57 protein-coding genes, 2 pseudogenes and 1 riboswitch (1 of these 60 only partly in view) are annotated in these 57,671 nt (G+C 36.1%); of the genes and pseudogenes, 16 read left to right on the forward strand and 43 right to left on the reverse strand.

The window, feature by feature from the left end:
* Nucleotides 1–577: the final stretch of an RNA polymerase recycling motor HelD gene (gene helD, locus EUC40_RS20605; protein ID WP_156576421.1), read on the forward strand. Its footprint begins 1,754 nt before the window's first position; the window shows 577 of its 2,331 coding nt (coding positions 1,755–2,331); the start codon falls outside the window, past its left edge; it ends in the stop codon at nucleotides 575–577.
* Nucleotides 578–713: 136 nt separating this feature from the next.
* Here the strand turns inward: helD and EUC40_RS20610 are convergent, their stop codons facing one another.
* From EUC40_RS20610 to EUC40_RS20620, 3 genes are all read right to left on the reverse strand, one after another.
* On the reverse strand, nucleotides 714–2,162 hold the full coding sequence (locus EUC40_RS20610; RefSeq protein ID WP_156576422.1) for an MDR family MFS transporter: 1,449 nt from the start codon (nucleotides 2,160–2,162) through the stop codon (nucleotides 714–716).
* Between the two features lie 21 nt (nucleotides 2,163–2,183).
* A complete protein-coding gene (locus tag EUC40_RS20615) occupies nucleotides 2,184–3,575 on the reverse strand; it encodes an MFS transporter (protein ID WP_156576423.1) in 1,392 nt (463 codons plus the stop codon).
* Between the two features lie 161 nt (nucleotides 3,576–3,736).
* On the reverse strand, nucleotides 3,737–4,102 hold the full coding sequence (locus EUC40_RS20620) for a DoxX family protein (protein ID WP_156576424.1): 366 nt from the start codon (nucleotides 4,100–4,102) through the stop codon (nucleotides 3,737–3,739).
* Nucleotides 4,103–4,385: 283 nt separating this feature from the next.
* On the opposite strand from EUC40_RS20620, the gene EUC40_RS20625 reads away from it, so the two are divergent.
* Nucleotides 4,386–4,871: a MarR family winged helix-turn-helix transcriptional regulator gene (locus tag EUC40_RS20625; protein ID WP_071711176.1), complete on the forward strand. Its 486-nt coding sequence runs from the start codon at nucleotides 4,386–4,388 to the stop codon at nucleotides 4,869–4,871.
* 212 nt (nucleotides 4,872–5,083) lie between these two features.
* Here the strand turns inward: EUC40_RS20625 and EUC40_RS20630 are convergent, their stop codons facing one another.
* The 21 genes and pseudogenes from EUC40_RS20630 to EUC40_RS20725 all read right to left on the reverse strand — a co-directional run bounded on the left by EUC40_RS20630 (nucleotide 5,084) and on the right by EUC40_RS20725 (nucleotide 24,055).
* On the reverse strand, nucleotides 5,084–6,349 hold the full coding sequence (locus EUC40_RS20630; RefSeq protein WP_156576425.1) for an FtsW/RodA/SpoVE family cell cycle protein: 1,266 nt from the start codon (nucleotides 6,347–6,349) through the stop codon (nucleotides 5,084–5,086).
* 7 nt (nucleotides 6,350–6,356) lie between these two features.
* A complete protein-coding gene (locus tag EUC40_RS20635) occupies nucleotides 6,357–6,764 on the reverse strand; it encodes a PadR family transcriptional regulator (protein ID WP_098914765.1) in 408 nt (135 codons plus the stop codon).
* Nucleotides 6,765–6,768: 4 nt separating this feature from the next.
* Complete coding sequence (locus EUC40_RS20640; RefSeq protein ID WP_156576426.1) at nucleotides 6,769–7,302, reverse strand: sigma-70 family RNA polymerase sigma factor; 534 nt, start codon at nucleotides 7,300–7,302, stop codon at nucleotides 6,769–6,771.
* Between the two features lie 282 nt (nucleotides 7,303–7,584).
* Nucleotides 7,585–7,689: pseudogene (locus EUC40_RS27640) on the reverse strand (DUF2283 domain-containing protein); the annotation flags it as partial.
* A 225-nt stretch (nucleotides 7,690–7,914) separates the two neighbouring features.
* Nucleotides 7,915–8,688, reverse strand: a complete 774-nt coding sequence (locus EUC40_RS20645; protein WP_156576427.1) for a VanZ family protein — start codon at nucleotides 8,686–8,688, stop codon at nucleotides 7,915–7,917.
* Nucleotides 8,681–9,013: a PadR family transcriptional regulator gene (locus EUC40_RS20650; protein WP_156576428.1), complete on the reverse strand. Its 333-nt coding sequence runs from the start codon at nucleotides 9,011–9,013 to the stop codon at nucleotides 8,681–8,683. Before EUC40_RS20650 ends, EUC40_RS20645 begins: the two co-directional genes overlap by 8 nt.
* 113 nt (nucleotides 9,014–9,126) lie before the next feature.
* Nucleotides 9,127–10,809 (reverse strand): aerobic glycerol-3-phosphate dehydrogenase, encoded by a 1,683-nt coding sequence (gene glpD, locus EUC40_RS20655; RefSeq protein ID WP_156576429.1) that lies wholly within the window; start codon nucleotides 10,807–10,809, stop codon nucleotides 9,127–9,129.
* 133 nt (nucleotides 10,810–10,942) lie between these two features.
* Nucleotides 10,943–12,433 carry a glycerol kinase GlpK gene (glpK, locus tag EUC40_RS20660; protein WP_071711182.1) on the reverse strand — a complete coding sequence of 497 codons (1,491 nt, stop codon included), beginning with the start codon at nucleotides 12,431–12,433 and terminating at the stop codon, nucleotides 10,943–10,945.
* Between the two features lie 13 nt (nucleotides 12,434–12,446).
* Nucleotides 12,447–13,268 carry a glycerol uptake facilitator protein GlpF gene (gene glpF / locus EUC40_RS20665; RefSeq protein ID WP_071711183.1) on the reverse strand — a complete coding sequence of 274 codons (822 nt, stop codon included), beginning with the start codon at nucleotides 13,266–13,268 and terminating at the stop codon, nucleotides 12,447–12,449.
* Nucleotides 13,269–13,495: 227 nt separating this feature from the next.
* The gene (gene glpP, locus EUC40_RS20670; RefSeq protein WP_000394290.1) at nucleotides 13,496–14,056 is read right to left on the reverse strand and encodes a glycerol uptake operon antiterminator GlpP; all 561 of its coding nucleotides are present in this window, start codon (nucleotides 14,054–14,056) and stop codon (nucleotides 13,496–13,498) included.
* Nucleotides 14,057–14,143: 87 nt separating this feature from the next.
* Nucleotides 14,144–14,593, reverse strand: coding sequence for a helix-turn-helix domain-containing protein (locus EUC40_RS20675; RefSeq protein WP_156576430.1), 450 nt, complete (start codon nucleotides 14,591–14,593; stop codon nucleotides 14,144–14,146).
* A gap of 367 nt (nucleotides 14,594–14,960) precedes the next feature.
* Nucleotides 14,961–16,034, reverse strand: coding sequence for a DUF3994 domain-containing protein (locus EUC40_RS20680; RefSeq protein ID WP_156576431.1), 1,074 nt, complete (start codon nucleotides 16,032–16,034; stop codon nucleotides 14,961–14,963).
* Nucleotides 16,035–16,062: 28 nt separating this feature from the next.
* The gene (locus tag EUC40_RS20685; protein WP_156576432.1) at nucleotides 16,063–16,707 is read right to left on the reverse strand and encodes a DUF7018 domain-containing (lipo)protein; all 645 of its coding nucleotides are present in this window, start codon (nucleotides 16,705–16,707) and stop codon (nucleotides 16,063–16,065) included.
* 287 nt (nucleotides 16,708–16,994) lie between these two features.
* A complete protein-coding gene (locus EUC40_RS20690; RefSeq protein ID WP_156576433.1) occupies nucleotides 16,995–17,846 on the reverse strand; it encodes a DUF2935 domain-containing protein in 852 nt (283 codons plus the stop codon).
* A gap of 173 nt (nucleotides 17,847–18,019) precedes the next feature.
* Entirely contained in the window at nucleotides 18,020–18,220 is a 201-nt protein-coding gene (locus tag EUC40_RS20695) for a sporulation YhaL family protein (RefSeq protein WP_000449226.1), read from the reverse strand.
* 126 nt (nucleotides 18,221–18,346) lie between these two features.
* Nucleotides 18,347–19,222, reverse strand: coding sequence for an alpha/beta fold hydrolase (locus EUC40_RS20700; protein WP_208814619.1), 876 nt, complete (start codon nucleotides 19,220–19,222; stop codon nucleotides 18,347–18,349).
* Nucleotides 19,223–19,595: 373 nt separating this feature from the next.
* Complete coding sequence (locus EUC40_RS20705; RefSeq protein WP_156576434.1) at nucleotides 19,596–20,774, reverse strand: DUF4179 domain-containing protein; 1,179 nt, start codon at nucleotides 20,772–20,774, stop codon at nucleotides 19,596–19,598.
* Nucleotides 20,771–21,313, reverse strand: a complete 543-nt coding sequence (locus tag EUC40_RS20710) for an RNA polymerase sigma factor (protein WP_156576435.1) — start codon at nucleotides 21,311–21,313, stop codon at nucleotides 20,771–20,773. The genes EUC40_RS20705 and EUC40_RS20710 overlap by 4 nt, the downstream gene beginning before the upstream one ends.
* 126 nt (nucleotides 21,314–21,439) lie before the next feature.
* Entirely contained in the window at nucleotides 21,440–21,967 is a 528-nt protein-coding gene (locus tag EUC40_RS20715; protein ID WP_156576436.1) for a DUF2199 domain-containing protein, read from the reverse strand.
* Nucleotides 21,968–22,088: 121 nt separating this feature from the next.
* Entirely contained in the window at nucleotides 22,089–23,066 is a 978-nt protein-coding gene (locus EUC40_RS20720; protein WP_156576437.1) for a ring-cleaving dioxygenase, read from the reverse strand.
* A gap of 44 nt (nucleotides 23,067–23,110) precedes the next feature.
* Complete coding sequence (locus EUC40_RS20725) at nucleotides 23,111–24,055, reverse strand: ring-cleaving dioxygenase (RefSeq protein ID WP_156576438.1); 945 nt, start codon at nucleotides 24,053–24,055, stop codon at nucleotides 23,111–23,113.
* Between the two features lie 969 nt (nucleotides 24,056–25,024).
* On the opposite strand from EUC40_RS20725, the gene EUC40_RS20730 reads away from it, so the two are divergent.
* Complete coding sequence (locus EUC40_RS20730) at nucleotides 25,025–25,921, forward strand: helix-turn-helix domain-containing protein (RefSeq protein ID WP_156576439.1); 897 nt, start codon at nucleotides 25,025–25,027, stop codon at nucleotides 25,919–25,921.
* A 38-nt stretch (nucleotides 25,922–25,959) separates the two neighbouring features.
* Here EUC40_RS20730 and yhaM read toward each other — a convergent pair whose 3' ends face one another.
* From yhaM to EUC40_RS20745, 3 genes are read right to left on the reverse strand one after another with little or no spacing between them, the layout of a single operon-like run.
* The gene (yhaM, locus tag EUC40_RS20735) at nucleotides 25,960–26,904 is read right to left on the reverse strand and encodes a 3'-5' exoribonuclease YhaM (protein WP_071711193.1); all 945 of its coding nucleotides are present in this window, start codon (nucleotides 26,902–26,904) and stop codon (nucleotides 25,960–25,962) included.
* Nucleotides 26,905–26,945: 41 nt separating this feature from the next.
* The gene (locus EUC40_RS20740; protein ID WP_156576440.1) at nucleotides 26,946–29,870 is read right to left on the reverse strand and encodes an ATP-binding protein; all 2,925 of its coding nucleotides are present in this window, start codon (nucleotides 29,868–29,870) and stop codon (nucleotides 26,946–26,948) included.
* Entirely contained in the window at nucleotides 29,867–31,108 is a 1,242-nt protein-coding gene (locus EUC40_RS20745; protein ID WP_156576441.1) for a metallophosphoesterase family protein, read from the reverse strand. Before EUC40_RS20745 ends, EUC40_RS20740 begins: the two co-directional genes overlap by 4 nt.
* Before the next feature lie 208 nt (nucleotides 31,109–31,316).
* On the opposite strand from EUC40_RS20745, the gene EUC40_RS20750 reads away from it, so the two are divergent.
* Nucleotides 31,317–31,502, forward strand: coding sequence for a YhzD family protein (locus tag EUC40_RS20750; protein WP_098126490.1), 186 nt, complete (start codon nucleotides 31,317–31,319; stop codon nucleotides 31,500–31,502).
* 27 nt (nucleotides 31,503–31,529) lie between these two features.
* Here EUC40_RS20750 and EUC40_RS20755 read toward each other — a convergent pair whose 3' ends face one another.
* The gene (locus EUC40_RS20755) at nucleotides 31,530–31,892 is read right to left on the reverse strand and encodes a hypothetical protein (protein WP_151626559.1); all 363 of its coding nucleotides are present in this window, start codon (nucleotides 31,890–31,892) and stop codon (nucleotides 31,530–31,532) included.
* A gap of 154 nt (nucleotides 31,893–32,046) precedes the next feature.
* On the opposite strand from EUC40_RS20755, the gene EUC40_RS20760 reads away from it, so the two are divergent.
* Nucleotides 32,047–32,187 (forward strand): YflJ family protein, encoded by a 141-nt coding sequence (locus tag EUC40_RS20760; RefSeq protein WP_000273535.1) that lies wholly within the window; start codon nucleotides 32,047–32,049, stop codon nucleotides 32,185–32,187.
* 59 nt (nucleotides 32,188–32,246) lie between these two features.
* On the opposite strand, the gene bsh is transcribed toward EUC40_RS20760, so the two are convergent.
* Entirely contained in the window at nucleotides 32,247–33,233 is a 987-nt protein-coding gene (gene bsh / locus EUC40_RS20765) for a choloylglycine hydrolase (RefSeq protein WP_156576442.1), read from the reverse strand.
* A gap of 174 nt (nucleotides 33,234–33,407) precedes the next feature.
* On the opposite strand from bsh, the gene EUC40_RS20770 reads away from it, so the two are divergent.
* Nucleotides 33,408–34,400 (forward strand): zinc-dependent alcohol dehydrogenase family protein, encoded by a 993-nt coding sequence (locus tag EUC40_RS20770; protein ID WP_156576443.1) that lies wholly within the window; start codon nucleotides 33,408–33,410, stop codon nucleotides 34,398–34,400.
* Between the two features lie 648 nt (nucleotides 34,401–35,048).
* Nucleotides 35,049–36,404 carry an RNA-guided endonuclease TnpB family protein gene (locus EUC40_RS20775; RefSeq protein ID WP_156576444.1) on the forward strand — a complete coding sequence of 452 codons (1,356 nt, stop codon included), beginning with the start codon at nucleotides 35,049–35,051 and terminating at the stop codon, nucleotides 36,402–36,404.
* Between the two features lie 292 nt (nucleotides 36,405–36,696).
* On the opposite strand, the gene EUC40_RS20780 is transcribed toward EUC40_RS20775, so the two are convergent.
* Complete coding sequence (locus EUC40_RS20780; protein ID WP_000637510.1) at nucleotides 36,697–37,008, reverse strand: YbjQ family protein; 312 nt, start codon at nucleotides 37,006–37,008, stop codon at nucleotides 36,697–36,699.
* 202 nt (nucleotides 37,009–37,210) lie between these two features.
* Here EUC40_RS20780 and EUC40_RS20785 point away from each other — a divergent pair, with 202 nt between their 5' ends.
* Both EUC40_RS20785 and EUC40_RS20790 read left to right on the forward strand, forming a co-directional pair.
* A complete protein-coding gene (locus EUC40_RS20785) occupies nucleotides 37,211–37,672 on the forward strand; it encodes a hypothetical protein (protein ID WP_156576445.1) in 462 nt (153 codons plus the stop codon).
* A gap of 243 nt (nucleotides 37,673–37,915) precedes the next feature.
* Nucleotides 37,916–38,155: a DUF2798 domain-containing protein gene (locus EUC40_RS20790; RefSeq protein WP_156576446.1), complete on the forward strand. Its 240-nt coding sequence runs from the start codon at nucleotides 37,916–37,918 to the stop codon at nucleotides 38,153–38,155.
* 250 nt (nucleotides 38,156–38,405) lie between these two features.
* Here EUC40_RS20790 and EUC40_RS20795 read toward each other — a convergent pair whose 3' ends face one another.
* The 4 genes from EUC40_RS20795 to EUC40_RS20810 form a co-directional block, all read right to left on the reverse strand.
* A complete protein-coding gene (locus EUC40_RS20795; protein WP_156576447.1) occupies nucleotides 38,406–39,314 on the reverse strand; it encodes an alpha/beta fold hydrolase in 909 nt (302 codons plus the stop codon).
* A 440-nt stretch (nucleotides 39,315–39,754) separates the two neighbouring features.
* Nucleotides 39,755–40,393, reverse strand: a complete 639-nt coding sequence (locus EUC40_RS20800; RefSeq protein ID WP_156576448.1) for a hypothetical protein — start codon at nucleotides 40,391–40,393, stop codon at nucleotides 39,755–39,757.
* 123 nt (nucleotides 40,394–40,516) lie between these two features.
* On the reverse strand, nucleotides 40,517–42,256 hold the full coding sequence (locus EUC40_RS20805) for an S-layer homology domain-containing protein (protein WP_156576449.1): 1,740 nt from the start codon (nucleotides 42,254–42,256) through the stop codon (nucleotides 40,517–40,519).
* 246 nt (nucleotides 42,257–42,502) lie between these two features.
* Nucleotides 42,503–43,399 (reverse strand): DMT family transporter, encoded by an 897-nt coding sequence (locus tag EUC40_RS20810; RefSeq protein WP_156576450.1) that lies wholly within the window; start codon nucleotides 43,397–43,399, stop codon nucleotides 42,503–42,505.
* A gap of 119 nt (nucleotides 43,400–43,518) precedes the next feature.
* On the opposite strand from EUC40_RS20810, the gene EUC40_RS20815 reads away from it, so the two are divergent.
* The gene (locus EUC40_RS20815) at nucleotides 43,519–44,391 is read left to right on the forward strand and encodes a LysR family transcriptional regulator (protein ID WP_156576451.1); all 873 of its coding nucleotides are present in this window, start codon (nucleotides 43,519–43,521) and stop codon (nucleotides 44,389–44,391) included.
* Nucleotides 44,392–44,648: 257 nt separating this feature from the next.
* Here the strand turns inward: EUC40_RS20815 and EUC40_RS20820 are convergent, their stop codons facing one another.
* Together EUC40_RS20820 and EUC40_RS20825 are read right to left on the reverse strand one after the other, a co-directional pair.
* A complete protein-coding gene (locus tag EUC40_RS20820; protein WP_156576452.1) occupies nucleotides 44,649–45,605 on the reverse strand; it encodes an ATP-grasp domain-containing protein in 957 nt (318 codons plus the stop codon).
* Complete coding sequence (locus tag EUC40_RS20825; RefSeq protein ID WP_156576453.1) at nucleotides 45,598–46,656, reverse strand: LLM class flavin-dependent oxidoreductase; 1,059 nt, start codon at nucleotides 46,654–46,656, stop codon at nucleotides 45,598–45,600. Before EUC40_RS20825 ends, EUC40_RS20820 begins: the two co-directional genes overlap by 8 nt.
* Nucleotides 46,657–46,738: 82 nt before the next feature.
* Nucleotides 46,739–46,845: riboswitch (SAM riboswitch) on the reverse strand.
* 256 nt (nucleotides 46,846–47,101) lie between these two features.
* Here EUC40_RS20825 and EUC40_RS20830 point away from each other — a divergent pair.
* The gene (locus EUC40_RS20830; protein WP_156576454.1) at nucleotides 47,102–47,308 is read left to right on the forward strand and encodes a hypothetical protein; all 207 of its coding nucleotides are present in this window, start codon (nucleotides 47,102–47,104) and stop codon (nucleotides 47,306–47,308) included.
* A 198-nt stretch (nucleotides 47,309–47,506) separates the two neighbouring features.
* Here the strand turns inward: EUC40_RS20830 and EUC40_RS20835 are convergent, their stop codons facing one another.
* The gene (locus EUC40_RS20835; protein ID WP_156576455.1) at nucleotides 47,507–48,877 is read right to left on the reverse strand and encodes a sensor histidine kinase; all 1,371 of its coding nucleotides are present in this window, start codon (nucleotides 48,875–48,877) and stop codon (nucleotides 47,507–47,509) included.
* On the reverse strand, nucleotides 48,874–49,548 hold the full coding sequence (locus EUC40_RS20840; protein ID WP_001264509.1) for a response regulator transcription factor: 675 nt from the start codon (nucleotides 49,546–49,548) through the stop codon (nucleotides 48,874–48,876). Before EUC40_RS20840 ends, EUC40_RS20835 begins: the two co-directional genes overlap by 4 nt.
* Before the next feature lie 174 nt (nucleotides 49,549–49,722).
* Here EUC40_RS20840 and EUC40_RS20845 point away from each other — a divergent pair, with 174 nt between their 5' ends.
* From EUC40_RS20845 to EUC40_RS20855, 3 genes are all read left to right on the forward strand, one after another.
* The gene (locus EUC40_RS20845; protein WP_156576456.1) at nucleotides 49,723–50,193 is read left to right on the forward strand and encodes a SadB/YajI family lipoprotein; all 471 of its coding nucleotides are present in this window, start codon (nucleotides 49,723–49,725) and stop codon (nucleotides 50,191–50,193) included.
* Nucleotides 50,194–50,213: 20 nt separating this feature from the next.
* The gene (locus tag EUC40_RS20850; RefSeq protein ID WP_156576457.1) at nucleotides 50,214–50,537 is read left to right on the forward strand and encodes a PepSY domain-containing protein; all 324 of its coding nucleotides are present in this window, start codon (nucleotides 50,214–50,216) and stop codon (nucleotides 50,535–50,537) included.
* A 441-nt stretch (nucleotides 50,538–50,978) separates the two neighbouring features.
* Nucleotides 50,979–51,437 (forward strand): hypothetical protein, encoded by a 459-nt coding sequence (locus EUC40_RS20855; protein ID WP_156576458.1) that lies wholly within the window; start codon nucleotides 50,979–50,981, stop codon nucleotides 51,435–51,437.
* A 50-nt stretch (nucleotides 51,438–51,487) separates the two neighbouring features.
* Here EUC40_RS20855 and EUC40_RS20860 read toward each other — a convergent pair whose 3' ends face one another.
* Both EUC40_RS20860 and EUC40_RS20865 read right to left on the reverse strand, forming a co-directional pair.
* Nucleotides 51,488–52,957, reverse strand: a complete 1,470-nt coding sequence (locus EUC40_RS20860) for an RNA-guided endonuclease InsQ/TnpB family protein (RefSeq protein ID WP_156576459.1) — start codon at nucleotides 52,955–52,957, stop codon at nucleotides 51,488–51,490.
* 270 nt (nucleotides 52,958–53,227) lie between these two features.
* Nucleotides 53,228–54,115 (reverse strand): LysR family transcriptional regulator, encoded by an 888-nt coding sequence (locus tag EUC40_RS20865; RefSeq protein WP_156576460.1) that lies wholly within the window; start codon nucleotides 54,113–54,115, stop codon nucleotides 53,228–53,230.
* A 117-nt stretch (nucleotides 54,116–54,232) separates the two neighbouring features.
* Between EUC40_RS20865 and EUC40_RS20870 the strand changes: the two genes are divergently transcribed.
* Nucleotides 54,233–55,111: a DMT family transporter gene (locus tag EUC40_RS20870; RefSeq protein ID WP_156576461.1), complete on the forward strand. Its 879-nt coding sequence runs from the start codon at nucleotides 54,233–54,235 to the stop codon at nucleotides 55,109–55,111.
* Nucleotides 55,108–55,821 (forward strand): NAD(P)H-dependent oxidoreductase, encoded by a 714-nt coding sequence (locus tag EUC40_RS20875; RefSeq protein ID WP_156576462.1) that lies wholly within the window; start codon nucleotides 55,108–55,110, stop codon nucleotides 55,819–55,821. The genes EUC40_RS20870 and EUC40_RS20875 overlap by 4 nt, the downstream gene beginning before the upstream one ends.
* Before the next feature lie 268 nt (nucleotides 55,822–56,089).
* On the opposite strand, the pseudogene EUC40_RS27540 reads toward EUC40_RS20875, so the two are convergent.
* The 3 genes and pseudogenes from EUC40_RS27540 to EUC40_RS20885 form a co-directional block, all read right to left on the reverse strand.
* A pseudogene (locus EUC40_RS27540) lies at nucleotides 56,090–56,255 on the reverse strand (dihydroxyacetone kinase); the annotation flags it as partial.
* Nucleotides 56,254–56,643 carry a hypothetical protein gene (locus tag EUC40_RS20880; protein WP_071710693.1) on the reverse strand — a complete coding sequence of 130 codons (390 nt, stop codon included), beginning with the start codon at nucleotides 56,641–56,643 and terminating at the stop codon, nucleotides 56,254–56,256. The gene EUC40_RS20880 and the pseudogene EUC40_RS27540, both read right to left, overlap by 2 nt.
* A gap of 172 nt (nucleotides 56,644–56,815) precedes the next feature.
* Complete coding sequence (locus EUC40_RS20885) at nucleotides 56,816–57,328, reverse strand: RrF2 family transcriptional regulator (RefSeq protein ID WP_071710691.1); 513 nt, start codon at nucleotides 57,326–57,328, stop codon at nucleotides 56,816–56,818.
* Nucleotides 57,329–57,671: the final 343 nt, after the last annotated feature.

The raw sequence follows: 57,671 nt of genomic DNA on the forward strand, positions 1-57,671 counted from the left end.
TTTCGATACACTTACGAATTTATACGGGCCAGACGAAACGAACGGCATTAACTTAACTCGTAGCTATCGCTCAACAAAACCGATTATTGAATTCACACGAAATCTCGTACCAGAAGGAAAGAAAATTAACGCATTTGAACGTGACGGTGAGAAACCTACAGTAACGAAAGTAGCTGATTACAGCGAACTTCATGAGCATATTACTGCTAAAGTTGCTGAACTACAAACAGAGCAGCACAATACGATCGCAATTATATGTAAATCTGCAGCCGAAAGTGCCGCTGCTTACGAGGCGCTCGGTAGCATTGAAGATATTAAACTTGTGAAGAGTACCTCCGCTGAGTATGAGCAAGGCGTCGTTATCATCCCTGCTTATTTAGCAAAGGGTATCGAATTTGATGCTGTTATTATTTACGATGCTTCTAAAAATGTGTACAGTGATGAGAGTGTTCGTAGATTATTCTACACTGCTTGTACACGTGCAATGCATGAGTTACAGATTTATAGCGTTGGCGAGGTTAGTCCTTTTGTACTTGGGGCTGATTCAGAGAGTTTTGAGCTTATTACAACACCTTGATATGAATCAAGGTGTTTCTTTTTTGTGTAGGATTTATACCTTGAAGACGCAAAAAAGAACCAGTCCTTAACAGACTGGTTCACACCTCTAGAATTACGCTATTCATTTTTTAAAATAAAGAAAGTAATCTCGTACCTTAATCTCCCGAGGTCTGCGAACGTTTTATAAACAAAGCTACAACGACCGCAAGTAGTGCCAGACCAAATCCAATCGTAAAAGCATTATGCACGCCTGAAACCATTGCTTCAGTCAATTGAGCCGGGTCAGTTGGATTTGAAGATGCATCTAAATATTTCTTTTGTCCGGAAGTCATAACGCTAATAAAGAAAGCAACTCCTACCGCACCCGCTACTTGTGATAGAGTATTCAAAATAGCTGTTCCGTGAGGATAAAATCGCTTCGGAAGTTGGTTCAAACCGTTCGTTTGCGCTGGCATCATAATCATTGAAATGGATACCATCATAGTGACATGTAATAGGATGAAAGTTATTTTAGACGTATCTGCCGTTACTTGTGTAAAGAACCACATCACACCTGCTAATAATATCGTACCAGGAATAATAAGCGCTCTTGGGCCAAATTTATCAAAGAGCTTCCCTGAAACTGGGGAAAGCAGACCATTCAATAGACTACCTGGAAGCATGATAAGACCAGTTGCATAGACCGTTAAGCCTAAAGCACCTTGGAATAGAAATGGTAGTAACGTCATTGTCGAGAACATCGTCATCATCATGATCGTCAATAAAATTGTCGTTAGTGTAAACATTGGATATTTAAATGCACTAAGATCTAGTAATGGCTCTTTCAATTTCAATTGACGCAATACGAAGAATAGAATTGCTACAAGACCAATTAAGATTATGCCATACACCCGGAAACTATCCCAACCTTCACCTGAGCTACTAAATCCATAAACAATCCCGCCAAATCCAATTGTAGATAAAAGAATAGATAACACATCTACCTTTGGTTTAGTAGGCTCTGAGACATTTTTTAAATAAATAAACGCGAAAACGATAGAAAAAATTGCGAATGGAAGAACGATATAAAATAGCCATCTCCAATTCCATGTTTCCAAAATGATACCTGAAAGTGTCGGTCCAATAGCAGGAGCGAACATGATCACAAGCCCAATACTCCCCATTGCCGCTCCTCTCTTTTCAGGAGGATATAGAAGAAGAATCGTATTCATTAATACGGGCATCATTAATCCCGTACCTGCCGCTTGTAACAAGCGACCCACCAATAGTATAGAAAATCCAGGTGCAATCGCACTTACAAATGTACCGAAAGTAAAGACTATCATAGCACCTATGAATACTTGTCTTGTTGTAAACCATTGTACTAATAAAGCAGAAGCTGGAATTAGCACAGCAACTACAAGCATGTACCCTGTTGAAAGCCATTGAAGAGTCGATGGTGTTACATTCAACTCAATCATCAATTGTGGAAAAGCAACGTTCAATAATGTTTCATTCAAAATGGTAAAAAACGCCCCAATGATCATCGATATTAAAATTGGGAGTCTTTTCACATTGTCAAATTCCTTTGACTGCGAAGAAACAGACGCAGTTTGAGCATTCATACATAAACCTCCTCGTATTCTTTATAAATTCTTACTACCTTTGTTAGTCATATTTAACGTAGAAGCACCCATGCCAAATTGAAGGCGATACAGCACAACTACAAGTAAGATCACCAATGACATCACGCCGAAGATATTACTATACATATTTGCAGCTTGATTTGCAATAAAAGGGTTTAGCTTTAGCGGAGTAGAACCATTATCCAGCAATTTCCCTACTACACTCATAGCCATCGCGCCAGATATGAAATTAATCATCGACAGTAAGCCCATTCCAACACCAGTCTCCTCCTTTGACAGTGTTTGTGAAATCGTATTAGACATCGAAATTTGCATAAAGGTCTGTCCTACATTTCCAAAAATTAAAATCAATGCAATGATAAAAGCTGATACCCCAATAAAAGTGGATAATAATGAGAAAGCAAGGAATATGAATACTGAGGCAATAAAAACGAGTGCAAAGTTGCCCCGAGTATCAGCTAACCTTCCTCCCTTTCTTCCCATAATTGCCGAGGCAATTGCGGCTGGAACTAAAACAAAACCAATATTTGAAGGAGTCAATCCATTTACTGCCGATAGAAATTGCGGCGTCATGAATGTCATGCTAAAGCTCATCGCTGTCGTCATAAAAGCAAGGAGTAACCCAATCGAAAAGTTCTTATTTTTAAACAAAGTCGGTTTAATAAAAGGTTCTTTAGCTTTTTTAATCCGCAGAATGAAGAATGCTAACATAACAAATCCTCCAAGGAATAACAGCACTTGCATCTGCGTAATGGCAAGCAAGAAGAACGCGACTGATATAGCTAATAGCCCTCCGCCAAGAACATCGATACTACCCGCCTTCCCTTTTGCATTGTCTAAATACTTCCTAAAGAAAGGAAGTGTCAGAAGCGGTAGTAAAGAAAGAACAAACATAAGTCTCCAATTTCCAAAGCTTGTGATTAATCCTGCCGCAACGGGTCCTAACGCATTACCAAGTGCTAAACCAACTGCTGAAGTTCCAAGGGCACGGCCTCTTTTCTCTGGCGCAAAGTACCTGACGGGAATAATCATCGCTGTCGCTGGAAGAACCGAAGCCCCCGCCGCTTGAATGACACGCCCCAAAATGATAACCCAATACTCAGTAGCAAGTAAGCCAAGCAAGGAACCTAAAGCGAAAATAAGTAATCCATACGTTAACAAATCCTTTAGCCGATATTTATCCGCTAGTTTTCCCATTACGATAGAACCGACGGCGTAAACGACCATATAACTAGTCATAATCCAGCTAACCTCTGAAGGAACAAGGTTAAATTCTTTCCCTATCTCAGGAAGAGCTACATTAAACATCGTACCGTTCATAACCGAAAATATTAGCGTAACGACTAAAACTCCTAGCAACTTATCCGCATTTTGTGATGAATTATCTACCATCGTGTAGACCTCCTTTTCTCTTTCCCATAATCTATACAAATTTAAATGAGTATCAACATAATGAATATCCTCACTATTTTATTATAATGAGGATATCATTTTTACTGTACGCGCTCAGTTTCTACCTCTATTCAATCGAATCTACTAAACTACAATTTATTTTACAGCAGTTCTGTTACTGCTGTAAAATGAACGACCGCAAGAATTAGCGCTAAAATCATAAGTACGGCTGCTGGCATTATTTTTCCGATTGGATCTTTAACACGAATATGCGACAATACAGCTCCTAACATAATACAAGCAATCCATAATGCTGCTAAAACTAATACGATCTCATTCCAGAAACCAAAAATCAGTCCAGCCACCCCCGCTAAAGCGATCCAACCGGTCGCAATTCTGAACCATTGAGGTAAACCTAAATGAGTGAAAGCCTCTACTTGCATCTTTGCTCCCGCAATTTTACTCACACTTGAAAAGAAAAATGCAAAAATTAATAAACATTGAAGTACTAGTGCTACAATAGTCATGTACAATCCTCCGTTACATATGTTTTTTTAGGGTATTGCTATTGAATACTGAAACGATTTGAAATTCCTTACATCAATACACCTCGCTCTATTATCATTTTCTATAGACCCCTGCATCAGTTATAATAGTAATTATCCCGCTATTACACATTATGAGCATGCGATATAATGAGGTTACTCACTAATTGTTTGTAATATAGAGAGGATACTCACTAATAATATACAATATATTTATGAAACGTGCAAAAATGAACTACAAAATAATGAGGAGGTCATCCCATTCATGAAATCAAATTATCCAGCTGCAATAGATATCATCCATATCTTAATGCAATCGACCAACTATGTTCAAAGAGAATTTCAATCTCAATTGTCAGCTCTTGACACACCTTATCATCTAACAGGGCCAAGGCTACGTGTTCTATCTACCGTTTCTGAAAATGGCCCCATTCGAATGAATGCATTAGCTGCTAAATTAGGTGTCAAAGCACGTACAGTTACCGATTTTGTCGATGCACTCGAACAAGACAAGCTCCTAATTCGTATACCCGATCCAACTGATCGCCGAGCTACATTAATTCAACTTACTGAACGCGCGCAATCCAATATGGAGCAGGCGCTCGCATTCCAAGACAAAGTCGCAAACGATATTTTGCAAAATCTCACATTAGAGCAGCGTGAGCAGTTTTTTGAACTTCTATTACAATTAATAAAAGATAAGCAAATTCCTGATTCATGCGGAGAAGTTGACAACGAAAAAACTTGTTAAGTGTGCAAATAAAGTGAAGGCTAATAATCAATGGGGGTTTTCTTCATCCCCCATTGATTATTAGCCTTCACCAATCGGACTTTTATGGGCAGCCCGACCCCCACCTAACTTCTTTGCTTTCGCTGCATTTTGAGGTGGGGGTCTTACTGCCCATTAAAGCGGGATAAAACCACCTATGCCCTAAATAATATAGGAAATGGGTGGTTTGTTTTTTAAGCTGACTTTCTCGTTGGAATATCTTTACGCCTGTATACACTTAGTACGATTCCCATTAAAAGTGCATGAAATACAGTTGGTGTTAATCCATAACTAATAAAAGGTAAGGATATAGCAGTAATCGGTAATAAACCTAAAATCATACCAACGTTATAAAGGAATTGAACTACGAAAAGAGTCATTCCTCCAATGAGAAGCAATTTACCATACCGGTCATTTATTGTATAAGATATGAACATTAACCGCGCTACAAAAAGAGAAAGAATTAAGACAAGGACCAGTGCTAGCACATATCCATAATAATAAGTCAAACTTGCAAATACAAAATCAGTATCTGGATTAGGGATGCGCCTTACATCTCCATATGTACCAAACCAACCCGCTGACGACATTACCTCTTTTAAACGTATATACATAAAGCCTGCGCCCTGTGTATCATTCTCTGGATTCAAATACCCTAAAAATCTATCCAAATGATATCCTTTTACTGTGGGCCAGGAAAAAGACGCCCTTATAATCAATAAACAGATTGGTACAATTGTAATAATTAATGCCGTTTTCTTTCCTAACTTACTCCACCAAAGCATAACGAATACCATCGTGATATAAATAAAAATCACTGAAAAAGCTGCACCAATTAAGAATAAATACAAAGAAAATAAATAAAACACTACAAGATACCTAACTTTCAATCTATTGTTATTGAAAAAAGAAGCCCAAGCTAGAAAAAAGAACGGCACTGCCATTAAACGGTCAATTGCAATAGGACCAACTTTTATTATCGGTTCTCCAAGCATCCCAGCATTCGGAAAGCCGTATAGTATTAACAAAATAAGTACCCCAATTGTATAAAACAACCACCCAAATCTCTCTAACTTCCGATAATCAATCAGCATCATCCCTAATGCTGTTGCAATACCAAGAACAACAGATATCACCTTATCCATTAGTAAATCATTCATATATCCAAAGGCTATAACCGGCAAAAACCCTAATCCCATCGCAGCCACTAATAAACCAATTAAGAACCAATCAACCTTTGGTTTATGTAGTTTGTTAAGCTCTTGCCCAAGTTTGATCGGACTTCCCATTTGTTCAACAGCCTTATCTTCAGCAATTTCCTCGCTTAACCCTTTATCCATCCACATATTCTTCGTCTGTTTTAAGTGAAAGTCTAGTTCAGTTGCCACCAAGTCCTTCGCTTCTTTTGATTTAATATGGTTCGTAACTTCCTTTAAAAAACGCTCCCCTTTTTTGTTCAATTTTTTCTCACTCCTGTACTAATCCTTTTAATATAAATCGTGCCTTCGTAGCATTCTTCTCTGCCTTTCGTAGCATCTTGTTTCCTTTATCATTTAATTGATAATATTTAGCTCCCTCATGATCCCAGCTAGATTGGATAAAGCGATTCTGTTCTAGACGATGTAGTAAAGTGTATAGAGACCCTTCATCACCTTCAAATTTTTGAATCCCTCTCCCACGCAGTAACTGAATCAATTCATAACCTGTTTTTTCATTCATAAGAAGTTGCAACACTGCTAAAAGGATATCTTCTTCCTTTTCGGACGATTGATTGATTTTTTCACGTACCCGCTTCCGGTGCTGATCAGAAAAACTCAAATGTTTAAAAGTTGTGTTCTCCATTGATTTTCGCAAACCTTTTAATCGATCTTCCATTTGATTATCCCTCCAATCCTTTCTTCAAAAGTTCCTTCGTTTTTTTCAGTCTCGTTTTTATCGTGTTTTCCTTCACTTCTATTACAATCGCAATCTCTTTAATTGATAGCTCTTCATAATAAAATAGATAAATGACTTCTCGATATTTTATCGGTAAACTCATGACTGCAGAAGCCAGTTCACGATCCTCCGCATTTTGAATGACAGTTTGTTCCACACTTTCTTTTTGACTCTCCATATACGTAAAGTCATCCTCTGTAACGATAACTTTTTTGTTATACCAACTTTTTAAATAGTCCTTACAATGATTAATCGCAATTCTCCATAACCACGTTTTCACATTCGAATTCCCTTTATATGTATGAAGAGATTTATAGCATTTCACAAATATATCTTGCGTTAAATCCTCCGCAACCTCTTTATTATTCACATATGAATACACAAGCTGTAGGACTTCTTGTCCATACTTGTTCATGATTTCGTCGATAAGGTCCTCCTTATCTTCTATTTCAAACGCATCTATCGTTAATTCATCCACATCATTTCCTCCTTCCCATATATTAGACGACGCACTGTATGGAAAAGTTTTATAAATACATAAAAAAATACGTTCGGCAATAACTTTTTTTATAAAACACTTCCTCAGCAAATTACATATAATAAACCGAATAGTCATTACGATACATTCACCTAAAGAGCGCCTTTCTCCCAGGGCGCTTTTTAAGTTTGCAATAAAGGTTGTGTCTTAGTTTTCTATCGCCAAGGTTCCCCTCATCGCTAAATTAAAAAGAGAACCGATTTAATTGATTCCTCTTTCATCCTAACACTCACTTAAAGAGTCTAATATGTCATAACCATACAAAGATGGCTTGATAATATCAAAACCAATAAGTTCTTCACACTTCTTATCCGATAAATAACATACAAAAACCACCTAAAGGCTCTCCTTCAGGTGGTTCTCTATTTTATGCTAACGCAGCTGCTTGCTCTTGTTGATCTACAGGAATTACAGCATCTGTTAATGCTTTTTCTAATTCAGCTGTGTATTTCATTTCGACCCTAATAAAGATGGATTATGCAGCAGTTTCATAACAGTATGAATAAACACCTATTATGAGTAAAAAAAATCAGCGCACTACATGATAGCAAGTTAATTTTCAAATATCTTCTTGCGCATAATATTAATTTTATTATCTATTTGTATCATACTTACAAATAGAAGATATCCCACTGATGCGCCGAACATATTTATAGCAATCCGCCACACATCAAAAACATCAGACAAGGTTAGTAAATGTAATATCTCCCAAGCAAGAAAGGTTATAGCATACCACTTACAAGCTTTCTTATAGTTCGTCACTTTATTAATCAACACTGGAACAAAAAATCCAAATGGAACTAACAATATTATATGTTGTAAAACGATTAACCAATAAGTTGAGTTCCCCCACAGACCCGGATGCGCAATAAAATCTTTAATTTGCCAAAGTGTTATTCCAAAAAGTTGTAATAACGTTTCTAAGTCAGATATATGTAAAAATTGCTGCCAAAATTCAATCGGATGATAGACAGTTCCACCTGTCAAACTACGAATAGAGTCAAATGTAGAAGTTGAAATAACTGTTCCTAAAAAGACGATAAAACAAATCATTATATAAGGAATGCATAAAATTTTCGATAATACCTTTAATGGCCTTGGAACTTCGTATACCGATTGATTAATCCCTAAACCAATAACTTTTGATTCTCCAAAACTTTGAATCGCTTTATACACCGCTTCTTTTTCATTCATACCTTGTTCCATATATTCTTCTTTCAAGCTGTTCAAGTGATCATATATTTCTAGAAATAACTCATCCTGTTCAATATTACTAAGTTCTGAATAAGCTAAAATGGACTTAATATACTCATCAAATTCACTCATAAATAACTCCTTTCTGACAAGCTTGAATTAATGATGTCACACGCTCCCAAGAGTTCACTTTCTCCTGCAATTCTTTTTTCCCTTTGCTTGTAATCGTATAAAATTTCCTTTTCATTCCATTCTCAGATTGATTCCAATAAGATTCAAGAAATTCCTTTTTTTCTAATCGCTTTAAAGCTGGATACAAAGTTCCCTGCCCCATACTATACAAATCTTCACTTGCATCCTTTAAACTTTGAGCTATTTCATATCCATATGTATCACGTTTTGCAATGATAGAAAGTAATAAAATATCTATACTTCCCTTCAAGATTTCTTTGTCCAACAATACCACCACCTTACTTACATCGTATAACAACATATGTCGTTATGCAACATAGTTAGAAAAATAAACCACAAAAAACCACCTAAAGGCTCCCCTTCAGGTGGTTTTCTATTTTACGCTAACGCAGCTGCCTGCTCTTGTTGATCGATAGGAATGACAGCGTCTGTTAATGCTTTTTCTAGTTCAGCTGTGTAGTTCATTTGCTCTTCTTTGCTCCAGCCTAGTTTCGTAGCCATGTAGTTGATTACTGCTTCTTTCCACTCGTATACCCAGTAGATGTTGAAGAATACAGCGCCTCTGCGGCGTACGAAGAAGTCAACTGGTTTTGCTGTCATTTCGTAATCCATTGCGTATACAAGCGGGATTAGAACGTCAAGCGGCATGTTGTATTCTTTCGCTTCGTCTTTATGTTTTTTCGCTAAGTCGAATAGTACGTCTACGTTAGAGCCGTAGAATTTCGCGAATTCTTCTGCTTGTGCTGTCGTTAAACCGTATTTCGTACCTTCGCCTGCTTTTTTCGCAACGAATGCTGGGAATCCGTGTGAACCACTTACATGTCCACCAGAGATTGGCATATGTTTCGTGTCGCTCTTCGGATATGCACTATGACCTTCTTTTTGTAATAAATTCGTTACGTAGTCTACTACCATTTCAGCCATTTTGCGGTATCCTGTTAATTTACCACCTGCAATTGTAATTAAGCCAGATTCAGAAGTCCAAATTTCGTCTTTACGAGAAATTTCAGATGCATTTTTACCTTCTTCGTAAATTAACGGACGTACACCAGCCCAGCTTGATTCAACGTCTTTCTCCGTAATTTTCACGCTTGGGAACATGTAGTTAATCGCATTAATGATGTATGTGCGATCTTCTGTTGTCATGTGCGGTACAGCTGCGTCTTTATCATAGAACGTATCTGTTGTACCTACGTATGTTTTCCCGCCGCGTGGAATCGCGAACACCATACGTTTATCTGGTGTATCGAAGTAAATCGCTTGGCCTAATGGGAAACGTTTTTGGTCAATTACTAAGTGAACACCTTTTGATAATTGAAGTACTTTTCCTTTTTTCGAATTATCTTTTTCACGAAGTGTATCTACCCAAGGACCAGCTGCGTTTACAATTTTTTTACCGTAAACTTCATATACTTCTCCGTCTAGTAAATCGATTACACGTACACCACATACTTTTCCATCTTTATATAAGAAACTGTCTACTTTTGCGTAGTTAACAGCTTTTGCGCCATGCTCAATTGCTTCTTTCATTACTTCAATTGTAAGACGCGCATCGTCTGTACGATATTCTACGTAGTAACCGCCGCCTTTTAATCCATCTTGTTTTACAAGAGGCTCTTTGTTTAACGTTTCTTCACGGTTAAACATTTTTCTGCGCTCGCTTCGTTTTACGCCTGCTAAGAAGTCGTATACACGAAGACCAATTGATGTACTGAATGATCCGAACGTACCGCCTGTATGGAACGGAAGTAACATCCACTCTGGTGTTGTTACATGGGGACCGTTCTCATATACGATCGCACGCTCTTTCCCCACCTCTGCTACCATTTTCACTTCAAGCTGTTTTAAATAACGTAGACCACCGTGTACAAGCTTCGTTGAACGACTTGATGTACCTGCTGCAAAGTCCTGCATTTCAAACACAATTGTAGATAATCCGCGTGTTGCCCCATCTAATGCAATACCAGAACCAGTAATACCTCCACCAATTACGATCACATCTAACTCTTGTTTATTTACTCCGTTTAATACGTCTTTACGTTGTTTACTTGAAAATTTCATGGTAATTCCTCCCTTTGATAACGAAAAAAGAGACCACAAACTCCGCTATAGATTTCGCCTCTATAGCGCGTTGTGGTCTCTCCAAATCTCCTACCGAATTATTAACTTGTCACCATTATAACACTGTTTATGATTATTTGAAAGCTTTTGTTGCTTCAATTGCTTTTTTCCATCCAGCATATAGCTCTTCGCTTGTTGCCGCTTCCATCGTTGGTTCAAAGCGTTTGTCCATATGCCACTGCTCTTTAATTTCATCTTGGTTTTTCCAATATCCAACCGCAAGACCAGCTAAGTATGCTGCACCTAAAGCCGTCGTTTCATTGATCACTGGACGCTCTACAGGAACGTCTAAAATATCACTTTGGAACTTCATTAAGAAGTTATTTTTAACTGCTCCGCCGTCGACGCGTAATGTGTTTAATTCAATACCTGAATCTGCTTCCATTGCGCATAATACGTCTTTCGTTTGGTAAGCTAAAGATTCTAGTGTTGCACGAATGAAGTGCTCTTTCGTCGTACCGCGCGTTACACCAAACATCGCGCCGCGTACTTCACTATCCCAGTAAGGTGTACCTAATCCAACGAATGCTGGTACAACGTATACACCTTCAGTTGATGCAACGCGTGAAGCATATACTTCACTCTCACTCGCATCTTTAAACATGCGCATTCCGTCACGTAACCACTGAATTGCAGAACCTGCTACGAAAATACTTCCTTCTAATGCATAGTTTACTTTACCATCTATTCCCCATGCAATTGTTGTTAATAGGCCATGCTCAGAAGCAACTGCTTTTTCACCTGTGTTCATTAACATGAAGCAACCAGTTCCGTAAGTGTTCTTCGCCATACCTTCACCGAAACAAGCTTGTCCAAATAATGCCGCTTGTTGGTCACCAGCTACACCAGCAATCGGTACATTTTGACCGAAGAAGTGATAATCAATTGTTTCCCCATATATTTCAGATGATGGGCGTACTTCTGGAAGCATGCTCTTTGGTACTGTTAACATGTCTAGAAGCTCATCATCCCACTGTAAGTCGTGAATGTTAAACATTAATGTACGTGATGCATTTGAGTAATCTGTTACGTGCGCTTTACCACCAGATAGTTTCCATACAAGCCACGTATCAATTGTTCCGAATAATAACTCGCCGTTTTCTGCTTTTTCTCTTGCACCTTCAACGTTATCTAAAATCCATTTTACTTTCGTACCAGAGAAGTATGCATCAATTAAAAGACCTGTTTTTTCGCGAACCGTTTCGCTATAACCTTTTTCTTTTAACTCATCACAAATTTCAACTGTTTGGCGAGATTGCCATACGATTGCGTTGTAAATTGGTTTGCCAGTCTCTTTATCCCATACAACCGCTGTTTCACGTTGGTTCGTAATACCGATACCAGCGATTTGTTCTGGTTTTACATCTGCTTCGCTTAAGCAAGTTGCGATAACTGCTAAAATAGATCCCCAAATTTCTTGTGCGTTATGCTCTACCCAACCTGGCTTTGGAAAATGTTGCGTAAACTCTTTTTGAGCTGAATGAACAATTTCACCTTTTTTATTGAAAAGAATTGCGCGTGAGCTTGTTGTTCCTTGGTCTAATGAAAGAATATATTTTTTCATATCGGTTTCCCCCTTATGCTACTTTTCTACTATTTGTAGTGTTTCCGCTTTTTTTACTTGTCATATAAGAGATTGCTAGTACAATCACAGTTGCAATAATCACATAAATAAGTGCTGAATTTTGTTTTCCTTCAAATACAACTTGATGGAATAAACCTGCAAGTGATCCACCTAAAATCGGACCTACTACTGGAATCCATGCATACTTCCAGTTTGAACCGCCTTTTCCTGCAATCGGAAGGAAGAAGTGTGCAATACGCGGACCTAAATCACGAGCCGGGTTAATTGCATATCCTGTCGTTCCACCTAATGATAAACCAATACTTACAATTAAGAAACCTACGATAAATGGATTTAATCCATCTGCAAATTTATTTGCACCAATTGCTAATATACCAAATACTAAAACGAATGTTCCAATCATTTCACTTAAAAGGTTTGCAAATGTGTTCGGAATTGCTGGACCTGTTGCAAATACACCTAATTTTGTTCCTGGATCTTCTGTTTCTTTCCAGTGTGGTAAGTAATGTAAATATACAAGAACTGCCCCGATAATTGCCCCAATCATTTGTGCTGCGATGTACATTGGTACGTCACTCCATGGGAACGCTCCCTTAAACGCTAACCCTATTGTTAAAGCTGGATTCAAATGTGCCCCACTAATTGATCCAACTGCGTACGCTGCAACCGCTACTGCTAAGCCCCAGCCCATTGTAATGACAATCCAACCAGAATCTTTCGCAAACGACTTCTTTAAACTTACACCAGCACAAACACCGCCACCAAGTAAGATTAACAATGCAGTCCCTATTAACTCTCCTAAAAATGCTGACATAGTATCCCTCCACAATCAATTTAAACGCTTTCAAAAGTGATAGAGGTAAAATGAATGGCCATTCGTTTTTTTCAAAAGAAAAAGATCCACAGCTTACATGCCTCTATATAAAAATATATAGAAACAATAAAATGTGGATCTCTTCTTTTCTCCGTCACGTTTATTAACTTGTCTATAATGTTAACCTCTCGTGAAAGCGGTGTCAACAGAATTTTTTCACATTTTCGTCACTTTTTTTGGTAATGTTTCCATAGTTCTTTTTTTGATGTCGTAATTGCTGTCGCACCAGCATTTAAAGCTCTTTCCACATCTTCTACAGTACGAATAAAACCACCCGCTAAAATCGGGACACCAGTACGCTCTTTCACTTCAGCAATCACATCTGTTAGCGCACCAGGAAGCACCTCTATATAATCCGGCTTCGTCTTTTCTAGCAAATTACAGCTCTTTTCCATCGCGCTAGAATCAATTAAAAAGATACGTTGAATTGAGACAACACCCTTTTGCTTCGCCTTCATAATTACACTCGCCTTTGTCGATAATAACCCGTACGGTTTATATTCTTGGCATAAAAACTCCGTTGCATGCCCATCACTTTGTAATCCATGGATCAAATCAACATGTAAAAACACCTTTTTACCATGCTGCTTCGCAAGTGACACGACACTCTTTAATTGACCGACATGAATATCTAAAATAACGATATACTCATACGAACTATGTAATAGCTTTTCCAAATCTTTAATTTGCCTCACTGCCGGCAAAATCTTTTGTTCATGAAATTCCATTCTAAATGTCCCCTTCTTTATGTCATCCTATCCTTTATAGTACACAATTTGAGTAGAAAGAACAGCTAGTGCGGGGAATTATTTCCTCTATCTATATATTTTCTTCAACTTATCAGATCCCATACCACCTATAACCATTAATATGAGAGGTAAAAAATTCATTACATATGGCGTATCCGCTACAATTGTAATGCTCGCTCCTGCAAACTTATTTAACATCCATACAACGATTTTTGTAATAAACAAAAATACGCCCAGCATAAATAAACTATCAAAAAACACCTTCCATTTTGGATGCGCTAATTGTTTACTATCTTCAATTACTTTTTGCGTCAACTCTTCATCACTCCTTAGCAGCTCATCAATCGTAATACCGAACAGATCGCTTAAATGAATAATAATTTCAATGCTCGGATAGTTCTTTCCCGTCTCCCATTTCGAAACGGATTGCCGACTCACATGAATTTTTTCAGCCAAATCACTTTGCGACCAATTTCGTTTTTCTCTTTCTTGTTTTAAGCGTTCACTAAAAATCATACTGTGTTTATCACCTCTCTACGTCTAGTATGGGCAAATAACTGATGAAGAGTAAAGCGAGTTGTCGTTGCGTGTCCTGTGCAACTTGTGCGTTACAGCTAATAATGGCGCTATTTCATATGTAGCTTTCCTATACTATGCTCCGATAATAATTTCCCGATCAATAATATAAAGAACGGATACTATTAAAGATAGGATGCGACATAAAAATACACTATTCCTTCTTCGCATTCTCCAGAAAGAAAATCATTTTGTTCATTTCTCACCTTATGCTGGTATGGATAGCGCCTGGGAAGATAATGAAAAAATAAAATTAAAACGAACAAAAACCCCTGTAAAATTTATTACAGGGGTTTTTGCCAATTACTTATTGTTTTGCATACCGAATACGAACGTTATCATCCATATGATAAATTTGTAATGTGTTTCCATCATAGTTTTGTAATTTATACATGATACTATCATTTGTTAGCTTTACTTCTTGACCGTCTTTAACTGCTTTTGTTACTTTTAAAGATAACTGGAACGAGGGAACATCTACCGCATATGTTCCTGTTAAATAGTTATCTTTATTCGGATAAGAACCATTCGCATAGGACTCAAATGTTTTATCACCTTTTAGTACTAACGTAGTTTTTATACCACTACCGTAATCAATACCCCAATTACCAATAATCTCAGTACCATCTTTGATGTTCTTCTCCATGTTTCCATAATTAATTCCTAACTCTTCACTTGTACCAACTGTACCGACAAATACCCCTGTTCTAGCTTGGCTTTTATCTGTTTGAGCCTGACTACCAGTAGTTGGGTTTGCCTGTGTAGAATCACTTGTTGTACTAGTAGATTTTTCTTTGGCTGTATCACCTTTTATTTCGGATCTTAACTTATCGAATGTAGGTTTCCAAATATGTTTTGCTTCCTCTAGTTTTGTATTTGCTTTATTTAAGATTTCCTTATCAGTCTCTAAGCTGAAGCCTTTATCGTTGAATAACTTCTCTATTTCACTGAATGTTTCTCTTAGTTTACTTGTCGCTCTTTCAATCTCTTTTTGATCTTCTTTATGTTTTGGTGGTGCGTAAATCTTCTCTATCTTATCAAATACTTTATAGATGTCTTTAATACTATCTAATACCTCAGCTTTTGATTTACTTCCATTTCTCAAATCTTTTACAGAAGCATCATAGTAATCAAATCGTCTTAACATATCCTGTTCAATGTCTAATAAATACTGTGCATAATCTTCATCTAAAACTCGAACCTTTTGAACATCTTTACTTTCTTCTTTCGAATTAGTTGATTTTTCTTTCGTTTCAGCAGCCTTAGATTTACTTGTTTCTTCTGTCTTTTCTTCTTTATTTGCCGAATCTTTTACTGTAACACAACCACTTAATAATATGGCAACTGGAACTGCAGCAGCTATTAGTTTCTTCACTTTCATACCTCATACCCCTTTAAGTCATTTATTCTTAGTTGGTTTTACTACCGATACTCTTCGCCGCTTCTTCAAACAGTTTTGAACCTTCTTGTGCTTTACTTAATGATTGATGCATTTTACTCTCGTCTTCTTGGTCTAATGCATCAAAGAGAAGTTGGAAACAATCCGCATACAGTTCCATCGATTGCTTTATCTTCGCCTGTTCTCCCTGTAACTCAGGAGGTGCTTGTAGATTCTTCAGTTTCTTCGTTGTTGCCTTTGCTCCACCTAAACTCAGTTGTACTTCACTTTTCTTTTGTTTGTATGACTTTACATCTGAACCTGCTATTCCTTCAATTAATTTCATTGTATCTTCAATTTGAGTAGCACTGTTTATAATATCTGCCTTGTACCTTTCAACATCTGAGCCAGTTACCTTACCAGTTGAGGAACTAGAAGCAGTTGAATTATTTGAAGAAGAACTTTGTTGACTACTTGATGAACTACTATTTGTACCTTCACCTTTCGCTACAGATAAGCTATCCTCTTTCTTGCTATCAGTTGACTTACTCTCTTTCTCTACCTTTTGCGTTTCTTCTTTCTTTGGTTCAGCTTTCTTACCATCAGTTTCAATCGTAATACAACCACTCAATAACATAACTGGTAACGCTAAACTTACTAATTTCTTTGCTTTCATGATTACTAATACCCCTTTATTTGTAAAATATAGTCCAAACAAGTTAATATACTTAACTAATAAATTCTCCCAAATAATTTATCAGCATCTACTATCCATAGATTTCCTGTATATTCATAATCTTTCCATATATCATTTTACAAAGAATTACATATTTGGTCAAAGGGATTTATGTAGTCTTTACAGGGAAATTTATTAAACGAAAAGAAATTTTAATCACAAAAAAAGAAGCTAACAATAAATTGTTAACTTCTCAACTTAAGTAAAATAGTATCTTTCCTTATCTTCTAATATCTAGGTTGTGATTGAATATTTGTAAGATGAGTATCAAACATATCAATTATTTCAAGAAATCTATCAGCTTCACGGAAAACATGGTCTGCTAATAATGGATGAATGATACTCTTTATTTTACATTGCTCAATTAAATCGCGTGCTGTTTTCTTAAAATCCCTAAGAGATGCAACCGACACACGATTTTGATCTAAAAATTGATCTAAAAGAGGGACTGTTTGGGATTGTGGCTTCATAGATTCTAAGTCAATTGCTTGATACATCAATTCATCAAAATCATTACTAAAATTCCGAGCTGTATCTACAAGCTTTCTTTCCGATGGATCAAGAAGATGACCAATAAATTTAGCATGGTCTGCCATAATCCTTAAAAAGAAAACATTTTCTTTAATAATAGCATCAGGAAGAGCATCTAATTTACCTTCATTTAATTGTATTAAACGTTTTCTAAAATAGTCAGCTTCCCTACTTGTATGGTCAACTAACAGCGGAAAGTTATTTTGTCCTGGCAATTTACATGTGAGAATTAATCCCAAAATTTTTCGTTTAAATCCCCAAATATTAGTTGCAGCTTGTTGTACTTCTGCATTAAATCTTTTTATTTGCTCAGGATCTGTTTCATTTGTATAGGAATGCGCTATTTGTTCAATATGTTCAAACAATCGATAAAATTGATTCGCCTCTTCGATTAGTTGAGTATCCTCGCATCTAAACCCCAAGCGAAGAAAAAAAGAATGCTCCTTCATGATTCTAGACCAAAAACGAATTTCATTTAATGAACGCTCAACAAACATTACAGATGTAACACCCGTATCAGGATGTAATGTAGTTTCATCCCTATGCATTGTTAATCCCCCCTAGTAAATACCACACTAGTTCCATTCTTATGAGGAAAAAAATATATAAATACCATCAATTAAAGTTCGTGATGAATTTCGTATACATGCTCCAAAAAAAAGAAAAAAGGCTACCACCTAGATGTAAACTTCTACTAGATGATAGCCACTCAAAATTTCTATTAAAGCAATACCGAATCCTTATCACTACTCTGATTACGTTTCTCGCGCTCTTCTTCTAAACGCTTCATATATACTTCGCCTTCTTTTTCAATAAACTCATTATCCATATCTTGCTCTTTTTTCGAAGTATATAAAACCATGTATCCACTTAGTACAATCCCAACAATTACAAGATAAACCCACCATGGTAAAGTTTCCAAATCATTTCATTCCTTTCCTTAGACAAGCCTTATTAGTTTCACTGTATGAGGAAAGAAGTGGATTTATGCTTAATTTTTTATCCCGCTTTAATGGGCAGTAAGACCCCCACTGATTAAAGTTTCACTTTATTGTGGATGCTTCGCGAAAAATGCTTGTACATATTCCATAAACTCGATTGGCTCCTGACGAAACGGCGCGTGGTATCCTTTTTCAATAATATGAAATGTACTATTTGCAAATAACTTGTGGTACAACTCACCGTTTTCCCAAGAAACGCTCTTATCGTGTCGTCCCCATATAATTAAAGTCGGCACCTTAATTTTATCTGCTTCCATTGCAATGCGGCGCTCTCTCATTTTCGTAAGCTGATCATAATGCTCTTTATCATCGCGGCTATTTTTCACCGCATCTTTATTATAATCCGTAATCTCTGTTACCGTTTGTAAATCCGTTGATAGCGGCGGCACTGCATTACTTTCTTTTTGTTGGAAAGACTCTATCCCTGTAGAATCCGCTAAAATGAGATGCGTCACCGCGTCTGGATATAAATACGCTAAATTCAGGGACATCTCTCCGCCCATCGAATGACCGAGCACCGCAAACTGATCGTATCCGAGCTTCTTCATTAACTTATAATATAAATTCACTTGCGCAGGAAACGAATACTGAAAATCAACTGGCTTAGATGAACGCCCAAATCCTAAAATATCAACCGCAATAATCGTATGGTCTCGTGCAAGCTCCGGATAAATATCGCTAAATCCATCTGAAGAACCACCAAACCCATGAAGCATAAGTAAAGGCGGCTTCCCCTCACCAATTTGCTTAAAATAAATCGTCTGCCCATCAATTTGCGCCATACTCTCTTTCGTATGTAGCTTCATCATAACAGTATCTTTCACTTCTCCAACCTTCGCAATCGGCTTATCAACGAAGTTACATACTACAAGTAATACGAGCACAATACCGCTAATCATATAAAACTTAAACCGTTTCAACATTCCCGTCTCCTTTCTCAAATTGCTATTTAAAGTTTTTACATTTTTTGGTTATTTTATGATTAATTTTAATTGTAACTAACTTAGTTACAATTATACTAAAAAAATATTACTTACTTCTATTACTGACGGCTGTTTTGTAACTATTATAGTTACACATTTAAAGTAAGTCAATTCTTTTATCTATGTTAATGTGTATCCCAATTAATGTGAGCTAATAATCATTTTGGGATGAATCATCAAATATTGTTTGCTCAGTGCCGTTTAGTGCTGCCTTCCTTTGCATCATTGAATACTTGGTCTCCCTTACTTCTTTTCGTTCATAAAAAAACGCAAACTTCTTTTGATTAGAAGTTTGCGTTTTTGATCGTATACTTTATTTTTTCTCTTCACGAGCTAAATCGATTACAACATCTTTTCCATCAACATCTTTTAATAACAATTTAAAATGATTTACATGATCAAAAGTAGTAACATCAAACGTTTTCACCTTAATTGCTTTCCCATTATCCCCAGCACTTGAGTATCCCTTCAATGTTGACTTATATGTTTTCCCTTTTTCATCCATAAGAATAACACTATCAATTGTTTTTATCTGACGCTTTATTTCTTCAATGTCTCCAAAAGTATCACGTTCAAATGTGATATTCGTCCCTGTTGGTAGTACTTCTGCAGACACTATTTTTACAGACTCAGGTTGTTGTTTAGGAACAAAATGAATCTCTTGATTTCCTTTAAACTTCGAGTCTAATTTTATTCCCCCTTGCCACTTCCCTTGAATTTCCTTATTCAGTTGCAGACCATTTTCATGCCAAGCTTCTATATTTTCTTTTACAGTATTTGATTGAGATTCTGCTTCTGTCCTGTAAGAAACATCTTTATTTTCTAATGGCGCAAACAAAGATATAGAACTAATATTAAAGTTTAGACTATCAATGTTATCAATTGAATTCATAGGATGGAATATTAAATTATAAGTTATTTCTCCCTCTTCTTCCCCCGCCTGAATACTCCATTCGCTACCTGCCAACATCTTACTATTTTCATTTGTTAACCCTTCTGTGTATTCCGCCTTCTCTATATATCGTCCTTTATCATCTGTTAAATCGTACTTCATTCTTAAATCCGTCACTTTACTTATCAAACTTTTATCTTCAAATTTCAATTGTAAAGAAACTGCTATTTTAGATTTATCATACAGTACATTTTTAATTTGGATTGTAACCCCATTATCCTTCATCACATGATTCTCATCTACTTTTTGTACATATCCATTATCTGCCGCCTTTTGAACTCCCTGATCTTTCGCAAAGAAAAATTCCTTTACTACAGCTAATGCTGAATCACCATACACGCCAACTCCGACACTTGCTCCAACAATTGTTAGCCCCGCTATCATTGCTGCAACTATTTTTTTATGAGAGAATGTTTGTTTTTGTTTCTTACTTTTTCTAATTTCTTCAAAAGCAAGTTCTTTTTTCTTCAAAACACTATTAGGAATTGTTACAGCATCATTTAATGCTTCTTCTAATTTATGCTCGAATTGTTCATTCATTTTAAATTCCCCCCATTGTTTACATTCTCCCAGTCTTCTTTTAAATATTGTTCTTTTAACTGTTGCCTTGCTCTATGTAGTCTTGATTTAATCGTTCCTTCTTTTTCATTTAAAATCTCTGCAATTTCTTTTGTTTTAAACTTATTTACATAATAGAGTACGATTACTAAACGATACTCCACACTTAAATAACTAAGCATATTATCAAACTCAAGCTTTTGTTCGATGTTTTCTTTTACGATTTGTTCTCCCTGCACTTTCCCATAATCATCCACATATAAAACCTTATTTTTTCGTACTATATCATTACATTTATTCATTAATATTTTTGTAATCCATGTTTTAAAATAACCTGGTTCTTTTACCTTTTTTAAATTTGTAAAAGCAGACAAAATCGTTTCCTGTATTGCATCACCTATATCTTCTTCATTTTTCAAGCGTGCTTTTGCCACCTTATACATTTGCGGCATTAATATATCAATTATCTCAATAAAGGCTTCCTCATCACCTTTTTGAGCTCGCTTTATGAGCAGCTCCATTTTAAATTCCCCCTTAGAAATCTACCATTTATGTTTTATATAACTATTAGACTGTACATGCTTTAAAATGGTTGCAAGAAATTCCAAATATAGTTGCACATGATAAAAAAGAGCACTGAACAAATATCAGCACTCTTCCTCATCATCCTCGTTATTTACACAAAGTTGTTCCGCTATTTCTTGTACCCGTTCCATCGTTATTCCTTCTCTAAACTCCACTGCTAGAGGATGGTCTGTCGGCTCCAGTTCAATATAAGGACGAATGCCATCCGCTCTCGGATGAACCATCGTTTTTAAACTGACTGTTTCCAACTCATATGGTAAATCCGTCGAAAGCCAACCAAACATTGGCTCTAACAGTTCTTGTTTATCCCAGAATTCATTCACCTTATCAAAATTCGCTTCACTTAATGAAACCCATACACCCCATATGAAATGTTCATCTGTACCAATGATAGGAATTTCAATACTTCCTCGAATGAAGAAATGTTCGCCATCCATCACGCATAAATCATCGTTCATTTCAAATCTATCTTCTCGCTCTTCAGGTTCAGCATCATAATAATAAACAGGAGCTGATGATCCATAGCTCGTTGGTATTTCTTCATGATATGTATCGCAGCATCTACAAGTATACCCACTAATTTTCGTCATTCTATTCCTCCAACAGTTTTACATACATTTTAGCAAAATACTTATAAGACGAAAACAAAAAAAGCAAGCAGTTCCAGCACTCCGCTAAAACTACCTGCTCTCCTACTTACTATCTCTATTTTTACTCTTTAATAAATTCTTTCGTGCTTCTCACTGTATCAATTGGACGAACTAATTTTTCAATTTCTTCACGTTTTGGCTCTAAGAACGGAGGTAACGATAATTTTTCGCCAAGTGTTTCGTATGGCTCATCTCCCATAAATCCTGGGCCATCTGTTGCAAATTCAAATAAGATTTGTGGTGCAACTCGTGCGTATAATGACTCGAAGAAGTGACGGTCTACATAGCCAGATGAAGGAAGTCCTACGCTACCGATTCTTTCAATCCATTCTTCTAATACAGCGCGATTTTCTACGCGGAATGCTGCATGGTGAACTGTACCAAAACCTTGTTGTGCTTCAGGAAGAACCGTATTATGTTCTACGATGACAGATGCACCGTTTCCACCTTCGTTCACTTCAAATAAATAGAATTCTCCTTCTTGCGCAATCTCTTTAAATAATAGAACTTTCTCTAACACTTCTTTAAAGAAGCTAAAGTTCGCAATGCGGATAAATACAGGTCCTAAACCAGTAATTGCATATTCTAATGGAACTGGCCCGTTTTGCCACGGTGTACCTGATTCGATTCCTTTATCAAGCTCATCTGAAATTAATTGATAGTGTTGATCATCAAAGTCAACGAAAGAAAGAGTTTTCTTACCGAATTGCTCTTTAATGCCTGTATGTTCCACTTCAAGACGGTCAAAACGTTTCACCCAATATGCTAATGCTGCATCAGTTGGAACACGGAATGAAGTTTTTGAAATTTCATTTGTACCGTGTACCCCTTTCGGAACGCCTGGGAAATCAAAGAATGTCATATCTGTTCCGGCACTACCTTTATCATCTGCAAAGAATAAATGATACGTTTGAATATCATCTTGGTTTACTGTTTTTTTAACTAAACGCATTCCTAAAACATGAGTGAAAAATTCATAGTTCTTTTCTGCACTACTTGTAATCGCTGTAACGTGGTGAATTCCTTTTAATTGGTTCATTTTATATTCCTCCAATGGTTTCTCAAGTTATATTTTCTCTTCTATTACTTCTCTTCAATAGGTGCTAAATTCGCTTCAATTTCTGCGCGCTGATCTTCTAAGAACGGCGGTAAATCCAGTTTTTCTCCTAAATGTTCTACATCTCCATCAATTGTAAATCCTGGTCCATCTGTCGCAATTTCAAATAGGATTCCGTTTGATTCACGGAAATATAAGCTTTTAAAATAGAAGCGGTCGATGATTCCTGAAGACTGGAAGCCTCTTTGTATCACCTGTTCTTCCCAATAAGCAAGCTCTGCATCATTTTTCACACGAATTGCTAAATGGTGAATGCTACCGCGGCCTGGCTTTTCAGTAGGACCATCTAAATATTTCACAACGATTTCTCCAAAAGCTTCTCCTTTAATAGACTGGAAAATTGCTTCTTCGTCATTTCTGCTAACCTCTGTATACCCAAACATTTCTGTAAGTGTACTCGCCATTTTATCCAGTCTACGAACTGTCATTTCCACAGAACCCATTCCTTGAATTTGATGCTTTGCAGGAACTTCTGATTTCTCCCAAGTTTCCCAGTGCTCTACTTTTTCTCCGTTTGAAACGAGTAATACTAAGCGAAGACCTTCAGCATCCTCAAATTGCAAAGCAGGACGATTTGCATATGTTGTCATCTCACTATGTTTCACATCAAATTTCTCAAACCGTTCTTTCCAGTAATGTAAGCTTTCCTCTGAAGGGACAAGTAATCCAATTCGAGTAATCGCATTTGTACCGCGGTATGTTTTTCCTACTAAAGGAATTTCAAAAAACGATAGCTCTGTACCCGGACTTCCTGTTTTATCTCCGTAAAATAAGTGATACATTGACGGATCATCTTGGTTTACTGTCATTTTCACACGACGTAAACCAAGTACGTTTTTATAAAAATGATTATTTTCGTTTGCATTTTTCGTAACCATTGAAATGTGATGGTGCCCTTTAATTTCATACATTTTTTATTCCTCCGTTTCATTTTACTAGTCAAGTGACAACTAAAAAATAACATTTCCCACAACTAATATGGTTTTTAGCGTTTCAATTTATTCTTAATTATGTTTTTGTAAATTCATCTTAGTTTTTACTGAATAAGTTACTTTGTTTTTTAATCGAAAGCAACTGAGTATATGTTTTTCATACGGCTCAATCGCTTTCGTTACTATCACTTTACACCTCAAGTGATTAAAAAGCAAGAATAAAATCTCGAATTCAAGATATTTTTTTATTACATAACATTTTAGAGTAGTGAATGGTTCTTTTGTAAAACAATTACTTACCTATTAAGGGCTTCTAATTTACTTGTTCAACTAAAGATTTTATAAAGTGAAACTTTAATCAGTGGGGTTTTCTTCATCCCCCACTGATTATTAGCCTTCACCAATCGGACTTTTATGGACAGCCCGACCCCCACCTAACTTCTTTGCTTTCGCTGAATTTTGAGGTGGGGGTCTTACTGCCCATTAAAGCGGGATAAACAAAAAGAATCCTACCTGTATGGAAGGATTCTTTAATTATGTAACTACTGTAAAAGCTTTTTCAGCTTCGATCAATTATTCAAATTCCCCTATAACCTGTAGCACCAATCATTTCAATTTTTTTTAATCCCATTGCATATGTTTGTACCAGGCTTTGTTGATGTGTGTAGACTTCACAGATGATGAAGTTTTAGACTTATCCCTTAGTGTACCAACATTATTAGAACATCCTACAATATTTAAAAGGAATGTAGCCAATAAACACGATATTATTAATTTCTTCAAATAACCACTTCTAACTTTTTTCAGTAACATTTTATTTATAACATAGGCGCATTCAAAATTATTCATATCAAAATAATTAATAATTGCAACCATACTAATTTTACATTACATTAAAGGGTAGAAATTATTCTTATACTCATAAAGTGTTACATATTAGGAGGCAACATGGAGTTTTATAATTTGGGTATCACTATTAAAGAACTTAGAATTAAAAAAAATATATCACAATCCGAATTATGTCATGGAATATGTTCACAAAGTCAAATTAGTAAAATAGAAAAAGGTATTATTTATCCATCTAGCATATTATTGTATCAATTATCTGAAAAGCTTGGTATTGATCCGAATTATATATTTGCACTAACTCAAAATAAGAAATTAAAATACGTAGAAAATGTAAAATATGTAATGAGAGATTGCACAAAACAAAAACAATATAAAGAACTTTATGAAATAGTGGAACAAGAAAAAAACGAGAATAATTTCCAATCAAAAGAGGATAAACAATTTCTCATATGGCATGAAGCAATTGCTAGATTTTATGTAAATAAATCAACAAAAACTGCTTTAAAACTTTTAAACGATGCATTACAACTAACTGTAACTAATTCTGATTTTTTATCAGAAAGAGAAATAGATATGATGCAGACAATGGCTATATTTCATTGGGACAACAAAGAATACGAAAAAAGCATTACTATCTTAAAAAAATGTTTAACTCATTTTAATAAGATAGATTTTCCTAAAGATAAAGAAATTAAATTAAAAATAATTTTTAATTTAGCAAAAATTTTAGGCCATGAACATCAACATGAAGAGGCAATAAAATATAATGATATGGGCATCAAATTTGCTATTAATCTAAATACTTTCTACATGTTGGGTGAACTATACTATGGGAAAGCCTGGAATTTATTGAAACTTAAACACTCCAACGAAGAAGATATTGCTAATAACATGGAAAAGGCGTTATTTATATTTGAACTAACAGAAAACGAAGGCAAGTTAAAAATAATTAAAGAACAATATTTTGAAAAGCGAAATGTAAAAAAGCCTCACTAAGCTTACTAACACTTAATGAGGCCATTTGCTTCACACTATTAATTATGGAACGACGGTTTATAGAACGAACGATTATCAAGCGCAAAGACACGTTCTGTGTATTCGCCTGGTTTTGTGCGTCCTAATGCGCGGTCCATCATGTTCATTTTTGCATCTAAGTTATCGATGTAATGCAGAATTTCTGCTTCTTTTACTAAAGGTGGTTTTGGGCTACCCCACTCTGCTTTTCCGTGGTGAGACAGAACGATGTGTTGAAGAATTAATACTTCTTCTGCATCGATTTGTAGTTCCTCTGCCGCTTTCCCAATTTCGTTCACCATGATCGAAATGTGGCCAAGTAAATTTCCTTCTAACGTATACGTTGTAGAAATTGGGCCAGATAGTTCGAATACTTTACCAAGGTCGTGTAAAATCACGCCTGCATATAGTAAGTCTTTATCTAACGATGGGTATAGAGTTGCAATTGCTTTCGCTAAATCTAACATCGATACTACGTGATAAGCTAGTCCAGACACGAACTCGTGATGATTTTTCGTCGCTGCTGGATATTCTAAAAACTCGTTTTGATGCTTATTTAATAAATGTCTTGTTAGACGTTGAATGTTCGGATTTCTCATTTCAAATATGTATTGCGTAATTTTTTCAACCATATCTTCTTTTTTCACTGGTGCTTTTTCTACGAAGTCCGAGATGTCTGTTACTTCATTTTCATTCGCAACACGGATTTGTTTCACGCGTAATTGAATACGTCCTTTGTAGTTTAGAATATCTCCAGCTACTTTAACGATTGTTTCTGCTACATATTGTTTCTCAACTTCTGGTGATACATCCCATAGCTTCGCTTCAATATCTCCACTTGGATCTTGTAAGATTACTGTCAAAAACGGCTTTCCATTACTCGCAAGACCTTTCGTCGCTGTTTTAATTAACAAGAAAACATCGACTTGTTCACCAACTTCATATTCTGCAATTTTCTTTTTCATTCGAATTCCTCCACCAAATCAGTTACTTTTAGTATAGCACACTACAACTCATTTTCTTTACGCTTACGCGTTAATTTTATAATCTGTTTTTCCGTAAAGAACGATAATAAATGCGCGTGACATGTAAAGAAGATGACTTGTCTATCTTTCGCAATTTCTTTTATTAGTTCAATCGTTCGATTCGTCCTTACCGCATCAAAGTGTACGAAACTATCGTCAATAATAAATGGATAATCATGCTCAAATGTTTTCGCGAGTGCAAATCTCAGCGATAAATATAACTGCTCTGCTGTCGCTTGGCTTAGTTCATGACTGTAAAAACGCATGCCGTCGTTACGTTCCACAATGAAAGGTTCCGCTTCTGACGGTGAAAAGATTTTACTATAACGTCCGCCCGTTAAATAGACGAAATACTCTTCTGATTTTTGTAAAATACGCGGCAAATGTACTTCATGATAATATTGCTTCGTTTTCGTTAACACTGTCTTTGCGGCCGCATAAGCAGCCCACTTCTTCACTTGTTCACGCACTTGCGCTTTTTTCATTTCCCATTCGTGCAGTAAATCACCGTACGTACTGCCTTCTTCTAAATTCGCAATTTCCATACGATGTTTCGCAATACGCTCTGTCAGTTCTTTCTCCCCTGTAAGACAGTTTTGTACGATTGTCATTTCTCGCTTTAATTTCTCTTCATAACCGTCAGCCTCATAATGTTCAGCTAATGATAAACTCGTTAAACGTTGTTCTAACAGATCAATTTGCGGTAATAAACGCCCTACTTGTTTCTCAGCATCTTCACGTTTTTCTGCCAGTTTACCTGCTTCTAAAAACATTTCTTCATCTGTAGCCTCTGCAATATGCCATAAACTATCTCGTTCTACTAGCAGTTGTTTCAATTGGTCTTGCGTGAACTCATATTCTTCTTGCCATTCCGCTAGCTTCTCTTTCAGCTGCTTACAAGTTTGGCGCTTCTCTTTCTCAATTTGCATACGACTTTGCGCCTCATGCAGTTTACTATATTCCGTGCTACCGATAACAGTTTCTAGTTTATGTTCAAATTGCGAAATCATTTCATATAATGAAGATTTTCGCGCGCTTTGCTTCTCTAATTCACGATATAATTGCTGCATTTTTTCAATACGCTCAAACGCCGGCAATATGTGCGCATACGTATAAAAATCAGGGAACATATAACGCGTTTTATATGCATCTACTTGTTCACTGATGCGGAAAGTCTCTCTCTCCCATTCCTCATACGATGAAACGACTTTATCATAAGCACGTTCCATTTGCTGTAACTTATACGACTCACGCTCAAATAGTTTACGAATTTCTTCATCCTTTTCTAACTGATAGCGCACAGACATCGCTTCTTCACTTTGTCTCCCGCCAGCACTTTGCTCAAGAGTAAGGAGTTCTTCTTGTAATCCACTGGCCGGATCTTTATATAAAACAAGGGCAAGGACAATCCCTACAAAAATAATGACGCTAATAAACAAAAGCGGGCGATTATCAATAAATAAACTCGTGAATAAAACAATCGTGTTAATAAGAAGTAATAGAAGACAAACTCTTTGCCACTGCTTTTTCTTTTGCATAGCCGCTCCTGCTTTTTCCTCATACTTACGCTTTATTCTCTCTGCGCCCATACCGATAAACGCCGCATCTTGGAACGACTTCTCTTTCTCACCTAACGTATTTCGCTCTTCATCCGCTAACATTTGTTTCTGAATCTGTCTTATATTTTCTTCTTGCTCTTCTAATTGCTCTTGCGCTACTTTGAAATGATCATCAAGCTGTGCTTTTTGCGTTTCTAACTCGCGCGCCTTTTGCACCGTTTGCGTCATTAACTCTTTCGTCGCCAAACTCATATCAAACGAAAGAACCGTTTCCTTTTCAAAAGTAGCACCAATTTGTTGCTCTAGCTCTGCGATTTCTTCTTTTATATTCGCAACATTCCCGCTCATATCACGCATTTCTTGGCGTGCATTTTCGTAAGACATATGCTGCATACGAAGTTCTTCTACGTAACTTTCTTTTCGTAAAAACTCCTCATCTATTTCTGTGGAATCAATTTCTGATTGCACTGTTTCAATTTTTTTTTGAAGCGAATCAACTTGCAACTGCAGCGGCTCCATCTTCGCCTTAATCGCTTCATAACGCGCCGTCCCGTTTACCGGAAACTGCCCATTTTCGTTTTCTAACACTTTCTCATGCGCACGCTTTTCAATAACGAGCGGTTCAAGCGCTCCTAATATTTCATAGTCTTGCTTTCGCTTTTCAGCTAATTCTTTTTCTGCACGAACAGAAGCAAGTTTCTCTTCACTTTCTTTTAGCTGCTCAACTTGCTTTTCATACGTGCCAATTTTCCCTTGCCACTCTTTCATCTTCTCTTCCAGCTTCTTCATCTCTTGCAGTGACACGTTAATTTCTGGCTTACGACCACTAGGCTTAAAGCGCTGATCCATTTCTTTCTCTAGCTTTTTATCGAGCTGCAATAACGCATCACTTCCGACCGCACTTGCAGAAAATAAATAATTACCGATATCTGCTTCTCCGAGCTGATGAATATTTTGCAGGCCATGCATATCAAATGAAAAGACAGAGTCAAATAAGCTTTCATTCATTCCACTTAATATATCGTGTAAAATATCTTCGCCGCCCGTTTTCCCGTCCTCAAAATAAACGGTCACCTCGCCAGCTGCCGTCTTCGGCAATCGTTCAATTTTCAAACGACCGTACTTCTCTGTTTGTACAGTGACCGCACCGCCATACTTCCCGCCTTCTTTCGGCTCATAACGGCGCTGTCCTCTCGTCGGAAAACCGAACAAAATACTTTTCATAAACGAGCGAATTGTCGATTTCCCCGCTTCATTTTCACCGTATAAAACAGTCAGCATTGAAAGATCCATTTCCACATTTTCTAATTTTCCGTACCCATAAATATGGAGTTTTTTAATTCTCATTTCTTATCCCTCTCTTGCTGGAATAATTGCTCTAAAATAATATTTTCCGCTTCCTTTTGAATCTCTTTCTTCTCTTCCTCTGTAAAAGATTCAATACTATTACGTGCTACAGGTGATGTCCAAATACTGCGCAACACCCCGTCCATATTTGTGAAAGCTTCTAACTCCTTCAGCACACTACCGACGAAATGATTTTCTTCTTTCAGACGTTCGATTTCTGCAAACGAAACCGTCTCATTTTTCCACTTCATCACATATACGAAATCTTTTCGCTCTTCGCCAGCTGCTAAAATATGAAAAATTTCTTCAACACGTTTTTCATCACGCAAATAAGGAGAAAGTGGGCCCTGTCCTGTAAATACGGCAGTTAAAAGCGTCCCTTCCTCTTCTCTTCGGCATTCATTCATCGCTGTTGACACTGCCGTCATAAGATCATCAACTGTTTCCAGTCCATCGATACTCACTTCAATCTCATCCCATACAACATCTGCCGTATGGAAAAATGAACAATGTGATCCTTGCTTCGTAAGTTCAATAAGGTACGCGCCCTTCTCGCCTGTTTCCTTACGATGACGCCCTTGTATATTACCTGGATAAATAATATACGGCTCTTCTGATAAAATTTCACGTTTATGTATATGGCCAAGAGCCCAATAATCAAACTGCTTTTCTTTCAGCTCACGAATTTGAAACGGTGCATAGCGATTATGCTCTGCATCTCCTTCCACACTTCCGTGAAGCATGCCAATATGAAAAGGCGCATCACTCATTTTCGTATACTGCGCTGTCATATTATCCGTTACCGCTTGCTGCAAATAACTAAACCCGTAAATAGAAGCTACCAACTCACCATTTTTATAAAACGATTTCTCTTCTACATAAGGCTCCGTAAACACATGAACATTTTCCGGAAACTCAATTGCAGCCCAGCTTCCCCCTAAATGGTCGTGGTTACCGTGAATAATAAAAACAGGGATATCGTACTGCGAAAGTCTCTTCATTTGCTCACGCACAAACACTTGCGCACGCAAACTTCTCGTCTCCGCATCATACAAATCCCCGGCTAGTAATACGAAATCAACGCGCTCTTGAATCGCTTTATCAACAATACGCTCAAATGATTCAAACGTACTTTGCTTCATTCTTTCCCAAACAGACTGCGGTACATTCATTTCCATCCCTTTAAACGGACTATCCAAATGCAAATCAGCCGCATGTATAAACTTCACTTGTTTCACAAATAACGATCCTTTCTGTATTTCAAAAGTTTCATTTTATCAAGATTAAAATAGTTGAAAACTAATAATCATCGGGAATAAAAATATTCCCGATGATTAAAGTTTCACTTTATTGTAACACGCAATGTCATATATTTCTTTGCATATTCTAGTGATTTATGCCAAAATAGTTATAAGATTCTGATTTTTATTATTGGAGGGAATTTTCATGGGAGTATACGTTCTAACAGTCTTTGAAAAAGATGGTTCTAAAGCATTAGACGAATCATTCGAGGCGGCAACTGAAAAAGAAGCGAAAGCAAAAGGTGAATCTATTTTACAAGAAAAAGGATTGCACGAAAAAACACATCGCTGCACATCTACTGCAGGTAAGCTCGTTTTATTCCAGCGCTAAAAAAAAGAAGCGTCATCCGCTTCTTTTTCACTCTACTATATCTTCGTCACACCACGTAAACGCCACATCTAGAATGCGATTACCGATACGTACGCGTTTATTCCATTTTCCTGTTTGGATCTGATGTTGCAATTCCGCTTTCATCTTTTCCGTCCAGTCGTGAATTGTTTCACCGCCTTCGTACGGATATACGCCTGGAAACTCTTTCTGCAGTAGATGCAAGCTCTCTGCATCAAAATGAAAATGGAAGAAGTAGTTTGCTGTAAGCGATGGTTCTTGCAATCGTAAAAAATGATCATCAATTTGCTTTCTATTTCTATAGAAAGTAAAGATATTCACTTTACCGCTCGTAATTTGGTCAATTTGAATTTCGTGCTTCTCTATAATCACGTCTTGTCCACCTCGTTGTATACTACCTTTAGTATATATGTCTTTTGCAACAAAGTTAACCATTTTCGCGCGAAATTCATTTCCTTCATTATATTACCTGTACCTCCAAGTACAATCAGAACAAACAAAAACAAAGTTGAAGGGGAGCGATCACATGTATTTCGGAAGCAAAGGTTGGTATGTAAAAGAACTTAAAAAATTAGGTATTCGTACTTATGAAGGTAAAAAACTAGAATCATATCGTACGCATATTTTATCTAGTTTACTTGAGAGAATGAAGAAAGCTTCGGCTTAATAGAAAAACACCTCCCGAATTCGCATACTAAGTATGCAAATTCAATGGAGGTGTTTTTATCAGTTTTCATAAAATATTTTTTGCTTCCGCTGGAACGGATACGTTTTAATCTCAGCTGTATCTAAATTTTCATTGAATAAATGAATGGCTATAATTTGTCTACAATCGTAAGTATGGTAATAATATGTTCCAGACTCCATACACATTGCACTCGTATAGATGGTATTATCTAATATACCGTCTTCTGTTATTACTGCCCCCTTAGGAACCTCACAATTTGATAAGATATGAAAAATAGCCGATATCCCCTCTTCTTCGTTCTCTATACCTTGAATGTTTTGTTTACCATATGCTGCCCGCACAAATCTTGATGGTGGGGTGAAATCTCCAGGAAGTCCCATCGTTCCTGAACCTTGGCCAAAAGCACTTAATGGTACATCTCCCCACTCCGTTGGCGCAAATGGCTGCGATTTAAGACCAATATATTGTCTTAAATTTTGTAAATGCCAATTAAACTCCGGACTATTAGTCATCACTCCTATTGGATTGTCATACACTTTTATTCCATCAGCTGTCGGCTCAAGTACAATACACTCTCCCGATTTATCTGCTAAAATCCAATGTAGCGGTGGAGTAATCCCTAAAATTGGTAATGGCGCATCTATAAAGGCAATGCTATCAATAGATTTTCTTAATTCTTCAACAGAATTGAACTGCGTGAGGCTCCAAGTCACAAAATCAAATGGCACTACATTCGTTTTATTGCTATCTATATGATTACTATAAGTAGCGAATCCTGGGAAATAGAGAGTTGCACATGTCATACCAGCTTCATTTACTCCATCTGCCATCATGACCCTTCCTCCAAAATTAATTCCCATTCCGACAACAGCCTTTTTCGTTCGGATCGTTTCACCAGTTATATTGTTCCACTGATAACGCCGAGGAATGATTATTACTTCTTGATTCATGTCTAATGTGAAATCCATTGTTCTCCCAAAAAGATGCTGGAAGTTTTTTGTTTGTAACGTCAAACTAGTACACATGAAGAAATCCCCCCATTTCATAGTTTTATATACATTTTATAAAATTCTGATAAATACGTAAATTAAAATCTATTTTACTTACCATTGTACAAACTCTATTTATCATTAACAAAATAACCAACCAAACCAAAAATGCTATAATAAATCCAATCAAACTAAGGGGGAACATCTATCTTGCGCGGAAAACACATTCAATTTCATGAGTTTGGCAACCCAAAAGATGTATTGCAAGTTGAATATAAAAATATAGAATCATTAAAAGATAATGAAGTTCTCGTTCGTATGCGAGTTAGACCGATTAATCCATCTGACTTAATTCCGATTACCGGAGCGTATGCACATAGAATCCCATTACCTAACATACCTGGTTATGAAGGCGTTGGTATTGTAGAAGATGTAGGTGCGGGCGTTTCTAGAGACTTTATCGGTACACGCGTTTTACCTTTACGCGGGGAAGGTACTTGGCAAGAATTCGTTACAACATCGGCTGATTTTGTCGTCCCTATTCCTGATTCCATTGATGATTTCACGGCGGCACAAATGTACATTAATCCGCTTACGGCGTGGGTTACGTGTACAGAAACACTACACTTAAAACAGGGTAGCGTTTTATTAGTGAATGCTTGCGGATCCGCTATTGGTCACCTTTTTGCACAGTTATCACAAATTTTGAATTTCCGACTCATTGCAGTGACAAGAAATAGTAAACATACAGAGGAATTACTTCAGCTTGGCGCTCATTACGTAATCGATACGTCTACTGCTCCGCTTCACGAAACAGTTATGAAGTTAACAAATGGGACCGGGGCCGATGCTGCTATTGATTCTATTGGAGGGTCTGACGGAAATGAACTAGCATTTTGTGTACGTCCAAACGGGCACTTTTTAACGATCGGTCTTCTATCAGGCGTACAAGTAAACTGGGCAGAGATTGTCACGAAAGCAAAGGTACACGCTAACATATTTCATTTACGACATTGGAATAAAGATGTGTCACCACACAAATGGCAAGAAACGTTTCATCACTTAATTCGCTTAGTAGAAAATAAACAATTACGTTTTATGAAAGTACATTCTACATACGACCTAGCAGATGTGAAAACGGCGGTTGATGTTGTGCAGTCCGCTGAGAAAACAAAAGGGAAAGTGTTTTTGACTAGTTTTTAAATACAATTGAAAGATTTGTTTTTATTTTTTATCAAAAAGTTCGAATTACTATTAAACATATATAAAGATTGCTATATTCCTTACTTTTCACGATAAAAACGTTATATACTACATTTGAAGTAAGCTAGCACATCTGCTTATTATCAACTATTCCCATGCCATATCTTTTATTGAGCGCTAGGAGCAATCCTAGCCTTTTTTATTCGATTGATAAATCTTTCATTCTAATTTTAGTCATAAACAATAGAAGTGAAAGACCTTGAAGATGACTCTTTTCTTAAAGAATACGGTACATTCTTTTTACTTCTACAACTTGAAAACAAAAAAAACCTCAAAGCATAAGCTTCAAGGGGTGAGCCTGTTTTTTTATCCTTTCCGGCAAGAAGACTCCATCTGATTTGTGTTACGGGTGAAACCCAACAATTCAGGTGGAGATGAATTGCCGTCAGCAGGTAGGCTGAACGCTTTTGTTTCGCTCTTAATAATTTTTGAGGACGAATGTTTGTTTCTTTTTGTCTTACGATATTATGTAGATAAGAAGGGAATAGATTGTAAGGCAACGAAATTAGATAATGATTATCATTCAGCTACTTAAGCCAAAAGTAATGAATACGCTTAATAAACTTTCTAAGAAAGGTGGTGAAAACAATGGCTAGAAAGAAGACAGTGAAAGTATTACGGAAACAAAAGAAAAGAGAAACGATGCAACGGTTCACGCAGAAACAGCATATCGGACGAGCTTGCCTTACTGCAAAAGAATTTCGTTTACTTCAGCGCATGTCGCATAGTTCAAAAGCGTTGCGAAATGTTGGCTTGTACACGATAAAACAAAGTTATTTGAATGATAACAGGGTGGCTACTGTAAAAGAAGTGGACAATGCCATGCAGGCTGATATGAACTACTCGGGCGTTCAATCAAACTCTGTTCAAGCGATTCGTAGAGCCTTATTTACAGAAGTGAAGAGCTTTTTTAAAGCGTTGGAACAGTGGAAGAAACATCCTGATAAGTTCACAGGTCGTCCGAAGTTTCCAAATTATTCTCGTCCCACTGACAAACGAATTATTGAAATCTATCAAGTTCCAAAAGTGGATGATAACGGATATTGGATCATTCCAATGAATATTGCATTTAGAAAAAAATTCGGTTCCATTCGAATACGTATGCCTAAAAACGTAAGAAATAAAAAAATCTCCTACATTGAGATTGTACCGAAGCAAACAGGTCGGTTCTTTGAGGTGCATTACACATATGAAATGCACGTGTCTCAAATGAAGAAACAACCCACGACTACGAGTAACGCTTTAGGTTGCGATTTAGGTGTAGACAGATTAGTAAGTTGCGTAACCAATACAGGTGATACCTTTTTAATTGATGGAAAAAAACTAAAATCAATTAACCAGTACTTCAACAAAACGATACGTAATCTAGGGCTGAAAAATATGGAAAACGGGCTTTCTAAACGAGTTGTAACCAATAAAATGGCTGCACTTTGGCATAAACGGGAACGACAAATACATGGTTACATTGCACAAACGGTAGGCTTGTTGTTCAAAAAAGTGAAAGAATTCGATATAGATACGATTGTTGTAGGGTATAACGCTGGTTGGAAACAAAAATCTCATATGGGGAAAAAGAATAATCAAACATTTGTGCAAATCCCGTTTCATAAACTGATGGCAGCAATTGAGAATAAATGTGTAAAAGAAGGCATCCGCTTTTTAAAACAAGAAGAAAGCTATACTTCAAAAGCTAGTTTTCTGGATAAAGATCCGGTTCCAGTTTGGGCTAAGAACGATAGGACACAGTATCGCTTTAGTGGCAAACGAATCACCCGTGGCCTGTACCAAAGTAAAGCAGGGACATGTATTCACGCTGATATGAATGGCGCATTGAATACATTGCGAAAATCCAGAGTTGTAGAATTGGATGACAACCTCAAAGTGAAAACGCCGATTCTATTAGAAGTGCAAAAACGTAAGGCTGTTGCTTCGCGCATAGCTTAGTGGGTGCGTCAACCATCTATGTGTACTCGACTCGTCGGGGCTTGTAGCACACGCCGGATTCATCTGAGTGGTGGCTTCTTCCATAAGGAAGAATTGCTCTTTTTCGAAAGGGTTGTGCAAGTGGGAAAACAATCGTTTGTTGCCAGTACCGACCAAAAATATACTTGGGGTGTTACCATAGGGTGGCATGAATGCTAGAGCGTCAAACTGTCTAGTAATAGACGAAAAGACCTAGTGTTCTAACTCAAGCCCCCACTGAAACGTTTTATCTCAGTGGGAGTAGTTGACTTACTTATATACGTACAGCTGTACCACTTACAGCGACCATTAACATTCCATCACGAACTACTTCGTAATCTACGTCAATACCAACGATAGCGTTCGCACCTTTTTGTTTTGCAAGTTCTTTCATTTCATCCATTGCGATATCACGAGCTTCTTTAAGTTTGCTTTCATAAGAACCAGCACGACCACCGACAACATCGCGAACTGAAGCGAATAAATCGCGGACAATATTTGCACCCATAATAGCTTCACCATTTACAATATCGATATACTCAATAATCTCTTTACCTTGAATTCCAGACGTTGTTGTTACAATCATGACTGACACGCTCCTAATAAATTGTAGTTTTGATTAGCTTTCTTATGTCTTTATTATGACATGGAAAAAGTATCTAATCTATTGAATTACCTTACATGAATGTGACAATTTTGTAAGAGTAATATATTATTTTCACCATTTTCTTACAATAACTGCACAAATTAACAGAAAATTGTTATAATTGATGATAAGGAGGGATAACATGAAAAAAATTACTTATGTATGTGCTCTAACCGTTCTATCTTTCACTTTAATTGGTTGTACAAGCACCTCGGCTACAGATAAACCTTCACAAGCTAAGCAAGAACATACACAGACTACCTTTCAATTAAACTCCGCAAATATTACAGACATTGAAATACTTAGCACAATAAATAACAACATTTCAAAATCTCAAACAGACAACGAAGAAATGATAAATTCTATCGTTTCAGCAGTTCAAAAAGGCACTCCTAAAACAATTACACTTGATCAAAAAAAGCGAGAATCTGCGCATTCTACTATTACCGTTACATATAAAGATGACGCAAAAGAAGAGTTTCTTGTTTGGGTTGATAATAAGGAGCAAATTACAATTGTTAAAGATGAGAAGAAAGATAGGGTTAAAGGTGTGACAGTACAAATTAAAGACCTTAAAATGATGAAAGATTTTTTTAAAATGTAAAAAGGATCTCCTTTAAGGGGATCCTTTCTCTCTTCATACAGCCTATCGAATTCTGCTCCTTATCATCCAAAGCAGAAATATTAATTATATATTATGAAGACGTTTATTTACTCTGTAGTTATATAACAATTGTTGCTATTGCAGAAAAGTACAACAAGCTGGACAACCTAGATTTCAAACTGTAAGATTAGATGTTGGTAAAATTAAATACAGCAAAGCATATATAGAAAATAGGTGTTAATTTTGAAAATCAATAAAAAATTTGAACCAATAATTTTTAATATCTTTATGATTTTAGGTATATCTAGTATTATCTCTTTCGTCATGGTTTCAATGAATGTTGGGTATACAGCTTTATTTCTCAAATCATGGATAAAAACTTGGGCAATTGCTTTCGTGCTTGCATTTTTAGCTTCTAAATTACTACCCTTTGTAGTGAAAAGGATAATGAAAGTATTCACATTTGTTGAGAAGGATGCTTAAAAATAAATTAAATTAAAAGAGATAATCATCACAAAACTTAACCTAGTAAAGTAATATACGTAAAATATTTCAACTCGAAGGAAGGCACCTTAAAGGTTGTCTTTTCTTTATATGTTAAAAAAGCTCGCCTATTTCCGTAGGCGGGCTTTATCTTTATTACACAATATGAAAGTATACTCTCTTTTTCTCTGAAATTTTATGTAATTATACATATTCATGAAAATAGAAGAAGTAAAATTGTCATTACAACTTAGTTATCATTAGAATATTTTTCTACAAAATCAAGGATTCTAGCATTAACCTCGTGAGAGAACTCACCATTGATTGCGTGAGATGCATTTTTCCAATTAACTATATCAATATCTTTCACATATTTTTTCCCAGTTTCAACTGCTTTTGCCGAATTGTGCATTGTACTTTTTTCAGCCATTAATGCAAGTACTGGAATATTGATATTTTTTAAATCTTCTTTACTCAATAGATCGGGCGCTGGCGTTTTCAGTTTATAGTTACGCATACCCGATTCGATTAACTTAGCGATCGGCTCATCGTCATTTATTTCTGCTCCTCCAGAAACATAGCTTAACATCTTTTCTCTTATAAACTTAGGTACAATAGGAACGGAAGCTGGAATAGATGCTAGAATCATCTTTATGGATATTTGCGCAAATACAAAGACTGGGTCCAATAAACTAGCCGTAGCAATATGCTCAGGATTATATCTAGCCAAGTTCATTGTTGTCCAACCTCCAATGGAGACACCCACGATATGCACTTTTTCTAAACCTAATCCTTCAATTACTTCATTTAGCCATTCTGCTTGTTGTTTTTGGTTTTCAATCACCTTCGTTTGCATACTCATTCCAGGTTCACCGAGTAAGTCTATCGTATAAACAGGTCTTTTCTCCCTTAGCCCTTCTAAATTTGGGACCCACATTGGAGTAGATGCACCGCGTCCAGGGAGTAAGAGTATTGGTTCCTTATGTTTGTTTTCTTCTTTAGTAAAGTAGTAAGCACGAATTGTGCCATATTTAGTTTTTATATCTTTCGTTTCGTTAGGTTTTGGAAGGAGTGCCATTGATTCATCGTAGGCAATTTGAAAATCTTCCTTCCCTTTTTCGGATATAAAGTGACCAATCTTATTATCATCTCTCTTCATTTGAATTCCTCCTTTCTACAAATATATGGATGAACTTTATCTATATACTCATGGTAATCATCCATTGAAAATATATCTTCTTTAAGGCAAAACTCCCATTTAGCCAAAAGAAAAAGACACCCTAAGGTGCCTTCCTCCGACTTGAACCATCTTAATTTTAATAATATGTATCGGACTCCCATCCAACTATTATTTTACTATGTTAAGTTGTTTTTGTTTATTGAGAAATACAATAGTTTATTTATACTGGTCGTCTGTATGAGGTATTTTTGTAGTCCATACAGCGATTTGCAAAAGAACAATTGCGGTGATACCACCTAAAAGTCCTTGCTTATCCCTTAATCTTAGCTTCAAGGTTAGACTGCATATGTCAAATGCAGGAATAACTGTATAACTCATAACAAAAAAACGCTACCTTTTTAAAAGATAGCGTTTTTGTATTACCCTTGCTTATTCTTCGCCTTCATTTGCTCTTCATAAACAAACTTCGCTGTCATAAAGTCATTCGGAAAATCTTTCAATGCATTCTTCATCACGTTCAATTCTTCTTGTGATTTAATTTCAATACCGTTTAAGAAATCAAATGCTTTTGATTGTTCATCTGCAACAAAGTTTTGCGTCATATAATCATTTTGGAAATCTTGCTTCGCTTTTTCTTTCACTTTGTTCATTGCATCTGTTTTATTTATACTTTTCACAGGATTTGCAAATGCGCCTGTAGGTTGCTCTGGTTTAGGCTCTTCTTTCTTTTCCGGCTGTGGAGCTGGTTGTTGTGGTTCTTGCTTTGGTTGTTCTTGTTGAACTGGTTGCTGTGCTACTTGTTGCTCTTTTTTCGCTAATTCATCTTTTAACTTCTTAACTTGCGCATCAAGAGATTTATTTTCAGTTTCTAATACACTCTTATCATTTTTTAGCTTTTGCGTTTCTTCAAAATGCTCATCTACTAATTTATTGTACTCTTTCTCCGTGTACATTTTTTCACTAGTTGATGCCGTTTTCCCTTTCGTAACAACTACATTAATAATCACAAGTAAAACTACAATTCCTATTAACGCAGCAAAAATCTTCTTTTTGTTCATTATTAATCCTCCAAAATGTAAAATTATCAAAGTCATCATAACAGATATAGTTATGTTCTTTTGTCACGTTTTGTCGAACTAAAATAATAAAAAAGCACCTAAAATAGGTGCTTTTTCTCATTCTCAATACATAAACGTAATCGTCACTAAAGAATACCCTTCTTTCGCGTTATACGGCTCCGCTTTATAAGAAACACGGTTGGACCCTTTCGGATAACCAATTTCTCCAATTGCCTTTTTCACATCTTGCAGTGCACCGTTCATTGATTGCTTGTAAAGTACTTCTATCTTTTCTGGCTTTGCACTATAACGCTGCTGCATTTTATTTTTTAATTCATTATAGTTATTTGCGATGTATTCATTTCCTAAATAGTTTAACTTTGTATCTTTTAATATTTGCTGATATACAGGAGTTTTCGTGCTACCTGCCGCAATTTTATTTGTTAATGTACTATAATAGTTCGTTGTAGCTTGCGGATAGTCACTTCTGCTCCACTCATGATTTCTTGCAATTTGCTCATCAGATAAGTTGAAGTATGAATACGTTACGCGGCCCTGTTCATCTGGCACTGGATCATCGAATGTTGTATCGAGGTGATACCATTTGTTTTCGATTTTCACTATATTCCAAGCATGGGGTTGTCCATCACCAGTTCCTGTTACGAAATGATTTTCAATACCGGCTTCTTTTAATAATTGATAGGTTAATAGTGCGTAACCTTGGCAAACCGCAGAACGATTAACGAGTGCTTCATATGCTGTGTAAGCTTTATAAGACGTATCGTAAGAAACATGTTTTACGACATAATCATGAATCGCCTTCACTTTCTCGTGATCATCCATCCCTACTTGAATAATAGAAGAGACAATTGCCTTCGCTTGTTTCATTACATATTCCGTTTGCTCTTTCGTTTCGCGATATGTAATCTTTAACGTAAACGTATAATTTCCAGGCGATCCAGAAATGCCGTATGAAACATTCGATCTATTATAATTTGTATACTCATTTTTACTTGCCACTTCTTTATACGCATTAAAAAGTGTATTCATCACTTCTTTTGAATTGCTATTTTTCGTTTTATATGGAATTGTAATGTCCGTTTCGTATGCATTAATACGCTTTTGTACATCCTCTTTAAATGCTGCTAATAACGCCGCATCTCCTGTATCTTGCACCGCAACCGCAGGCTTTTTATAGTTCAAAGTATTATATAAAAACTGCGCATATTGTTCACGTTTTACCACACCGTATGGCTCAAATTTCCCTTCACCTGTACCAGATGCAATCCCGTTTGACTGCACGGCGCTAATCGCATTTCCGCCCCAAAAATCGTTTGGAACATCGCTAAATGTATGTTTTTGTGTCGCCGAAAGATGAAAAGCATTCGTAAGAATTTGCGCCATTTCTGCACGATTCACAGGAGCTTTCGGTCTAAAGTTCCCTTTCTCATCCCCTTTAAATACCCCTGCCTTCGTTAACATTAAAATTTCCTCAGGGAACATCGTAGAGTTTTGGTTAATATCGCCATAAGGATTATTAAACTTAGATCCATCTTTTAATATATAAAGAGAATTATTGCTACTAAAATTTCCACCTTGTTTATTCGGAAGCATAACACGATACACTAAAGCCGCTACTTGCTCCCTCGTCGCAACATCTCCAAAACCAAATATTCCATTTCCATAACCTGAAATAATATTTTTACTCGCTAAATCTTTAATCGCCGGATACGACCAATGGGATGTCGGCACATCAGAAAAAACACCTGCTTCAGCAGCCTTCACATCACTGCCATTTGTATATAATAAAGCACCACCTATAAGTGATAATGATGTAATTGATTTTAATAGTTTTGTATACATAATGTCGTCTCCCAATACGTCTTCTATTTTTGTGGTTTTTTGTCGAAAAATCTAAAAGACTATGACAAGACACATTATACAATTAAAAGTTTTTAGGGGATATATTAAATTTTAAAATATGCAAAAATTCATATTGTTATAGGAGTTCATGGTGATATTATGCTGTTTTATTTGTAAATACATAAATAATAAGGGAATATAACATTCAAAAATCATTGGAATAAAGCGAAACTTCACTCAGTGGTACTACTCTGTACATTTCACGTCTCTCTTTTTTACTTTAAATGAATGTTTTCGCTTCACTTTTATCTCAGCCAGTATAACACCACTAAGAATAAGCAATGCTCCAATATACCCTTTGAGTGGCAATACTTCGTTCATGAACAGGTAAGCGAATATTGCAGAAAATACAGGTTCTAATGAAAAGATGAGTCCTGTATGTGTCGGTGTTGTGTATTTCTGCGCCATCGCCTGAATAATGTAGGCAAAAGCACTGCAGACAATGCTTAACACCAGTACAGCGATCCAACTTTCTTTAGTGGATGGAAGTTGCGGCTTTTCGAAAATCAGGGCAAAGAGTATGCCAAAGCCTCCTGCAAATCCCAATTGAAGAATACCAAGCTGCAATGTATTGGCAACTTTAGCCGCCCTCCCGGTGACAATAATATGAAAAGCATAAAAGAAAGCGGCGAGTATACAGAGTAAATCTCCAGAATTAAGTGTTAATTGATTATTCAAAGTCAGTAAGCCAATACCTGTCATTGCAACAAGGGAACTAATGATTAGTCTATAACTTAGTCGATCTTTGAACAGAACGATAGATAATAAAGGAATAAAGATTACCGTCAAACTGGCTAGAAAACCGGCATTTGAAGCTGATGTTGTTTTTAAACCTAAGATGACTGAAGAAGATACCACAAATAGTAAAAACCCCAGAATAAAACCATATCTTAGAGTAACAAAATGAATTGAACGAAATTGTTTACAAAAAACAGCGACACAAACCAAAAAAGCAATACCAAAGCGTAATGCAACAAGAGAAAATGAAGGAACAGTTTCCAATCCGACTTTCATAAAAAGATAGGAAGAACCCCAGGTCATTGTAACAACTAAGATCATAAAATCAGCTTTTATAGGTTTCATTTTTAGTTCCCCTTTTCAGATTTATGTACATAGTATAATTGTGATTGAAGTATTAGTAAATTGAATATATTTAATGCTATACTTGAACAAAATTCATACATAAGAAAGTAGGAGATTCGATGAGTCTGACTAAGTTAGAAATTTTTCTGAAGACGGTTGAAATGGGAAATTTATCAAGAGCAGCAGAAGCACTGAATGTAACTCAGTCAGGTGTCAGCCATGCGATCAGGAGTCTTGAATTAGAGTATGGGTTTCAACTGCTTTCTCGGAATAAAACAGGTATTCGATTAACGGAAAATGGGAACCGTGTTTTAACGCATGTTCGTGAAATAGTAAACCATAATGAGCGACTGAAGCAAGCTGTTGCAGAGATTAATGGCATAGAGGCGGGAACCTTGCGCATTGGCACCTTTACAAGCGTGTCCACTCACTGGCTGCCTGCAATCATACATCGATTTCACTTAGAACACCCTCGAATTGAAATCAAATTAATGGAAGGAGATTATGGCACGATTGAAACGTGGATTCAACAAGGAGTGATTGACTTAGGTTTTATGTCACTACCGTCTTCAAGCCATCTAGAATCTATCCCACTAAGAAAAGATCGAATGCTATGTGTACTCCCTAAAGATCACCCGTTAAGTAAACAATCCACGATTCGGTATGCTCAGCTTGAGAAAGTGCCTTTTATTATGCCTGCTTCTTCGTGCGGTTACGATGTTAGGAAAGTATTAGAAACGGCTCGGGTTCATCTCAATATTCAATTTGAAACCGGCGATGATCATGTAATTGTCGCGATGGTGGAGAATGCACTTGGGATCAGTGTCATGTCTGAACTTGCATTACAAGGACAAAGCGAAAATGTTACGATTGTAGAATTGGAAGACAGACCTACACGATCACTTGGACTGTCGCTCACTTCAATTAAACACGCATTACCAGCTGCAAAACGGTTTATCGAACATACCCAAAAATGGCTGGATGGAGAGTAAGTATATCGGCAATCAAAACAAAATCAACAGTTCAGGAATGATTTGATTGTTACGTTTTCTTATTCTAATTGTTATAGGGATATTGTGCTACTTTACTTGCGAATATATATAAAAGAGAAATACAACATACAAACAGCCAAAGTTCCTCATTGAAACTTGGGCTACTTCTTATACTTTTCGTTCTAGTGTAAAAACCATCAGGACTTGGCCATACGATCACTATAACTAAAAAAGGATTTTCACTAGAACCTTATCTATTATTTAACTGATTCTACTTGTTTTTCTAATTCTATTCCAAGGAATTTAGCAAGCTCAAGCATGCCAAATTGACTCGCTACAGACTCTGCATCAGAATTATAGTTTGTGTTTGTATTAATATCATACGTATAAATTGTTCCATCCGAGCTGCGAATAAATTCAATACCAGCAACAGTAATTTCATTTTCTTTCAAAAATTCTTTGTACTGTTCAATGATTGGCTCGTGGAAGTCCGATATAATTTCAAATTTTGTTGGCGTCTCTTTCTTACTCTCTTCTCCTACTGGGCAAAAAGCATCTTGAATCGAGCATGCATCTGCTGGACAAAGCTCGAATCCTTCTGATGTATCTACTTTAACTGCATATACAAACTGGCCGCCTACAAACTCACAACGTGTAATATATGGTTCTGGCGCTTCAATATATTGCTGGATTAAAGTAATTCCATCAATCGGTTCTTCAAACGCCGGACCGTCCAAATATTGTTCTAAAGCATTAATGGAATGAAACAGTTGAACACCAAGGCCTTTCCCTGCGCGGTTATGCTTTGTAATGAACGGTACTTCCCCTAACTCCCTTGCTGCTTTTACTATATGATCACGGCCAACAGCACCAATTGTTTTCGGCACTTGTATCCCAAATTTTCTTAATGCTGCATATTGATTTAATTTACTTACTTCAAGGCGTAACGCTCGAGACCCGTTAAATACTGTTCGCCCGTATCCCTCTAGCCAAGCAAGAACACCTTCAGTCAATTCAGGTGCATATCGATGTCCTCTCGTATGTGAAGAGGCACTCATGCGGCTATAAAAAACACCTTGGGGAGGCTCTTGTTCTAACGGAAGTGTTCCTTCATTTAAAAACCATTCCTCATACGGTAACTCCAGTTCTTCCAACCTTTTCACCAAATGATCCGTCCATTCCTTATTCTCATGTAATATGTAAATTTTACTCATTTGTAATCAATTCCTTTCTTTTTGCTTCAACTAATGGCATCACTTTTTCAGAAAATCGTTTCATCTCTTCAAGCTGTGGCGAAAATTGTAAAAGTAATAAAGTAACACCCACTTTTTCAAAAGCGAGTATCCTTTCTGCAATTTTCTCTGGTGTTCCAATTAAATTAGGACGTAACCCGCGATTAGATACAGAATAATCATTGAGCTTCACTTGCTGTTCCAAATGCGATTTACTAATAAAGTCTTGGTAACCCGCATAACCTAAAGCATCGTCTTTCACATCCGTTATGCGTCTCCATTCTTCTAGTGCCTCTTCTTCTGTATCACGACAAATGACGTAAGCCGCAAGCCCGAATGACTGTAATGGCTCCTCTGTGACTTTCTTTCTACGATTCTTCATATCTTCTATTTTCACAGATACTTCTTCCACTGTTCCCCCGTGCATTACATATGCATCCACGTGATTTACAATGACCTCTTTTCCTCTCTCACTCTCACCACCTGCATAAAGCTTAATGCCTTGTTTCTGCACCGGTTTTGGACTTAAATGTGTATGATGAAGCTCATAAAAGTCCCCTTTATAAGAAAACTCTTCTTCTTTCCAAAGTTCCTTCAAAATTGTTACAAATTCCTCTGTGCGATCATATCTTTCATCATGTGCGGTAAATACTCCGCCATACTGCCTCGCTTCTTCTTCCCACCATGCTGAAACTACATTCAATGTAAAACGGCCATTACTTAATTGATCAATATTCGCTGCCATTTTCGCTGTAACTGCTGGATTGTGAAAACCGGGTCTTACAGCTGTCATGATTTCTAATCGATCCGTTACTGCAGCAAGTGCTGCCGCAGTTGTCCACGCTTCTAAACTTGGTGCTGACACACCTTTTATATCATTTAAGTTTAATTCTGCAATAAGTGTTGTTGAAAAACCTAATTGCTCTGCCGCTTGCGCTGTTTGTTTTGCATACTCAAACGTAGGCGGCATAGATTCATCATCTACATTTCGAAGCCATCCCCCAAAAATCGGTAACCAAAAACCATACTCCACTACATACTCCCCCTTCATCTCTTAGCCATAAAAAAAGCTACTCTTATTCAAATAAGAGTAGCCTTCTTGACTAATTGAACCGCTCTTATCTTTCAGGTGTTTCTTCACCTGCAGGAATTGGCACCTTTCGTCTCACACGAGGTTGCCGAAGTTTCATAGGGCCCGTCCCTCCACTTCTCAACATAAGAATTGTTTGATTTTCATTCATTATAATCGTCAGAATAATAAAAATCAATTTTTAATACTTATTTTTCCGATACACATTAAACGATATGTGGGAAATCATATTGTTATAGAGATTTATAGGGGTATTATATTGTTTTACTTACGAATATATAAAGGGGTATGTTGTATCATGTCGAAAACATCATTTATAACTAAGTTGCTTTACTTCTACCGTAAAAATACACCAAAATAAATATCAACTTCAAGAGGTGTGAATACCATGAAAAATAAAAGATGTGACAATTGTGGTTCTACTAATTTTAAAGAGGGACGAGTTGGAAACGCCTATCATGCGTATGTTTGCGACGATGAACATAGTAGGTTCTTTTCAGGAGGAAAGAGTTCAAAACTATTAACCACATTTTGTTTAGAGTGCGGTGAAGTAAAATCTTTTAGAGTGGAAAAACCGGAGAAATTTAAAGAATAAAATACATTCAAGACCCTCAAATTCTGCTGTAAAGGATCTTCTTTCTCGTTTCGTGTAGCCTATTAAAACACTAAACACCTTTTGAATGCCCTCCATTGATTAAATTCTTTCCAAACATACAATTAAACAACGTGAATTCCATAGTTATTAGGAATTCACGTTGTTTTAGTTTTTTTATATCGCAATTTAACCCTTATACTATCGTTTTTCAATCGGTAGTTTAAATGTAAAAGTACTGCCTTCCCCTAATTTACTTTCAACGGTAATTTCTCCTCCGTGTAGTTCGACAATCCATTTTACCATCGACAATCCTAAACCTGTGTTTCCAATGTTTGAAGATGTTCGTGCTGCATCAACTCGATAGAAGCGTTCCCATATTTTCGTAATATGTTGCTCGCTGATGCCTATACCATTATCGGAAACTTTACCTATTATGTTTGTTCCATCACGGAACAGTTGTATATTCACACTACCATTCGCTTTGCCATAAGCAATCGCATTCGTTAGTAAATTCATTAATAAACGCATCATCAACGTTTGATCTGCTTTAATAAACAGGTCTTCCTCTATATTTGTTGTTATATCAATCGAGGCTTCTTGAACCATTAATGAAAGCTCTTCTACAACGATTTCCGTTAATTCACTCATATTGATACATTCAAATTGAAAAGTATCATGCTTTCCTTGGTCAACTCGTGCTAATAATAAAAGTTGCGAGATTAACGAGGACATTTTACTTGATTGCCTTAAAATCACTTCTAAAGATTCTTCCATTTCTTTCGGATTATTCCTCTGCGATAAGGCGTATTCGCATTGGGAAATAATAACAGATGTTGGCGTTCTTAATTCATGAGATGCGTCAGATGTAAATTGTTTTTCACTTTCGAATGACTTCTCCAATCGCTCAAACATGTTGTCAAAGGTTTGTGCTAAATGATAAATTTCGTCTTTCGATGAACCTTGTAAATTAATTCTCTTCGAAAGGTCTTTACCATCACCAATTTCACTGGCTGAATCACTCATTTGTTTCACAGGTCGAAACGCTCTTTGTGTAATAAAATATCCTCCCACTGCCGCAATGAGAATAAGTAATGGGAAAGAGATGAGTGTTACCACAATAAGCGTATTCATCGTTGATGATAATTGGTTCATCGTCATTATTCCACGAACCCAGACTTGCTCATCGCCGTCTGCATTATGGAGAAAATCATATACTATCCATTCTTTATTACCATTTTTAATAGTTCGTATTTCATCGGATTTAAGCGATACCTTTTTATTAAAGCCGGCCGGACTACTTCCTGCCAGTAGCTCACCTTGCTTACTATAAATGAGAAGATTTACTCCATCTTCTAAAGTTTCAAACTCATCGTCAATCTTTAACTGTCCATGCTTATATTTGATATCTTCAATGCTTTCTTTTACTGTGCTCTTTAATTGATTTTTCATATTAAAAAGTACAACTTTATCTGAAGAAGTTAAAATAAAAGCTAACACGAGTGCCATAATAATTACAACTAACCCCGTATACCAAAGGGTTACTCTCATTTTTATTGATAGTTTTTTCATGATTCTACTCGCAATACGTAACCAGTGCCTCGTACCGTATGAATTAACTTCGTTTCAAACTGGCTATCAATTTTTTTACGAAGGTATCGGACGTAAACATCAATAATATTCGAGCCGCCTTCATAGTCGTAATTCCACACATGTTGCTCAATCTTATCTCGTGTCAACACAACTTCTTTATTACGAATCATATATTCTAAAATAGCAAATTCTTTACTGGAAAGATTGATAACTTGGTCTCCCCTTGTTACTTTATGCATATTGCAATCCACCACTAGGTCAGCGATTTCAAACACATTAGATGTATTCCCTGTTTTTCTTCGCATTAACACTCGAATTCTTGCTAATAGTTCATCAAAAGCAAACGGCTTTACTAAATAATCGTCCGCACCTAAGTCGAGTCCTTTTACGCGATCATCAATTGTATCTTTAGCTGTAAGAAGCAAGACAGGAGTTGTATTATTGTCTGCGCGTAATCTTTGTAATACTTGTAAACCATCTATTCCGGGAATCATAATGTCAAGCACAATCAAGTCGTAAGTAGCCATACTTATATAATCCAAGGCATCTTCTCCACTCCCACATCCATCGACACTATAATGTTCTGCATGCAATCGTTTTACTAATATATTTTGTAAGTCTTGTTCATCTTCGACAATAAGAACTCGCATTAACATTCTCCTTTTCTTCTTATTAATATGTATCACTATAATTCCAAAACATTAAAGAAAGATTAGAAGCTATTTAATTATATCATTTTATTTTTTCACATTAATCTTCCTTTAATGTTTGTTCAGTAATATAAAGGCAAGGATAAGATGCTCAATTAAAGGGAGGAAAACATAGTGAGAAACTGGATGATAATTGGAGCAATGTCTTGTTTATTCTTAACAGCTTGTTCTACTCAACCTGATAACAATACAGAAGTACAACAATTAAAAGTCGAAAATGATAAATTACAAAAAGAGGTTGCTCAACTACAACAAGAACCAACTAAAACAGAGCCTGCTACGAATGATACGAAGCAAATACAAGATTTCAAAGATGAGGTCTCATCTATTATAGAAAAGGCAAATAACACGAAACCAGTTGGAACAAAAGAAGATGACTTAAATACGTACTTAGCAGCAAAAAAAGAAATTGACCAATTAGATGACAAAATAGACCTATCTGATAATCAGCTAGAAGCAGATTATCGCGCTGGAACGATAACTGTTGAACAATATCAAACGCAAGAAAGAGAACAAGATATACTGGAAGATCAATTAGAGCACGCAGAAAATGCACTCGAAGCAAGATTTGGAATAGATGATTAATCATTAAGGAGTGAATGAAAATGTTAAAACATAAAAAGAAAATCATAATAAGTGTAATTTCTATTTTAGTAATCGGTATCGCTATTGTTGGTGGATACTTTGGTATGGGTTACAATTATGCAAAAAAGAATGACAACTACACAGAAAAACAAGTTCGTGAAATTTCTTTAGCTCATACAAATGGGGAAATTATTAATGTGAAAAAAGAATTCGAATTAGAAGATAACAACTTAACACAATCTCAATTTGAATATGAAGTAGAAATCAAGACACTTGACAATCTATTGAATGTTTTAAAAGTTAGCGCTAGAACAGGCACAATAGAAATCGATCACGAAGATTAAAAAATATAATGAAGCAACGTGAATTCCATCTTTAAAGGAACTCACGTTGCTTTTTTTAAAACTATTCTCTCCTTATTTATAAACATACATATCTTTAACCCTTTCAAAATGATGAAACGCGGATAAAATTCCTCTTTATGAAATTTCCCTCTGCTTAATCCGTTATTTTTGTTACATGTTTATAGTTATACAGTAACTATTTAATTTTATTAAAGTTTGTTTTATTAAAAATTAATAAAATTTGAATATTCTATTTTCTACCAAATTGTATTACAATATGAATTGCTAAGAGACAAGATATTCTTTTTATAAAAGCTTCTGCTTACTTACCAGAAATAGAAAAATTCTGTTCGAAGTCCAACAACGCTCATCCTATATAACTAATACACGTAGTGTTGTAACTTTACATTCTAATTTAGAAATTATCAGGTGGTGTCGGTGATGTTTGAGTTTCTTTTAATTAAAGTCTTATTTACTATTTTCTTCATTAGCCTAATCGTGTTAATCAGTATAATATGGGCTAAAATAGAAAAATTTCTGGACGATACTGTATTTAAAAACGTTTCTGAGAAATCTAGGTATACAGTAACTATGATAATTGTTATGGTGGTCGAATTTGCTATCATAGTCATTACTTCATTCAATTGGGGATCTTCTATTATTGATACCCTCTTTTTCGGCAGTATTATTTTGTTCTGTTGCATATGGTTAATACCTTATTTTGTTACTCAGCAACAAAACGTTGCTAAAGTTATGGATAAGCATTTTAGTGGCGGAGTAGATTTAGGTGCAGTCCAAGTTCATCGTGCAAAACTTTCTGCATTTAATCTAGGAAGCATTGTATTTTCTATAGTTGGAATTATTGTGCCTATTTGTTACTACTTTAAATACTTTTTATGAACACTCCCCCACTTAGCAAAGCTTGAAGTGGGGGTTTCTAACGTTTCGACCTAACGGACGATTAACGTCAGGGGAGTTAACACATTAGCGAGCTGTTTCACGCCTAACCCCTCTATCCCATTTGTCCATGCATTTGGGATTACTTTTCGTAAAATGTTAGCCGCAGCATTTACATCTGCATGAATTAAAGTTTTATTTGCTGAACGATATATGCCGCGCTTTATTCGTTTTCCTGAAAAAGTTGTATTTTGGTCATTTTCTCCATACGTTGGAATGAAGTCGTTATCCAGAAAACTTGCTTTCGATGTATATGATTCTTCAGTTACAACAACTTGAATGCCTACAGCATTTGCTTTGTATGTAATCATTTGAATCAATAAACTATGTGGGATATGACAAAACGATTGGTTATTTCTTTTTCCCATATTCGTTTCTTGTTTCCAACTTTTGTTTTGACCAATAACGATTTTACAAACTTCTTCTTCTTGAGCTAGTTTTACGATATGGTGACTAACTTTATGGAAGACGTCTTTTATTTTCAAGTAACGTTTTTGATGAAGTTTTTCTATCCTTTTAGAAGTAAAAGGCCCTTCATTCGTTTGTTTTCCATTTCTAAGAACGCTTGTAAAATGACTCTTCATTTTGTTGTAATATTGATTTATGCTTTTGACATGTTTGCCCTTAACAAGCACAGGTTTCATACCTGTGTTTGTTACGATGGTTGCAAGGTTATCAATCCCTAAATCAATACTCATATAACGAGCATTCTCTTCAATAATTTGTTGTTCAGAAGGAACATCAATTACCAATTCCACTACATATTCATTGTATTTTGGAATCACACGAACTTGTTTCAGTTTACCTTCAGTGAAACCTAGTTTCCCAATATTTAATTGTAATTTCGTCTTTGGAAACTTTAAAAATCTACCGTTTTTAATGATGCAATCTTGGTTTGTATACAGAATCTCTTTTTCAGAAGAACGAATATACTTTGGAATCCTAGGCGTTCCAGCATATTTGTTTGGATTCTTTTTATAGTCTTTTAAACTAGCAAAAAAAGATTTCCAATTTTGGAACAAACCTTTCATGATTGACTGGCTACATTGCGTAGGCAAAGCTCGATAATCATTTTGAATCATAGCCTTAAATAGTGCATCTAGAAAGTTGTAATCTACATAAGGTTTTTCAAAATTAGGTTCTGAAAACAAATTACATGTAATCTCTTTCTGTTCTTCTTTAGGTTTTACTTTCTCTTTCTCCAATTTCTTCTGATAGGCAAGAAGTTGTGTGTCATTCATCTTACCAATATTTTTATGAATATGATCCAGAACTTCTTTTTGCAAAGGCTGCAACTCTTTTTCTTGTGTTAATCCAGTGTACACCTGGCGTATATAAAAGTTTGTAGTGTTGTACATATTCTTAGCGTTATGACAACATTCTTGAAAATAAGAATACATACGATGCCCTTTTTTAATCCAGATTTGAAGAGTTTTATAGTTTGATGGATTTTCCTTTGTCATTTTATTCACCTCCTTGTTAAGGATATTATAGCAAAAAAAGAACGTATGTTTTGGTTTTTTCTTGAAAATAAAATATTTCTTTCGATTCACCTCACCACCTTCACTTACGTTTAGAGGTGGGAGTCCTCTCGAAAGGCATGATAGAGGTTTAATGGTAATTTTTCATTATCATGTACTACAGGGTTAACACCTTCATTAGCTGATGCCTGCTGTTTTAATCTTAGTTTAAACTTTTCGCATAGTAAAAAGACATTCTTTATGAATGCCTCTTTACTTATTTTTTAACTCGGATCCCGTTTCCTTAAAATTCTTAATAAGAAAGTCAATGAAATATCTACTTGCTATAGGTAATACCCTTTTGTCTTTATAGGCTAAACTTATTGTTCGCCTAACAGATGGGGAGAGTGATTTTGATACAATATTATACGGACACCTATCTAAAACAAGTTCTGGTAAAATTGATATACCAAGACCTTGTTCAACCATAGACATAATTGCATAATCATCATGTACTCGGTATTGTATGTTAGGTTCAAGAGAATTTTCTTCAAAGAGGGTTAATGCTTCATTTATTTCCCCTTCATTTAAAAGTATATAGGGCTCTTCTATTACTTCTTCCAATGAAATTTTGGTTTTAGGTGCTAAACAATGATTTGCTGGCAAAACGACAAGCATTTCATCTTCTAGCAATGGAATGCTTGTTAATTTAGATACAGCTTCTGGATTAACAAAGCCAAAGTCTACGACTCCTTCTTTAATCCAATTACAAATAACTGTATATTCTCCTTGGTATATATCAAAATGAACAGCTGGATACTGTTCCTTAAAACTTCTTATCAAATTCGGTAGCCAGTGACATGCAACGCTAGAAAATGTTCCAATTCGAATAAGCCCACTTTGTAATCCTCTCATCTCTTTTTGCTTTTCTTGCAATTCTTTATGTGAATTGCTGATATTTCTAATATACGGCAAAAACTCTTCGCCATCTGGCGTAAGGGTTATTCCAGTTCGAGATCGCAAAATAAGAGTAGTTGATAATTCTTTCTCTAATGAGTTTACCATTTGACTAATTGCGGATTGGGTGTAGCCTAGTTCTTCAGCTGCTTTGGTAAAATTACCTGTTTCAATCACTTTAATAAAAGCGTGGTATATATTCATCAAATCGCTCCTTGTATTAGAAACTCTAATACTTTCATTATAAACATTCGTTTAACTAATACAAATTCAGATGATAACATATAGCTCTACCACACAAACAGGAAAGGATAAAAACAAATGACACAAAAACAAGCCAATTTACTACTGGCTACAGTCTCTATAGGTTGGGGAACATCATATATTTTTATGAAACTTCTTGCAGATACAGCTTCTCCCTTCACAGTAGTAGCTTTACGTTTCGGGATTGCATTTCTGATTATGATTATTATATTTAATAAGAAACTAATAAGCGTAAACACTAAAATATTAGGCTACAGCGCAATAGTTGGATTATTACTATGTGGGATTTTCATTTCACTTATGTATGGAATGAAAACAACATCTGCTTCTTCAGCCGGTTTTTTAACAAGTACAACTGTAATTTTAGTACCTGTTTTACAAACACTAATTACAAGAAAACTACCACGTAAAGAAGTAATTTATGGGGTAATAACTGTTTCTATCGGTTTAGCATTACTTACTATCAAAGACGACTTTACATTTGCATTTGGTTCTACTTTATGTTTGTTAGCTGCTTTACTTTATGGGATACACATTGTAATTACAAACTATTTTGTTCAAAAGGTAGATGCATTTCAATTGGGTATTTTTCAACTTGGCTTTGCATTTCTTTTTGCTCTCGTAGGAAATTTCATATTTGAAATGCCTGTATTACCTAGCGGAGTCATAGGGTGGTCCGCAATACTTGGTTTAGCTATTATTTGCTCTGCTTATGGCTTTGTGATGCAGCCAATTGCTCAAAAATATACTACACCTGAAAGTACAGGATTTTTATTTTCTCTCGAACCAGTTTTTTCAGCAATATTTGCATTTATCTTTCTAAATGAAAACATGGGAGTGCAAGGATACTTAGGTGCCTTGCTGATTCTGGCTGGTGTATTAATTGCAAATACATCATTTAAAAAACAAACTGTATTGAAGGAGATGAAGGGATGAATATTTTAATTATCTACGCACATCCAGAGCCGAAGTCTTTTAATGGAGCATTAAAGGATCTGGCGGTTTTAGAATTAACTTCTTTAGGTCATCAAGTTAAAGTATCCGATTTATATGCGATGAACTTCAAAGCTGTTGCTGATGGTGACGACTTTATCCAGCGAGAAAATAAAGGTTTTTTAAAATATGCAGTAGAACAAAAACAAGCAACTATGAAAAACAATTTTTCTGCTGATATTCAAGCAGAACAAGAAAAACTGCTTTGGGCAGACTTTGTTATTTTCCAATTCCCACTATGGTGGTATTCTGTTCCTGCCATTTTAAAAGGATGGTTCGATAGAGTATTTGCTTCTGGATTTATTTATTCCAGAGACGAAAGATATGATACAGGTAAACTGAAAGGCAGAAAAGCGATGTTGTCTACTACAACCGGTTCTCCCAAACATGCGTATACACCATACGGAATGGATGGAGATATGCACGAGAAGATACTTTATCATATTAATCATGGCATGCTTTATTTTTCTGGTTTAGAGCCTGTTGAACCATTCATTGCCTGGACACCATCCCATAATGAAGAAGATCGAAAACGTTACTTAGAGGAATATAAAAAACGTTTGCACAACATTTCTGAGATTCCTTCTATTCCATACCATCCTGCTTCTCATTATGACGAAAATCATCAACTAAAAGTAGAGTATAGACAGTAATTGAGAAAACCTTAAAAACAGTCGATTCTCGTTATATCAAGGAATCGACTGTTTTTAGGTCATCCTAACATAAATAATTTATTCTATATAAAACAAATAATAGGAGGAGCAACGTGAATAGTTTTACAAGAAAAAAATCCATTGAGGATTTACAAAGAAAAGACCTTAAAAATACAGGACTAAATCGAGTGTTAGGTTTATAGCAATTGATTGCAATTGGATTAGGGGGAATTATTGGGGTTGGAATCTTTGTTTTAACAGGAGTCGCTGCATCTGGATAGCCTAAGCTTCTCTCGCCAACTGTACCGGCGCGGCCCTTTCGTGTACTCCGCGCCTTTAACCGCTGCTTCTGCTCCTTTTTCAAAGGCAGTTTTCATGTCCACTTCGTTTCAGACGCTGTCTAACCAAGAATCTACACATGGAGCAAGTGCGTCAGCAAACAAAAGTGTATTCTGCATTTCTGAAAACAGTAGATGGCAGATTGTGACCTACTGAATCTGCTAAGAAAGAATATACAAGAACATCCTTAACATCATCTTTATTTCCACTAATGATTACATCAAGGAAATCTTCTATTTGGAATTCTGGAGTAAACAACACAATCTTAGTTGTTCTGTTTGGTTCTAAAGAAACAAAAGTACGAGAGATTTCAACTAATTCATTTTGAACCGGGAAAAAAGTGTTTCTACTTCTCTTAACAGTTACCGTTACATTACTAGTATGGCAGCGTGAATCATTGTTTAACATAATGTTGAGAGCAGTTGGAATAATCCCATTTTCAGAAACTGGAACTCGAAACACTCCAGTAGATTTATGAGCCATACAATCACATCCTTTCAAAATAAAATATATTTACAATATATTAAATGCAAAAAACGTTCATTTTGATAGGGACAAATCACTAATATATGGTACATATGTGAAGAAATCAAATCGGTAATAGAAATAGACTTTAAACTAGACAAAAAAACTCTAACTAATTCGTCATGGCGATTTAGTTAGAGTTTTTTTGTTTGAAGTATTCACGAGTATCTACCCTTATCTTTTCAGGTAAAACAATATCAAGTTCTTTATCTAACCATGCAAGAGTCTTTTTGCGAAGAAACTCACGCATGTGTTCTTCTGCTTCAAGCATTACTAAGTTAATTGTACAAGAAGAATTGCTAGGTTCACAAGAATTGCAAGCCTCGGCCTCGTCTCGATATAGTAGACCATTCTGTACAATATTTTTACATTGAAAAATAGGTTTTGGACCTTCGACAGCTTCTATTACATCCCAAAAAGAAACATCTTCTGGAGACTTAGCTAACCTATACCCGCCCTTTACACCTGGGACAGAACTTACAATGCCAGCTTTAGATAATTTACCGAAAACTTTTGAAAGAAATGTTTCAGAAAGTCCTTGAAACTCTGCCAAATCTTTTATTCCAACACTTTCCTTCGAAGGAGTGTTAATTAAATAAACTAGGCAATGCAAGGCATATTCAACCCCAACACTATACTGCATATACAAATCACCTGCTTTTTATTTTAAGAGTTATCAAATTGTATCTTAGGACCATTTAGAAGTTTAGTCAAATAAAGTGAAACTTTAATCAGTGGGGGTTTTCTTCATCCCCCACTGATTATTAGCCTTCACCAATCGGACTTTTATGGGCAGCCCGACCCCCACCTAACTTCTTTGCTTTCGCTGCATTTTGAGGTGGGGGTCTTACTGCCCATTAAAGCGGGATAAAAAAAGGCTCTTTTAGAGTAGTATGTATTTCATTTGACAAAAATAATTTCAGAGTTTATATTAAAGACCAAGTTAATCGACGATTAACTTGGTCGACGATTAAAACGTAAAATCT

The organism is Bacillus luti, from assembly GCF_009739945.1.
In the GTDB taxonomy this organism is placed as follows: Bacteria; Bacillota; Bacilli; order Bacillales; family Bacillaceae_G; genus Bacillus_A; species Bacillus_A luti.

Excerpts from the sequence above, each read along its gene's own strand:
- EUC40_RS20610 (WP_156576422.1), bottom strand. The coding sequence starts at position 2,162 with ATGAATGCTCAAACTGCGTCTGTTTCTTCGCAGTCAAAGGAATTTGAC.
- EUC40_RS20615 (WP_156576423.1), bottom strand. The coding sequence starts at position 3,575 with ATGGTAGATAATTCATCACAAAATGCGGATAAGTTGCTAGGAGTTTTA.
- EUC40_RS20620 (WP_156576424.1), bottom strand. The coding sequence starts at position 4,102 with ATGACTATTGTAGCACTAGTACTTCAATGTTTATTAATTTTTGCATTT.
- EUC40_RS20625 (WP_071711176.1), top strand. The coding sequence starts at position 4,386 with ATGAAATCAAATTATCCAGCTGCAATAGATATCATCCATATCTTAATG.
- EUC40_RS20635 (WP_098914765.1), bottom strand. The coding sequence starts at position 6,764 with ATGGAAGATCGATTAAAAGGTTTGCGAAAATCAATGGAGAACACAACT.
- EUC40_RS20645 (WP_156576427.1), bottom strand. The coding sequence starts at position 8,688 with ATGAGTGAATTTGATGAGTATATTAAGTCCATTTTAGCTTATTCAGAA.
- glpD (WP_156576429.1), bottom strand. The coding sequence starts at position 10,809 with ATGAAATTTTCAAGTAAACAACGTAAAGACGTATTAAACGGAGTAAAT.
- glpK (WP_071711182.1), bottom strand. The coding sequence starts at position 12,433 with ATGAAAAAATATATTCTTTCATTAGACCAAGGAACAACAAGCTCACGC.
- glpF (WP_071711183.1), bottom strand. The coding sequence starts at position 13,268 with ATGTCAGCATTTTTAGGAGAGTTAATAGGGACTGCATTGTTAATCTTA.
- glpP (WP_000394290.1), bottom strand. The coding sequence starts at position 14,056 with ATGGAATTTCATGAACAAAAGATTTTGCCGGCAGTGAGGCAAATTAAA.
- EUC40_RS20675 (WP_156576430.1), bottom strand. The coding sequence starts at position 14,593 with ATGATTTTTAGTGAACGCTTAAAACAAGAAAGAGAAAAACGAAATTGG.
- EUC40_RS20680 (WP_156576431.1), bottom strand. The coding sequence starts at position 16,034 with ATGAAAGTGAAGAAACTAATAGCTGCTGCAGTTCCAGTTGCCATATTA.
- EUC40_RS20685 (WP_156576432.1), bottom strand. The coding sequence starts at position 16,707 with ATGAAAGCAAAGAAATTAGTAAGTTTAGCGTTACCAGTTATGTTATTG.
- EUC40_RS20690 (WP_156576433.1), bottom strand. The coding sequence starts at position 17,846 with ATGCATAGGGATGAAACTACATTACATCCTGATACGGGTGTTACATCT.
- EUC40_RS20700 (WP_208814619.1), bottom strand. The coding sequence starts at position 19,222 with ATGTTGAAACGGTTTAAGTTTTATATGATTAGCGGTATTGTGCTCGTA.
- EUC40_RS20705 (WP_156576434.1), bottom strand. The coding sequence starts at position 20,774 with ATGAATGAACAATTCGAGCATAAATTAGAAGAAGCATTAAATGATGCT.
- EUC40_RS20710 (WP_156576435.1), bottom strand. The coding sequence starts at position 21,313 with ATGGAGCTGCTCATAAAGCGAGCTCAAAAAGGTGATGAGGAAGCCTTT.
- EUC40_RS20715 (WP_156576436.1), bottom strand. The coding sequence starts at position 21,967 with ATGACGAAAATTAGTGGGTATACTTGTAGATGCTGCGATACATATCAT.
- EUC40_RS20720 (WP_156576437.1), bottom strand. The coding sequence starts at position 23,066 with ATGAACCAATTAAAAGGAATTCACCACGTTACAGCGATTACAAGTAGT.
- EUC40_RS20725 (WP_156576438.1), bottom strand. The coding sequence starts at position 24,055 with ATGTATGAAATTAAAGGGCACCATCACATTTCAATGGTTACGAAAAAT.
- EUC40_RS20730 (WP_156576439.1), top strand. The coding sequence starts at position 25,025 with ATGGAGTTTTATAATTTGGGTATCACTATTAAAGAACTTAGAATTAAA.
- yhaM (WP_071711193.1), bottom strand. The coding sequence starts at position 26,904 with ATGAAAAAGAAAATTGCAGAATATGAAGTTGGTGAACAAGTCGATGTT.
- EUC40_RS20740 (WP_156576440.1), bottom strand. The coding sequence starts at position 29,870 with ATGAGAATTAAAAAACTCCATATTTATGGGTACGGAAAATTAGAAAAT.
- EUC40_RS20750 (WP_098126490.1), top strand. The coding sequence starts at position 31,317 with ATGGGAGTATACGTTCTAACAGTCTTTGAAAAAGATGGTTCTAAAGCA.
- EUC40_RS20760 (WP_000273535.1), top strand. The coding sequence starts at position 32,047 with ATGTATTTCGGAAGCAAAGGTTGGTATGTAAAAGAACTTAAAAAATTA.
- bsh (WP_156576442.1), bottom strand. The coding sequence starts at position 33,233 with ATGTGTACTAGTTTGACGTTACAAACAAAAAACTTCCAGCATCTTTTT.
- EUC40_RS20775 (WP_156576444.1), top strand. The coding sequence starts at position 35,049 with ATGGCTAGAAAGAAGACAGTGAAAGTATTACGGAAACAAAAGAAAAGA.
- EUC40_RS20780 (WP_000637510.1), bottom strand. The coding sequence starts at position 37,008 with ATGATTGTAACAACAACGTCTGGAATTCAAGGTAAAGAGATTATTGAG.
- EUC40_RS20785 (WP_156576445.1), top strand. The coding sequence starts at position 37,211 with ATGAAAAAAATTACTTATGTATGTGCTCTAACCGTTCTATCTTTCACT.
- EUC40_RS20795 (WP_156576447.1), bottom strand. The coding sequence starts at position 39,314 with ATGAAGAGAGATGATAATAAGATTGGTCACTTTATATCCGAAAAAGGG.
- EUC40_RS20800 (WP_156576448.1), bottom strand. The coding sequence starts at position 40,393 with ATGAACAAAAAGAAGATTTTTGCTGCGTTAATAGGAATTGTAGTTTTA.
- EUC40_RS20805 (WP_156576449.1), bottom strand. The coding sequence starts at position 42,256 with ATGTATACAAAACTATTAAAATCAATTACATCATTATCACTTATAGGT.
- EUC40_RS20810 (WP_156576450.1), bottom strand. The coding sequence starts at position 43,399 with ATGAAACCTATAAAAGCTGATTTTATGATCTTAGTTGTTACAATGACC.
- EUC40_RS20815 (WP_156576451.1), top strand. The coding sequence starts at position 43,519 with ATGAGTCTGACTAAGTTAGAAATTTTTCTGAAGACGGTTGAAATGGGA.
- EUC40_RS20820 (WP_156576452.1), bottom strand. The coding sequence starts at position 45,605 with ATGAGTAAAATTTACATATTACATGAGAATAAGGAATGGACGGATCAT.
- EUC40_RS20830 (WP_156576454.1), top strand. The coding sequence starts at position 47,102 with ATGAAAAATAAAAGATGTGACAATTGTGGTTCTACTAATTTTAAAGAG.
- EUC40_RS20835 (WP_156576455.1), bottom strand. The coding sequence starts at position 48,877 with ATGAAAAAACTATCAATAAAAATGAGAGTAACCCTTTGGTATACGGGG.
- EUC40_RS20840 (WP_001264509.1), bottom strand. The coding sequence starts at position 49,548 with ATGCGAGTTCTTATTGTCGAAGATGAACAAGACTTACAAAATATATTA.
- EUC40_RS20850 (WP_156576457.1), top strand. The coding sequence starts at position 50,214 with ATGTTAAAACATAAAAAGAAAATCATAATAAGTGTAATTTCTATTTTA.
- EUC40_RS20855 (WP_156576458.1), top strand. The coding sequence starts at position 50,979 with ATGTTTGAGTTTCTTTTAATTAAAGTCTTATTTACTATTTTCTTCATT.
- EUC40_RS20860 (WP_156576459.1), bottom strand. The coding sequence starts at position 52,957 with ATGACAAAGGAAAATCCATCAAACTATAAAACTCTTCAAATCTGGATT.
- EUC40_RS20865 (WP_156576460.1), bottom strand. The coding sequence starts at position 54,115 with ATGAATATATACCACGCTTTTATTAAAGTGATTGAAACAGGTAATTTT.
- EUC40_RS20870 (WP_156576461.1), top strand. The coding sequence starts at position 54,233 with ATGACACAAAAACAAGCCAATTTACTACTGGCTACAGTCTCTATAGGT.
- EUC40_RS20875 (WP_156576462.1), top strand. The coding sequence starts at position 55,108 with ATGAATATTTTAATTATCTACGCACATCCAGAGCCGAAGTCTTTTAAT.
- EUC40_RS20880 (WP_071710693.1), bottom strand. The coding sequence starts at position 56,643 with ATGGCTCATAAATCTACTGGAGTGTTTCGAGTTCCAGTTTCTGAAAAT.
- EUC40_RS20885 (WP_071710691.1), bottom strand. The coding sequence starts at position 57,328 with ATGCAGTATAGTGTTGGGGTTGAATATGCCTTGCATTGCCTAGTTTAT.